We start from the raw sequence: 55680 nt of genomic DNA on the forward strand, positions 1-55680 counted from the left end.
CAAAGGCATCGCAATGCGCAGCGAGAAAACTGATCGCAACTTCTCCGCGATGATCTACGCATGCGCTGCCGTCATCAACTCTCGATGATTCTCAACAGCCCCTAGTGCGGCTGATCGTTTCGAACACGGCGCGATGGGGCGAAGGTTGCGCGCCGTACGCGGTCCGACAGGCAGGTCAGTTCTCCAGCCCTTCAAGCAGCGTGGTGAGGGCGGCATCCAGGGGATCCGGGCCGACCTTTTCGAGCTGGAACAAACCTTCCATGGTCAACATGGTGATGCCATGCATTTGTGCCCAGCAGGCTGCCGCGCGACCCCGCACGTCGCGCTTGCGCAGCACCCCTTCGGCCTGGCCCCGCTCCAGCAATTCGGTTACCACGCCAAACACGGCGAGTGCGCTTTCGCTCAGATGCACGTTTACCGCCTTGCCGGCTTCCGCACTGAACATGAGCCGGTAGAGGCCTGGATTTGAGGTTCCGAACCGGACATAGGCCCGCCCGACGGCGAAGAATTCGCCCCGCAAGGGACCTGGCCCTTTTGCCTTCGCGGTCGTCATTGCCTTATGCAGCCTTTCGAATCCCAGCATCGCCATTTCGGCAAGCAGGGCGGCTTTGTCCGGAAAGTGCTTGTAGGGAGCGGCATGGCTGACGCCGGCGCGGCGCGCCACTTCCCGCAGCGTGAACTGCCAGCCCTTGTCCTCGTGCAGCATCGCCATCGCGGTCTCGATGATCTCGCGCCTCAGGTCGCCGTGGTGATAGGGCCGATTGGTCGTGTCCTGCATATCAGCCTCAAAGTTGTCAGTGAAAACATATGCTGACATCGCCTACTTCAGGGCTTATGTCAATGCCCATAAGTTAACACTGTCAACATAGGAGCCCGTCATGAACACCGTCGCCAATGAAGTCGGAACCCGCCTAGCCTTTACCCATAGACGCGCGCAGTCGCCACATCATGTCCCCGCGGACCAGCCGAGAGCGGAACACGCCAAACGGAGCACCGCACTGCGTAACTTTGCCGGAGGCCTGGCGGCATTCTTGCTGATCGCTTCTCCCCTGCATGCCGGCGAACTGTCCGCCATGACGGGGGAGAGCGTCGACCTTGGCCGATTTCATGGGGTGATCTACTACACCAGCACGGATGGCGGCTATCAGGTTGTCACGACGATGGCGGACGGTGAGGCTGCGCCCGTCCGTTTCTCGGCCACTCTCGCCGATAATGAATCGGCCACCATATCCGTGCCAGGCAAATTGGGCGAAGCTGGGCAAAGCCTGGAAATCGCGCGCTCGGGCGACAAGGTTACCGTCACCAAGGGGCCGCTGTCCAACTAGCCATTCGGGCCTTGCAAAGCAATGGTCGGGGTGCGCCGCATCTCCGTTGATGCGCACGCAAGCCCGGCCGGGCAAAATCCCGGTCGCTACTGAGTCTCCAGTTTCCTTTTCAGCTGCGCCCGCGCGTCGCGGATCGAGGCGGCGTAGGTCACCAACGGCCGCTTGACACCGTGATTGATCAGCATGCGCCGTATCTGCGGCGAGACGCCTGATACGATGAAGCGGACGCTGGCGCGCTTCGCCTTGTGCGCCGCGCCCTCCATTTTTCTTGATACTCCCGAGCTTTGCGAGCTAGGGTGTCTTCATCTGGGGCGGAGGTAACGCGGTTGAATATTTTCAGGGTCTTGGTGACATCGGCATGCTTGCTGTCGGTGGTTTTCGTGCTGGCGGGCTGCGGGATCAACAGATTGATCTGATGGGCAGCCTGAAGGGCGGTCAGGCGCCGTCGCCGCCCACCACCTTGCGCCGCTGCAGGAACCGAGCCGCCAACCAGCACAGCATCGCCCAGGCGAAGCCGGCGCACCAGCCGGCCAGCACATCCGATGGCCAGTGAACGCCGAGATAGACGCGACTGACGCCGACCAGCACCGCCGTCAACACGGCGAGCGACAACACATAGATCTTCGTCGTCCGGCCATGCAGGAAGCGCGCCGCGAGGGAGCCGAGCGTGAGGTAGGTCACCGCCGACAGCATGGCATGGCCGCTCGGGAAAGACAGCGAGGTCTCGGTGACCAGATGTGAAACGAGCTCGGGTCGCGGCCGGTCGACGCCGACCTTCAGCAGGCTTGACAGCACCTGGCCGCCAGCCACCGCCACAAAGATGAGCAGCGCCGTCCCGGGCCTGCGGATCAGCAGCAGATAGATGATGGTCGCCGCCGTGATCAGCACCAGCACGCTGGCGCTGCCGAGGCTGGTGATGTCGCGCATCGCCCCTTCCAGCCATGGCGGGCCGATCGGGAGTCCGGGTTGGCCGGCCTGACGGAAGGCAAGCAGGATTTCGGTGTCGAAGGCATGCGGCGTGGCAGTCCGCGCCAGTTCCATCAACTCGACGAGGCCCCACAACCCGCCGGCGATGACCAGGCCGGCCAGCAACACCGGGAATTCGATGCGGTTGAGCAGAGCATTCGCGGCATTCTTCATTGCAGGTCGCCCGTTACAGCCGTCCTTGCAGATAGGGCCCGAGCGTGATCAGCGCCACTGCGGCGATTGCCAGCACGATGCCGGTGGCCTGCAGCGCATTGACGCGCTCGCCGAAGAACACGAGCGCCACGACATTGACCGACACGAGCTGGATAACCGCCGACAGGCTGAACGAAACCGACATGCCGAATTCACGGATCAGCCGAAGCATGATCAGATTGCCGAGCGAATAGAGCGCAAGCGTCAGCAGGATCTTGCCAAGGCTCGGCGCCAGACCCCATTGCTTGGCGGCAGTCGCGGCGAACAGGAAAATGATGGTTGAAAAGCCAAGCTGAAGCAATCCCGAAAAACTCAAGTCCCGTCCCCTCTCGAAGCGGCCCGCGCCGCGTGTGCCGCAGCCCTTGTTTCCGAAGCCTGCCGGAACGTCAAGCAACGTCGGGAGAATGAAGGTCTTGGCAACAGCAAGACTGAAGCCCAATGTACGGATATCGCCCAACTGTCGATCGAGGGCGGTCAGGGGTCCATGACACGCATTCTTCAGAACTTGGCGCGGCGCTGGAGCGAGCTTTCCCTTGCCCTGCAATTCGTGCTTGCCGGCGGATTTGGCCTTCTGGCGGTCATGCTGGTGGTGGGCGCCTGGGTGACCACGCAGATCCGCGACGGCGTCATCCGCAATTCGGCCGCCACGACGGCGCTCTACGTCGATAGCGTGATCGCGCCGCTGTTGCCCGACTTGCGCAAGAGCCAGGAACTCAGCGATTCCGCCAAGCAGGCGCTTGACGAGACGCTCGGCCAAGGCGCGCTGGGCAAGCGCCTCGCATCGTTCAAGCTCTGGCGCCGCGACGGCACGATTCTCTATGCGAAAGAATCGGCCTTGATAGGACGCCGCTTCGATCCAAGCGATAATCTGCGGTCTGCTTTCCAAGGCAATGTCGTCGCCGAATTCAACACGTTCGACGCCGACGAAAACGAGGAAAGGGCTGCTGGCGTACCATTGCTGGAGATCTACAATCCCGTCCGCGAGCCCTGGTCGGGCGAGGTCGTGGCCGTAACCGAATTCTATGAAATCGCCGATGACTTCCAGGCGACCCTCGCTTCCGCCCTCCTGTCAAGCTGGCTGATCGTGGCTAGCGCGACCTTGGCGGCGCTTCTGCTTCTGTCGGGCATCGTCCTGCGCGGCAGCCGCACCATAGACGACCAGCGCAGGGCTTTGCGCCGCCAGGTTTCGGAGCTGCAGGGCCTGGTGACGCAGAACAGTGCCTTGCGGCAGCGCGTGCAGCGGGCGTCTCGCCGCGCCACCGCACTCAACGAGCGATATCTGCGCCGCATCGGTGCCGACCTCCATGACGGCCCGGCCCAACTCGTGGCCCTGGCGGCATTGCGCATGGACAGTCCGGTATTTTCCGGCGACGGCCAATGGAGCGAAAGCCGTTCGACCGAGGTCGCGATGATCCGCAAGACGCTGGAAGACGCGATGCGCGAGATACGCGGCATCTGCAACGGCCTCGTCCTGCCGCAGATCGAGACGGCGGCGGCGGCGGATATCCTGCGGTTGGCCGTCAACGAACACGAGCGCAGGACAGGAACGGCGGTGACGCTGACGCTGGCCGAACCCTTGCCCGAGCCCGGCGCCTCGGAGAAGATCAGCATCTACCGTTTCGTGCAGGAAGGGCTGAACAATGCGTATCGGCATGGCCGGGGCAAGGATCAGGCGGTGCGCGCCGGGATGAAAGGTGGCAGGCTTTTCGTCGAAGTATCGGACGGCGGGCCTGGCTTCGACCCGGCACGGGCAGAAGGCCTGGGGCTCGCCGGCCTGAGAGAGCGGGTCGAAAGCATCGGCGGCCAGTTCGAAACCTTGACCGGGCCGCAAGGCACGCGATTGGTGATCAGGTTATCAGTCGAGGAGCAAGCATGATCGGACCCATTCGCATTGCAATAATCGACGATCATCCTCTTTTTCGCGAAGGCGTGACGCGCAGCCTGTCGGAGATCGGAGGCTTCGAAATGGCCGGCGAGGGCGCCACGGCGCAGGATGCAGAACGCATCGTCTCGACGGTGCGGCCAGACATACTGCTGCTCGACATCTCCATGCCCGGTGGCGGCCTGGCCGCGGTCGCGAACATCCTCGCCAGCCATCCCGCCCAGAAGATCGTCATGCTGACCGTTTCCGAGACCAATGCCGATGTTACCTGGGCTCTGAACGCAGGCGTGCGAGGCTATGTCCTCAAAGGCGTCGGATCACGTGCGCTGGCCGACATCCTGCGCAACGTGGCGGACGGAGAGAGCTATCTATCGCCGATGCTGTCGGCACGGCTGCTTTCGGATCTCCAGTCCCAGCAGCCCGCCAACGGCATGGCGGACCGGCTGCGGCAACTCACCGAGCGGCAGACGGAAATCCTGCGGCTGGTGGCGGAGGGGCTCAGCAACAAGGAAGTCGCCTTGCGACTGGAGCTGCAGGAGAAGACCGTCAAGCATCACATGACCGGCGTGCTGTCGAAGCTCAAAGTGCGGAACCGAACCGAGGCGGCCCTGATGATGCGCGAGTCGCGCGACCGCGACAGGAACCCTTCGTAGCGCTTTTTGCCATCGCGATGCCGGAGATCGCGTAAACGCCAATTTGAACGAGGTCACCTCCGCCGGGGGCGGCGGAGGTGACGTGTGAAGCTGACCGTTGCCTGTTGGCCGGCTTCACAAGCTCTTGAGGCGACTGACATCGGCCGGGGTGGCCCGGCGGTCGATGATCGTGCGACCGAGTGCATCTTCCATCCTGAAACGGCCGTTCTCGATCTTTTCCGTTATGCCGTCGGGATGATGGACCGTGATCTCGTTGCCTTGCACGTCGACGCGGTCGCGGGTCGTGGCGTCGACATGGCTCTTGCCATTGTTGTTCTGGCCCTTGCCGGCTCCCGAGCCGCCATTGGTTCCGGAATTGCCGCCGCTGTTGCCGCTATTTCCACTATTGCCACCGCTCCCACCACCGCCGCCGCCACCGCCGTTGCCACCGTTCCCGCCGCCCGGAGCAGCCTGTGCGCTGGCGACGTGGATCCCCGCAGCGGAGCCATGCAGGGCAATTTGATAGGGAGCGAGAGTCAGGACCAGCGCCGAGGCCGATCCGAGCGCCAGTCGCCGACAGCGGCCCATGATCGATCCGTGCATTTCTTGATCTCCGTCGATTGAGCCGGCGCCCACGGTCAACCTCGCAGTTGCAACGAACATCGCCGAAAGCAGTGGCGTCCGGAAGCGGCCTCCGACCGTTGCGGTTGTCTACCAGGACCTTTGCCAGCGCAAGGTTGGACTAAAGTCCTATGTCGCATGCGCGCGAACCCGCTTCGTGAGGAAATCGGAGCGATCCATCCAAGATCATCCCAGACAGGAAGAAAGGGACTTTTTGCCCGACCTGACTAGGGCCTGGACCCCTGCGTTGCGCGCTTGCGCAGGAATGCGGTTGAACGCGGCTCTCAATGTCACGAAAGTGTGACCAGGCGATTGTAAGGCGTCGAACAGGCAACAAGATCCAGCCACCCCAAAGCTAGAGGCAAGTCTCGCATGACCGAATATCGCTCCCCCGACGCCCGATTCCGGACCAGCCTGCTCGAGGAAAACGACGGCCCGGCCATCAACCCGACCGACAACCGCACCATGGGCGAGATCATCGCCGCGCGATTTTCTCGCCGGGGTTTCCTGAAGGGGTCGCTGGCGGTCTCGGCGATCGCCGCCACCGTCAGCCCGCTGGCGTTGGTCAGCGCCGGCAAAGCCCGCGCCGCGGAAGGCTCCGCCTTTTCTTTCGACGAGCTCGAAGCCGGCATCGATGACAAGCACCATGTGGCGCCGGGCTACGATGCCGATGTGTTGCTGCGCTGGGGCGATCCGCTGTTTGCCGATTCGCCGGAATTCGACCCGACCAAACAGTCGGCGCAGGCCCAGGCGAAACAGTTCGGCTACAACAATGATTATGTCGGCTACATCGAGATCGACGGCTCGGCCGAGCACGGCCTGCTGGTCGTCAACCATGAATACACCAACCCGCATCTGATGTTCCCGGGGATCGTCACGATCGTCGAGAAGGGCGGCAAGAAGTCGGCCGAGGTCGCGCCGCTCAGCAAGGAGCAGGTCGATGTCGAGATGGCGGCCCATGGCGGCACCATCGTCGAGATCCGCAAGGTATCGGGCAAGTGGCAGGTGGTGCGCGACGGCAAGCTCAACCGCCGCATAACCTCCAACACCGAGATGGCCCTGTCAGGCCCGGTCGCCGGCCACGACCGCGTCAAGACCAATGCCGACCCGTCCGGCACCAAGGTTTTCGGCACCGTCAACAACTGCGCCGGCGGCGTCACGCCGTGGGGCACCTATGTGATGGCCGAGGAGAACATCCATGGCTACTTCTCCGGCGAACTGCCCGAAGGCCACAAGGAAGCCGCCAACTACAAGCGCCTCGGCATTCCCGAAGGCGCTTACGAATGGGGCGCGCATTACGACCGCTTCGACATTTCGAAGGAGCCGAACGAGCCCAATCGCTTCGGCTGGATCGTCGAGGTCGACGTCGACGATCCGACCTCGGTGCCGAGGAAGCGCACCGCCATGGGCCGCTTCAAGCATGAGGGCGCCGAATCGATCGTCGCCAGGGACGGCCGCGTCGTGTTCTATCTCGGCGACGACGAGCGCTTCGACTATGTCTACAAGTTCGTCACCGCGGGTAAGTTCGATCCCAATGACCGCGCGGCTAACAAGGACCTGCTCGACGACGGCACGCTGCATGTCGCCAAATTCGCCGAGGACGGTTCTGTCGAATGGCTGCCGATCGCTTTCGGCCAAGGCCCACTGACAGCCGAGAACGGCTTTGCCAGCCAGGCCGACGTGCTGATCGAAACGCGCCGCGCCGCCGATCTGCTCGGCGCCACCAAGATGGACCGGCCCGAGGACATCCAGCCCAATGGCGTCAACGGCAAGGTCTATGTCATGCTGACCAACAATTCCAAGCGCAAGGCCGACCAGGTCGATGCCGCCAATCCGCGCGCTGGGAATGCCTTCGGGCACATCATCGAGATCGCCGAGGATGATGGCGATTTCGCCGCCACCAAGGGCAAGTGGGAAGTGCTGCTGAAATGCGGCGATCCTTCCGTCGCCGATGTCGGCGCTACGTTCTCGACCGCGACGACGGCGAATGGCTGGTTCGGCATGCCCGATAATTGCGCGGTCGATTCGGCCGGCCGCCTGTGGGTCGCCACCGACGGTCAGGGCCCGAAGGCCACAGGCCGCACCGATGGCCTGTGGGCCGTGGACACGGAGGGCGCCGCGCGAGCGACGTCGAAACTGTTCTTCCGGGTGCCGATCGGCGCCGAAATGTGCGGACCGTTGTTTGCGCCCGACGACCAGACCGCCTTCGTCGCCGTCCAGCATCCGGGCGACGGCGGCGAGGACTGGGAGGCATTCGGCCGCCCGTCCTATTATGAGGACCTGTCAACCCGTTGGCCGGACTTCAAGCCCGACATGCCGGTGCGGCCGGCGGTAGTCGCCATCACCAAACAGGGGGGCGGCAAAATCGCGGTTTGATCCCGGTGCGATCCGAGGGAGCGGCATTGGTGAATCTGCCCACGGTTTGCGCCAGCGCTGAAGACACCCACCTGTCGACGCTGGCGCTGCCCCTCATTGTCCTGCCAGGCACTTCTGCCCGTGTTGTGACGGAAGAAAGCCGGGCATCGATCAGCGTCAAGCGCCAGACTGCTTAAGGCCGGAACCGGCAATCTTCCTGGCAATCGCCTTTGCCAAAATGCTGGCATTGGCGAAGCAGCCGCGGATGCTCGGCCGCATGCCGGTGAACCACAGACCGGGGAGTTTCGGGTCGGCTTGGCCGCCGTTGAAGAGCGGGACGCCCTTGCCGTCGAGCACGCCGAGATGACCGACCATCTGCTCCAGCCCGGTGCGGTAGCCTGTCGCGGCAATGACAATGTCGGGATCGATCAGGCTGCCATTGGCCAGGATCACGCCGTCGCGGGTGAACTCCCGTATTGATGGCACCACGGTGATCTTGCCTGATTTGATGGCGCTGACGGCTCCCTCGTCGGCGGCGATCGCGGTATAGTCCGTGGTCAGGCGGCTGGCGCCGCCCGTCGGCGCGGGCGGCATGCCGAATTTGGTCAGGTCGCCAAAAACGAGACGTTGTGTGATGGCGATCACCGCATCGGCGACACGCAAAGGCAAGCGCGCCATGAACGGCGAAAGCCGGTGCACGGCGACCTTGGCGATGCGCTTGGGGAGCAAAGCGGGGCCGTTGCGTGCCGAAAGCCAGAGGGCGGCCGTGTCGACGCCGGCCAGATGGTTGAGCGCGTCGAAGCCAGAATTGCCGGCGCCCACGACCAGTACTTTCTTACCCGCATAGTTCTTCATGTCACCGAAGTCCGCGGAATGGATGACCCGTCCGGCGAAATCCTTCATCCCTTCCCATTCGGGAATGAACGCCTGCTTGTCGCGCCCGGTGGCGATGACGACGTGTCGCGCCAAGCGCGGTTCCCCGCTGGTCGACAAGGCCCAGTGATCGCCCTTGAACGCGATTTCCTTGACCACGACGCCGAACTGCACCGGCAGACGGTTCGCTTCCCTGAAATCGTTCATGTGGCGGATGACGGCCGCTCTGTCCGGAAACGCGGGAGTGCCCGCGGGATAGGCAAGGCCGGGGAGTGCGGAGAGATCGCGGTGGGTGTTGAGGCGCAGTTGCTGATGCCGCCGATGCCAGGGCTCGGCCAGCCGGCTCTCCTTTTCCAGGATCGTCGCCGGCACTCCGGCCCGGATCAATGCCTGCGCCGCTGCCAGCCCGGCAGCACCCGCGCCGATGACGATCGCAGGCTCGATGCTTATCGGCAGGTCCACCTCCAGCCTGAGTGTCGTGTCAGCCATTCGCCCTTGAACCTTCATTCGACCTTCGCCCCGCAAGGTTCGCAGGACGCTGTAGAAACTCGCGCAGAACCCATACAGCAAATCGCTCCTGTTTTTCGAGAGCGGCGCCGGGTCGCGCTTGCGCTCCGGAGCATGCCCGCCGCCTAGCGCAAACACGGTGCTATGAAAATGTCGCCAAAACAATGGCATAGGGTGGGATGGCGGTTTTGTCCGAATACATGCAGCCCCTATATGGCATATCAGCGGCATCGGCGATAATCAGGTCGCGGCAATGTGATTGATTCGAGGTCTGGGGCTGGGGATCTCGTTACCGACGCAGGAAACCAGCAATCGGCGTTCGGCTTCCTGCGAGAAATCAAGGCGCGATGGCGTGTCTTGCGTGTCCACCGGCACGTCGCGCCATAGACGGCACGCGGAATCTCGACCATGCCCTCCTTGCGAGTCTATTTCGACAAAGTCCTCGAGGGTGCCTCGCCCAAGGTCGAGCGCCTGGCGCTGACGCATGTCGAACGCCTGGCGCTGGTGCGCCGCCATGGCGACTTCTCGCTCGCCTATTCCACCGCCGTGCAGGGCAAGCTTTCCTATTTTGGCGATGCCGACGGCTACATCGCCTTCGGCACCAAGATGAAGCATCATTTCGCGCTCGGCGACCCGGTCGCGGCTCCGGCCCATCGGCCCGGCTATATCAGACGCTTTGTCGAGAGCGCCGGCGACCCGTGGTTCGTGCAGATCGGTGAGGAGACGGCACGCGTGCTGGCTGGGCTCGGCTACAAGATAAACCGGCTGGGCATCGACACCCGCCTCATCCTGCCCGAGCACGATTTTTCCGGCAAGCGCAACGAGACCGTGCGCTATTCCGAGCGCTGGCTGTCGAAGAAGGGGTTTTCGTTCGAAGAGGACAAGCGCACGATCTACCTCGACGAGATCGCCCGGTTGTCCGAGAACTGGCGCGGCGACCGCATCGTCAAGCGCTGGGAGATGGGCTTTCTCAACCGTCCGTTCGCCGATCATCTCGGCACCGATATGCGCCGTTTCGTCCTGCACGGTCCGGACGGCGACCTGATCGCCCTGCTCGACTTCGACCCGCTGTTTGCCGACGGCAAGGTCATCGGCTACACCACCGCCTTCAAGCGCAAGCATATCGACGCCTCGCCGCATGCCGAGATCGGACTGACCAAATTCGCCGTCGATCGTTTTCGCGAGGAAGGCATCTCGGTGGTCACGCTCGGCCTGTCGCCGCTGGTCGACATCGGACCAAGCGGATTTGCCGAAAGCGACTTCTGGCGCAATACCTTCCAGCGCGCCTATGATTCGCCATGGGTGAACCGCCGCAGGTTCAACCTGCAGGGTCAGGCGGCGTTCAAGCGCCGCTTCCATGGCGTCGAGGAGCCGACCTATATCGCCTTCCGCAAGGGGACATATGTCGAGATGCTGGGGCTGCTGCGGCTGGTCAAGGCCGTTTAGGGGATCCGCCGGCGAGCAGGAAGGCAGCCGCGTAGCGCTTAGCGCTCGGCCAATCCGTCAGTTCCTTAGCCGGTAACCGGTCCTGAATATCCGCGCCACGATCGCTATGCAGACAGCCAGGAACACGATCGTCATGCCGAGGCTGATGCCGACCGAGACATCGGACTTGCCGTAAAAGCTCCAGCGGAAACCGCTGATCAGATAGACGACCGGATTGAACAGCGTCACCGTGCGCCAGACGCCGGGCAGCATGTTGATCGAATAGAAGCTGCCGCCGAGGAAGGTCAGCGGCGTGATGATCAACAGCGGCACCAGCTGCAGCTGCTCGAAGCTCTTTGCCCAGATGCCTATGATGAAACCGAACAGGCTGAATGTCATCGCCGTCAAGACCAGGAAGGCGAGCATCCAGAACGGATGTTCGATGTGGAGCGGCACGAACAGCGAGGCGGTGGCCAGGATGACCAGGCCGAGGATGATCGACTTGGTCGCCGCACCGCCGACATAGGCGATGACGATCTCCAGATAGGAAACCGGCGCCGACAGAAGCTCGTAGATCGAGCCGACGAATTTCGGGAAGTAGATGGCAAAGGAGGCGTTGGAGATCGACTGCGTCAGAAGCGACAGCATGATCAGCCCCGGCACGATGAAGGCGCCGTAGCTGATGCCGTCGATCTCGGTGATGCGCGAGCCGATGGCCGAGCCGAAGACGACGAAATAGAGCGATGTCGAGATGACCGGCGAGACTATGCTTTGAAGCACGGTGCGAAAGGCGCGTGCCATTTCCATCCGGTAGATCGCCCATACTGCACGAAGATTCATGACCGCGCGCGGGTTCATGCCTCTCTCCTCACCAGATTGACGAAGATCTCCTCGAGCGAGCTGTTTTGCGTGTCGATGTCGCGGAACTGGATGCCGCCGGCCTCGAGGTCGCGGATGAGCGAGGCGACGCCGGGGCGCTCGGCCTGGTTGTCATAGGTATAGGTCAGCTGCCCGCCATCCGGCGACAGTTCCAGCGCGTAGTTCGAGAAAGCTTCCGGAATGGCCGTCAGCGGGCTGCGCAGTTCCAGCACCAGCCGCTTGCGGCCAAGCTTGCGCATCAGTTCGGCCTTGTCCTCGACGAGGACGAGCTCGCCACGATTGATGACGCCGACGCGGTCGGCCATGGCCTCGGCTTCCTCGATATAATGGGTGGTGAGGATGATGGTGACGCCGTCCTCGCGCAGCCGGCGCACCATTGCCCACATATCCTGGCGCAGCTCGACGTCGACACCGGCGGTCGGCTCGTCGAGGAACAGGATGCGCGGCTCATGCGACAGAGCCTTGGCGATCATCAGCCGCCGCTTCATGCCACCCGACAGGGTGATCGCCTTGGCGTCCTTCTTGTCCCACAGCGACAGGTCGCGAAGCACCTTCTCGACAAAGGCCGGGTTGGCCGGCTTGCCGAACAGGCCGCGGCTGTAGTTTACGGTCGCCCAGACGCTCTCGAAAGCGTCGATGGTCAGCTCCTGCGGCACCAGGCCGATCAGGCTGCGCGCGGCACGGTAATCCTTGTTGATGTCGTGGCCGTCGACGGTGACCGTGCCCGACGAGCGGTTGACGATGCCGCAGACGATCGAGATCAGCGTCGTCTTGCCGGCGCCGTTCGGCCCCAGCAACGCGAAGATCTCGCCGCGCCGGATGTCGAGATCGACCTGCTTCAGCGCCGTGAAGCCGGTGGCGTAGGTCTTGGAGACCCCGGAAATGGACAGAATGGAAGGCATGGCTGAAAACGGCTGCTTGAAAGAGGTCCCTTGATATAGGCCGAATGTCGTTGCCTGCAACCGGAAGTCAATGCCGTTGCTGACAGTTCTCGACAATCGACGCAGGTCGGCCGTTGCCATGGATAAAAGACAAATAGAGGTCAGCGCGGCACGCATGCGTCATCTTGGCCGAGCGCTGCGGCGTTCCGCCTCGCGGCGGGACGCCGCTTTGACCTCAATCGGCGCCGGGATTATTGTTTTAAAACATTAGAAGCAGCCGGAGCCCACCATGGACCCGCTCATATTGTCGCGCATGCAATTCGGCGCGAATATTTCGTTCCATATATTGTTTCCGACGATCACCATTGCGCTTGGCTGGGTGCTGCTGTTCTTCAAGCTGCGCTACAATGCGACCAACGATTCCGCCTGGATGCGGGCCTATTTCACCTGGGTGAAGGTGTTCGCGCTGTCCTTCGCCATGGGCGTTGTTTCCGGCGTCACCATGAGCTTCCAGTTCGGCACCAACTGGCCGGGCTATATGGAAAAGGTCGGCAACATCGCCGGGCCGCTGCTGGCTTACGAGATCTTGACCGCCTTCTTCCTCGAAGCGGCGTTCCTCGGCATCATGCTGTTCGGCTTCCGCCGCGTCTCCAACCGGATCCATACGCTGGCGACGGTGCTGGTGGCGGGCGGCACCACCGTCTCGGCCTTCTGGATCATCGCGCTCAATTCCTGGATGCAAACGCCGGCCGGCTTCGAGATACGGGACGGCGTGGCGCATGCCGTCGACTGGTGGGCGATCATCTTCAATCCGTCCATGCCTTACCGGCTGGTGCACATGCTGCTCGCCTCCGGCCTGACGGTGTCGTTCCTGATCGCCGGCCTGTCGGCGCTGCGTTACCTCTATGGCGACCGCTCGGAATCGATGTGGAAGGCGCTGCGCACCGGCGTCTTCACCGCCGCCATCCTGATCCCGATCCAGATCTTCGCCGGCGACCAGCATGGGCTGAACACGCTGGAGCACCAGCCGCAGAAGATCGCCGCCATGGAAGCCAATTGGAACACCGGTCCCAACGTGCCGCTGGTTCTGTTCGCCCTGCCTGACGAGGCGGCGAAGGAAAACAGGTTCGAACTCGCCATCCCCGATGGCGCCAGCCTGGTACTGCGGCACAGCACCAGCGGCGTGGTGCCTGGGCTGAACGATTTTCCGGGCAACCATCCGCCGGTGTTCCCGGTGTTCTGGGGTTTCCGCATCATGGTCGGGACCGGCATCCTGATGCTCCTCGTATCGTGGTCGGCGGCCTTCTTTCTCAAGCGCCGCCAAAGCTTGCCGAAGCCGCTCGCCTTGTTGATGGTGCCGATGGCGCTGTCGGGCTGGCTGGCGACGCTGGCCGGCTGGTACACCACCGAGATCGGCCGCCAGCCGTGGCTGGTGACGGGCGTGCTGAGGACCGCCGATGCCGTCGGCCCGGTGGCGGGCAGCCATGTCGCGCTGACGCTGGCGACCTACCTCATTCTCTACGTGCTTTTGCTGATCGCCTATCTCGGCGTTCTGGTCCACCTGGCGCTGAAGGCGGCCAAGGACGGCGACACCTCGCCACTGCCGGGCGTGCTCAACAGACCGATGTCGCAGCCGGCGGCTGGCGAGTAGGAGAGAAAGATGACGTATGACTGGCCGACCCTGCTCCCACTCATCTTCGCCGGCCTGATGGGCCTCGCCATCCTGATCTACGTCATCCTCGACGGTTTCGATCTGGGCATCGGCATCCTGTTCGCCGCGGCGGAAGATGCAGAACAGGACACGATGATCGCCGCCATCGGCCCGTTCTGGGACGCCAACGAGACCTGGCTGGTGCTTGCGGTCGGCCTGCTGCTGGTCGCCTTCCCGCTGGCGCATGGCGTCATTTTGACAGCGCTCTACATTCCTGTCTTCGTGCTTCTGGTCGGACTTATCCTGCGCGGCGTCGCCTTCGATTTCCGCGCCAAGGTGCCGACCGAACGCAAGCACCGCTGGAACCGTATTTTCTTCCTTGGTTCGCTCATCGCCTCGCTGGCGCAGGGATACATGCTGGGCGTCTATGTGCTCGGCCTCGATGTCGGCCCTGGCGGCGTGGCGTTCGGCGTGCTGGTGGCGTTCTGCCTGGCCGCCGCTTACGCGGCGATGGGTGCGGCATGGGTCATCTACAAGACCGAAGGCGAGTTGCAGAAGAAGGCGGTGCGCTGGCTGCGCACCACCTTGGTGCTGACCGCGCTCGGCATGGCCGCCGTCTCGCTGGCGACGCCGTTCGCCAGTGCGCGCATCTTCGACAAATGGTTCGTCTGGCCCTCGATGCTCTACCTCTCGCCGCTGCCGATCCTGTCGGCGCTGCTGTTCCTGTGGCTGTGGCGGCAGACTTTCCACCTGCCGAAGCCAGACGACCGTCATGCGCTGACGCCGTTCCTGGCGCTGGCCACCATCTTCGCGCTGGGCTTTGCCGGTCTCGCCTGGTCGTTCTACCCGTTCGTGGTGCCTGATCGCCTGACCATCTGGCAGGCGGCCTCGGCGCCCGAAAGCCTGGCCATCATCCTGGCCGGCACAGTGGTCGTGCTGCCGATCATCATCTTCTATTCGTTCTATGCCTACCGGGTGTTCGGCGGCAAGGCGACCGACCTGACTTACGATTGAGGTGTGCCTGTAATCTCCCCCCTCGAGGGGGAGATGTCGCCGAAGGCGACAGAGGGGGTCGCCGGACGTGGAGCGCCAACCTTCATCTGTCGCAGGGGGCCGCGCCAGGTCGGACCGACCCCCTCTGGCCTGCCGGCCATCTCCCCCTCGAGGGGGGAGATAACCCTCGTCAATTGCTCGCCGAAAGCACCAGCACTGGCTTCTCGCTATAGAGCGCGGGGAACAGCTGCTTCAGGTTCGCCACCTTGGGCAGATCGTTGTAGACGATGTAGGGATAGGTCGGGTTCAGCGTCAAAAAATCCTGATGGTAGTTTTCGGCCGGATAGAAGGTCTTGCCGGTCTCCAGCGTGGTGACGATGGGCTTTGGGAACACCTTGGCCTGCTTGAGCTGGGCGATGTAGCTCTGCGCGATCTTCTTCTGCGCGTCGTTCTCGGCAAAGATGGTCGAGCGGTACTGCGTGCCTGAGTCCGGCCCCTGGTAGTTCAGCTGGGTCGGGTTGTGGGCGACCGAGAAGTAGACCTGCAGCAGCTGGCCATAGGTGACCTTAGAAGGGTCGTAGGTGATCTCGACGGATTCGGCATGGCCGGTGCGGCCGGTGCCGACCGTTTCATAGACTGCCGAGTCCTTGTCGCCGCCGGTATAGCCTGAGACGGCCTTGCTGACACCCTTGACGTGCTGGAACACGCCCTGCACGCCCCAGAAGCAGCCGCCGGCGAAGATCGCCTTTTCGCTGCCTGCGACTGCCTTCTCATCCATCGCCGGCGGCGGGATCACCACCACGTCCTCGGCGGAAACGGCCGGTGTCAGCCAAAAGGCCGCTCCGGCGACGGCAAGAGCGGCGGCGGCCAGCGCGCCCTGGACATAGCCGGTCGAACGTTTGGAAGATTTGATGTCGGTCATGGTTGCACTCCTGTGGCTTCCATTGGGATCAGTCTATTGGATCACGTACGGGGGCGCCATGAGTTGCTGCGGCGCCTCACATTCGCGTGCGGCATTGACGGCCGGCTAGTTGGCCGGAGCCACCACGTCCGCCGCCGGTTTCATCGCCTCCACCGCGGGCTTCATGGCGTTGGTGGCCATCGGATCGGCCGGCTTCATCGCGTTCGTTGCCGGTTTCATTGCATCCGTCGCAGGCTTCATCGCATTGGCGGCGGGTTTCATGGCATTGGTGGCGTCGTCGGCGCGGGCAATGCCGCCGGCAAACAGCGCCGTCGAGCACAAGGCAAAGGCGAGTGCCGGCAGCGTCAGGCGGGAAAGAACGGTCATGATTGTCTCCTTGGGGTGTTGGATGGGGGATGATGGAGCGTGCCTGTCGGCTGCCGGATTCTTGCGGGCCGCACGCGGCGTTTGCGCAATTCAGGGGCAGATCCTGCGAATTCAGTTGGTCGCGGCGGCCAGGATCGGGCCGCCGCCCGGCGATTGCACCAGCACGGCGGTGCTGAGGCCGCCGGAGGCGGCGGGCAGCGGATAGGCCGTGGCGCCGCCGGTCCAGCTGCCGAGTTTCGTCAATACGTGCACGACATTGGCGTGCGGCAAGGTGCGGCCGGTGTTTTCGCCGCGCGCCACCGGCACCTGGACGACGCCTTTGGCATAGCGCACCAGCCAGACATCGGCCTTGCCGCCGGGTGCGGCGCCGGCGCCTATGCTGGCCTTGCCGCCGTCGAGCGACAGCGATGGGCCGCTGGTCCGGCCGCTTGCCGCGATCAGATGTTCGATCTCGCCGGGTGCGGCGCCGACGACATCGGCATGGCCATTGACCACCACTTGCGGCGTGAACGGCCCGTCATGGCCGAGCGGCGGTTCGTAGGAAACCTGGCGCTGGGTGAATTCCTGCTTGCCGAAAATGTCCTTCCAGCCGAGATAATCCCAATAGGTGACGTTGAAGGACAGCGCCAACACGCCGGGCTGGTCCTTGACCTTGATCAGATTGGCATTGGCCGGCGGGCAGGACGAGCAGCCCTGGCTGGTGAACAGCTCGACCACGGTGAGCGGCTGAGCGGCCGCGGCACCGAGCGAGCCCGCGAGCGCCAGCGCTGCGGACAGTGCAATGAGCGTGCTGCGCCTGGATCCCGACATCGGCTTGCTCCATGGAGTGGTGGCGCGGCGCGCCCGTCATGTCCCCACTTCGCCGCCGGCACCGGCTTCGTTACAGCGCTCACCGGTTTGTGATCGTCGAGGTTGGCTTTTTGGGCCGGCTCATCGCTTTGTGTTGGCCAAGGCGGGCCTTGCGCCGCAAGCCTTGCCGCCGCTGGCCGCCCCTGCTAAAGCCGCCGCATGAGCACGCCCCTCGACCACATCCGCAATTTCTCCATCGTCGCCCATATCGACCATGGCAAATCCACGCTTGCCGACCGCCTGATCCAGTCCACCGGCGGGCTGGAGCTGCGCGACATGAAGGAGCAGGTGCTGGACTCGATGGACATCGAGCGCGAGCGCGGCATCACCATCAAGGCGCAGACCGTGCGGCTGAAATACCGCGCCAATAATGGCGAGGACTACATCCTCAACCTGATCGACACGCCCGGCCATGTCGACTTCGCCTATGAAGTGTCGCGGTCGCTCGCCGCCTGCGAGGGCTCGCTGCTGGTGGTCGACGCGTCTCAAGGCGTCGAGGCGCAGACGCTGGCCAATGTCTACCAGGCGATCGACAACAACCACGAGATCGTCGTGGTGCTGAACAAGGTCGACCTGCCGGCCGCCGAGCCGGAGCGCATCCGCGAGCAGGTCGAGGAGGTGATCGGCATCGACGCTTCCAACGCCGTGCTGATCTCGGCCAAGACCGGCCTTGGCATTCCCGACGTGCTGGAGGCGATCGTCCATCAGTTGCCGCCGCCGCGCGAAGGCGACGCGGCCGCCCCCTTGAAGGCGATGCTGGTCGATAGCTGGTACGACGCCTATCTCGGCGTCATCGTGCTGGTGCGCATCATCGACGGCGTTCTGAAGAAGGGCCAGACCATCCGCATGATGGGCACCGGCGCCAAGTACCTGGTCGAGCGCACCGGCGTGTTCACCCCTGCCCGCATCAATGTCGACGAGCTCGGCCCCGGCGAGTTCGGCTTCTTCACCGGCTCGATCAAGGAAGTGGCCGACACCCGCGTCGGCGACACCATCACCGAGGACAAGCGCACGACCGCGCAGGCCCTGCCCGGCTTCAAGCCGGCGCAGCCGGTGGTGTTCTGCGGCCTGTTCCCGGTCGACGCAGCCGATTTCGAGGATCTGCGTGCCGCGGTCGGCAAATTGCGCCTCAACGACGCCTCCTTCTCCTTCGAAATGGAAACCAGTGCCGCGCTCGGCTTCGGCTATCGCTGCGGCTTCCTTGGCCTGCTGCATCTCGAAATCATCCAGGAGCGGCTGGAGCGCGAGTTCAACCTCGACCTGATCGCCACGGCGCCGAGCGTGGTCTACCGGCTGCTGCTCAATGACGGCTCGATGAAGGAATTGCACAACCCGGCCGACATGCCGGACGTGGTGAAAATCTCCGCCATCGAGGAGCCGTGGATCCGCGCCACGATCCTGACCCCCGACGACTATCTCGGCGGCATCCTGAAGCTTTGCCAGGACCGGCGCGGCGTCCAGGCCGACCTCTCCTATGTCGGCAAGCGTGCCATGCTGACTTACGATCTGCCGCTCAACGAAGTGGTCTTCGATTTTTACGACCGGCTGAAGTCGATTTCCAAGGGCTACGCCTCCTTCGACTATCACCTGACCGACTACAAGGAAGGCGACCTGGTAAAAATGTCGATCCTGGTCAATGAGGAGCCGGTCGATGCACTGTCGATGCTGGTGCACCGCACGGCGGCGGAAAAGCGCGGCCGCCAGATGTGCGAGAAGCTCAAGGAGCTGATCCCGCACCATCTGTTCAAGATCCCGATCCAGGCAGCCATCGGCGGCAAGGTCATCGCCCGCGAAACCATCTCGGCACTGCGCAAGGATGTCACCGCCAAATGCTACGGCGGCGACGTGAGCCGCAAGCGCAAGCTGCTGGACAAGCAGAAAGAAGGCAAGAAGCGGATGCGGCAGTTCGGGAAGGTGGATATTCCCCAGGAGGCGTTTATCCAAGCGCTGAAGATGGGGGATTGAGAAGCCGATTGGTGCTGAGCGCGCCAAGTCATCGATCCCGTGGATCGATGAACGGCTCCGCAAGCGGGGGCGCTGCCGGAGGCAGCGCCAGCGCTGCGGGGGTGACGCTGCGCGATGGAACGTAACACACTACCGACTATGAGTTGTCGGTATCCCGGCCGTCTGGCTCTTTAGCCACGCCCTTGAATGGACCTTCAGACGACTTGCGTTCCATGAATTGGCCGGTTCGTTCGTCGCGCTTCTGCCAGTCGCCGTTCTCATGCTGGAATTGAGTGCGGCCCGTCACTGCACCCCGGCGATAGTCGTCACCTGTGTTCTTAGCCATGTCGGCCTCCTTTGAACAGATGGTGAACGTATCACCATTCGCGGCGCAAATCCTATACTCTGTGGTCGGGTGGAGGACGCGGTGACGAATCATGACTGTGCTGATATAATTTGCGCATGGGCGATCCGATTCAATTTCTCAAAGATAACTGGGCCGTTGTGACGCAAGCGCCTTGGGTGTTCGTCACTTTGGTCATCATCGTCGGCGGCGGCGGCGTAGCTATCGGGCGGACATGGCTCAATAGGACAATCTCAAATCTGCAAAGTGATATTGCCACATTGGAAAGTCGGCACATTGCAAAAGACGAAAAAATAGCCGACTACCAATCCAAACTGAATGGCGCAACGCCTGACGAAGCTAGGAATTTGATTTCTGCGCTAGAGAGGCGGCTTGCCGCGCTGGAGCCAAGAAATCTTGATCCAGAGCAATCGAGGCTCCTTTCAACCCACCTTAGCAACAAGCCGGGCTCTATCCAGTTGATCAAGGACGTGGGTAGCCCCGAAAGCGGTAAAATCTACGCCCAGTTTGGTGTTTTGCTTAGAAGGTTGGGGTGGGAGTTGATGGAGGGCAGCGTTATGGGCCTGGGCAATCCACCGCCCACTGGAATAGCAGTCCAATCGCATGCTGGAGATACACTGACTGAGGACGCAAAGGCCCTTATCGCAGCTCTGCAGGCCGCTGGCATTGAATACGATGTTCAGAAAACGGCAGCGATCAATATGCCCGGTAAACCATTGACAACTCTCCTGTTTACTACAAGAGCAAATTAATCGCCCGTCGATATCCGGGACAAGGAGACGAGCGTTAGCGCCGCCCCTCATCTGGCTGCCGCCATCTTCTCCCCGTGAAACGGGGAGAAGGACGCTGTTTTCGCCGCTTTCGCCAATCACCAACGTTGCAGAAGAGGTGCCGGCGTTGCGGCCAGCTGCTTTCTCCCCGTCACTATACGGGGAGAAATGCCCGGCAGGGCAATGAGGGGCAGCGCCGACGTGTGATAGGCACGCGCTAGCCGGAGCCTCAATCTTGCCCCGGCCTTGGCTTCGTGAACGGCGTCCCCCACTCCGTCGCTGCTTCGCAGCGCTGTCCAGCCGATAGATGGGTAACAGAATGGACCGGATCCAATAGGTAACACTTCTCCCCTCTATTCGTCTGCCTCAGCGCCAAGCGGTTTGGTCGCCACCGCGCTGCTGACGATGAAGTACCAGCGGCTGGGCAATGACTGCGTTGCGGCCGGCTTCCTGACCTTCCTCGCCGGCGAAACCTTGCTGATGGCCGGCAATGCGGCGGGGCTGGCGGCCAGCGTGCCTTCCTATGTCGGCGGCATCTCGCTTTGGGCGGCAGCACTTGTCATGGTCAGCGCGCCGAAGACTTTTGCCCTGTGGATGCGGGTCACCGCGCTCGTTGCCGCCGTGCTGTTTGTCATCTCGGCTTGCATGATCATGTGGGGCGCGCCCTTGCTGCCGACCTCGGCGCCGCTGCCGGCCGCCGGCTATCCGTTCCTGGTGCTGACTTTTGTTGGGTGGATCTGGACGCTGGTGAGAACCGAGCGGTAGCTGGTACGTTTAGAGTCGCCCCGTCGATATCCGCAACAGGACGATGAGCGTTAGCGCCGCCCCTCATCTGGCTGCCGCCATCTTCTCCCCGTGAAACGGGGAGAAGGACGCTGCCTTCACCGCTTTCGCCAATCACCAACGTTGCAGAAGAGGTGCCGGCGTTGCGGCCAGCTGCTTTCTCCCCGTCACTATACGGGGAGAAATGCCCGGCAGGGCAATGAGGGGCAGCGCCGACGTGTGATAGGCACGCGCTAGCCGGAGCCTCAATCTTGCCCCGGCCTTGGCTTCGTGAACGGCGTCCCCCACTCCGTCGCTGCTTCGCAGCGCTGTCCAGCCGATAGATAGGTAACAGAATGGACCGGATACATAGTGTAACACTTCTCCCCTCTATTCGTCTGCCGCAGCGCCAAGCGGTTTGGTCGCCACGGCACTTCTGACCATGAAATACCAGCGGCTGGGCAATGATTGCGTCGCTGCCGGTTCCTGACCCTTCCTCGCCGGCGAAAGCCTGCTGTTGGCCGGCAATGCGGCCGGCTTGCAGGCCAGCGTGCCCTCCTATGTCGGCGGCATCTCGCTTTGGGCGGCAGCACTTGTCATGGTCAGCGCGCCGAAGACTTTTGCCCTGTGGATGCGGCTCACCGCGCTCGTTGCCGCCGCGCTGTTTGTGGTGTCCGCGGGCATGATCCTGTGGGGTGCGCCCTTGCTGCCGACCTCGGCGCCGCTGCCCGCCGCCGGCTATCCGTTCCTGGTGCTTACCTTCATCGGCTGGATCTGGACGCTGGTGAGAACCGAGCGGTAGCTGGTATGTTTGGAGTCGCCCCGTCGATATCCGCAACAGGAAGATAAGCGTTGGCGCTGCCCCTCATCTGGCTGCCGCCATCTTCTCCCCGTGAAACGGGGAGAAGGACGCTGCCTTCACCGCTTTCGCCAATCGCAAACGTTGCAGGAAGGGCGCCGGCGTTGCGGCCATCTTCTCTCGCCCCGTTTACGGGGAGAGATGTCCGGTCCACCTCCGCAGCTGCAGCGCAGCTGCTGCGGAGGACGGGCAGGACAGTGAGGGGCGGTGCCGACGTGTGATAGGCACGCGCTAGCCGGAGCCTTTATCCTGACCGGGTTTTGGCTTCGTGAATGGCTTCCCCCACTCCGTCGTCGCTTCGCAGCGCCACCTCTCCCCCCTCCGGAGGGAGAGGAACTGAGAAGGCTCACCCCTCGATCCACACCTTCTCGAAATGCTGCTCCAGCGCCTGGTGCTGTTCGCAGCCTTCGACGCCCTTGCGGTAGGTGCGGTAGACCGAGCGCCAGTAGGGTTGGATGATGATGCCTGAGTCGCGCAGGTTCTGCTCGATCTTGGCCATGATCTCCTTACGTGCCTTGGCGTCCGGCATTGCCAGCGCCTTGTCGAGCAGCTCGTCGAACTCCTTGTTGGCGTAGGCGCTTTCGTTCCAGGCGGCGCCCGATTTGTAGGCGAGCGCCAGCACCTGGACGCCGAGCGGGCGGCCGAGCCATTCGGTGCAGGAGAAGGGGTATTTGCTCCAGTCGTTCCAGAAGGTGGCGGCCGGCAGAACGGTGCGCTTGACCTTCAAGCCCGCGTCGCGCATCAGCGCCGCCATCGCGTCGCCCGTGTTCTTTTGCCATTCGACATCGACGGAGATGAGGTCGTATTCATGGTCCGCCTTGCCGGACTCCGCCAGCAGCTTCCTGGCTTCCGCCACATCGCGCTTGGCGAGGCCGATATCGGCGTATTCGGGGTGCATGGGGCCGACATGGTGATTGTCGGCGGGCTTGCCGCGGAGGCCGCCGAGGCCGAGCGTCAGCACGGCGTAATTGTCGACGGCGAGCTGGGCGGCACGACGCACCCTGACGTCGTCATAGGGCGGGTTGCCGACATTGAAGCGGGCAACGATGGTGGAGCCGGTGGCGATCTCGGAATTTTTCAAGCCCATCTGCTCGGTCTGCGAGACGGCATCGGAAGCGGTCTCGTGGTCGGTGTCGATCTCGCCGGATTCGAACGCCGACAGCATGGCGTTGGGGTCGGAGCCGTAGTCGATCCATTGGATGCCATCCAGGTAGAATTCGCCCTTCCACCACGGCTTATCCCGGCGCTTCACCTCGGCGCCCGTTTCGGCATGCCACTTTACCAGCTCGCAGGGGCCGGTGGTGATCGCCAGCGCCTTCAGGGGATCGCCGTCGCCGTCATAGGAGCGGTGCATGATCAGCGCGGGATAATCGGCCATGCCGGCGATCAGCGAAATATCGGGCTTTGGCAGGTTGAGCTTGATGGTGAAATCGTCGACCTTCTCGATGCCGCCATCGACCACTTTCTTGGTGCCGGCGTCGACCAGCGCGCCCATGCGCGCGGCGACCGAATTGCCGGCCACACCGGCCTCGCACCAGCGGGTGAGGTTGTGGACGACATCGTCCGCGTTGAAGGCGTCGCCGTTCGACCAGGAGATGCCCTTGCGCACATGCAGCGTCAGGGTCTTGGCGTCGTCGCTCATCTCCCAGCTTTCCAGCAGCCAGGGCTCGAAGGAGAAGTCGGTGTTCCAGCGCACCAGATATTCGTTGCAGTGGCGGGCGACATTCGACATTTCGACGCCGTCGAAGGTGCGCGGGTCCTTGAAGCCCTTGACGTTCATGGCGACGCGCAGCACGCCGCCGCGCTTGGGTTCGGCGGCGCGGGCAGGAGTGGGGGCGAGGCCGCCCAGCGCCAGCGCGCCGGCGGCGCTGACGCCGAGGCCGGCCATGAGGGCCAGATATTCGCGGCGGCTGATGCCGCCTTTCCTGAAATCGGCGGCGACGGGCTCGGCCCGGGGGTGCAATTTGCGGTCGGTCAGCATGAATTTCATCGTCGTTCCCTTGTCGTTGGGCGCTCCGACGATCCGCCAATACGAGAGCGGACGCGACCGCCGGGGTACCAATGTTCGAGCGGGAATGATAAAGCGGCGTGACGCCAGGGAATGTTCTGGAATCCGCAGGGCTTGTGCGGCGCTCCGCAGGGATGGAGCACTCCCTACCTCGTCATCCACGGGCGGAGCAGCCGCGTAGCGGCGTCGCCGAGACCCGACTTCAAAGTGCCGCCGCGATGCAGAATCTCCGCTCCGCAGCACGGCACGGCTAAGTCACGGCCCACCCATCGCTTCGCCCCAGGATGACCAAGTCGGGACGTCAAATTCCCATGCGCGCCGGTGGCTATGCGCCGCCACATTGGCGTATCGTCTTTCCCAGCGCGACAGCAGGAGCCCGAACCATGAGCACCCTTCCCAAGGCACCTGAGCAGAAGCCGGCGGACAATGACGGCGGCGGCGAATATTTCGAGGCGCCGACGGCAGGCGGGCTCGAAGCCGACCAGGGTTTGGACGAGCACCTCGAAGCACCCGACGTGCCGGACTCCGAGCCGGCCGGCCCCGGCGCGTCACGCGGCAAGCCGAAGAAAAAGCCGTCGGCGATATCGGGCCGGAAGTTCCGCAAGCGCGACCTGGTGCGCATCGACAATCTGCGCCCGAGCCTCGCCGACCGTATCCGCTCCGATCATCCGGACCTGCCGACCGGCGCCCGCATCAGCCGCGCCGAACTCGGCCGCTACCGCATGCGCTACATGGAAGAACTGCTCCAGCAGGAGCACGGCGAATTCTCCGAGCTCGACCGCCAGGTGGTGGAATCGATCGCCAGGCAGGACACGATTTCCGAAAACAGCGAGGAGGAGTTCGAGGAGCACCGCTCCTTCGCCGACCGCGTCTCCGACACCATGGCGGCCTTCGGCGGCAGCTGGTGGTTCCTGATCTCCTTCGCCAGCGTGCTTCTGGTGTGGATCGGCATCAACCTGATCGCGGGAATGGGTCGCGCCTTCGATCCCTATCCGTTCATCCTGCTCAACCTGTTGCTCTCCTGCATTGCCGCCATCCAGGCGCCGATCATCATGATGAGCCAGAAGCGTCAGGAGACCAAGGACCGCCTGCGCTCCTTCAACGACTACCGCGTCAACCTCAAGGCCGAGCTCGAAGTGCGCCATCTGCACGAAAAGCTCGACTACCTCATCTCGCGCCAGTGGACCCGCCTGGCCGAAATGCAGCAGATGCAGCTCGACGCCATGCATGAGCTGACGGGCGCGAAGAAGCCGAAGCGGGCGGCAAGAGGAGTGAGGAGGCGGGCGGTGAAGAGCGAGGCGACGGGGTGACGGAATGCACAGCGGGCATGATCGGAAGAAGCGCGGCCGCTATTGCAGACACACACAAAGCTCGCCTCTGGCAAGCTTGGGTTCCTCGCCCTCACCAAGTGGGGGAGGTGGCTTGGCGAAGCCGAGACGGAGAAGGGGAGCGCCATGCACGACAAGCCCGCACTTGTGAGAGGGCCACCTGCACCATGGGACGCAGCGCCAATCCCCAATTGCCCGTTGAAGCCCGCGCCCGCTTCCGCTAAGAAGCCGTGACTTGCCGGTTCACCGGCTGGTTCGTTTTCCGGCCCGCCGGGAAGCACCCGTAGCTCAGCTGGATAGAGCGCTGCCCTCCGAAGGCAGAGGTCACAGGTTCGAATCCTGTCGGGTGCGCCAATTTCAATACATATTACAAATGGTTAGATTGGCGGACCCCGGCTGATTGGGCGCATGTGCCATGCGCACAGCGCCTTGCCGATGCATGAGCATTTCCGAAACCTGACGACGGTTTCCTTTTACCCGACGGACCCGGATCGGGACTGAGGTTCCGCAACGTCGACCACTCCAGCTTGACAGGGCAGGCCCATCGCCTTAAGTTCGCGTTAGTGGCCACTAACGCGAACTACTGGACTGCGCTCGGAGACTCGACGAGGCGCACGATCTTCGAACTGTTGGTCGAACAGCCTTGTTCGGTCAGCGGACTTGCTCGTGTGCTGCCTGTAACCAGACCGGCGGTCTCCCAGCACTTGAAGGTACTCAAGGATGCCGGGCTTGTGGCCGACACGCGCTCGGGCAAGGAACGCATATATCGTATCGATCCCGGCGGCCTGGCAAGTCTGCGCGCGGAAGTCGATCAGTTCTGGAGCAAGACCCTAGCGGGCTACAAATTGGCCGTCGAGCTTCCGAAGAAGGAATCAGGCATGAGCAAGCATCCTACACCCGCGCCTGTAAGACACTCCGTCGTTGTCGAGGCGCCTGTCGCGCGAGCCTTCAAGGTCTTCACCGAGGATTTCGGCAGGTTCAAACCTCGCGAGCACAATCTTCTCGCAATGCCCATTGCTGAGACGATCTTTGAACCCCGGGTCGGGGGTCACGTTTACGATCGCGGCGTGGACGGCAGCGAATGCCGCTGGGCTCGTGTGTTGGCTTACGATCCGCCCAGCCGACTGGTTCTGAGTTGGGATATCAGCCCGCGGTGGCAGATTGAGACCGACCTGAACAAGACCAGCGAATGGGAAGTCCGGTTCACGGCGGAGACGGAGAACCGAACCAGGGTTGAGATCGAGCACCGGAATCTCGAACGCCATGGCGAAGGCTGGGAGAGCGTGCGCGGTGGGGTTGATAGCGATCAGGGCTGGCCGCTGTATCTGCAGCGGTTCCACGATCTTTTCACCGGTCAGGCGGCCTGACACCGATCTGCGATTGAGGACGCGCCGAAGTGATGGTGGATGTTGGCTCGTGTCGTGCCGATCGCCGTCGCTATATCGCCGAAGCTGAAACGGTCGTGGCCGCGCAGGACATGGAACTCGGCCGCGATCTCTTTGATCTTGCTGCGGGTAGAATGCGCCTCGTCACCGGGAGTCGGTTCTCATATCCCTTAAACGGGCCCGCAGCTGGGCACGAAACGCGACCTGCGCCCCACTATCTATCACAATGTCGCGTCCAACGCTGGTCGCTCTTGACTCGCCCAATCCTCCGTCTAGGCTGTGGTCAATAGGTCAGACCAATATGCCAGTCGGCATAACGATATCTGAAGAGAGGATTGGGCTGATATGCCGATCCAGGCGGTTGAACCGCGTCGGCTCTATCGACAGGTCGCCGATCAGCTCAGGCAGCTGATCGACTCCGGCGAGTTTGCCGTCGGCGACCGTCTGCCGACCGAGCGGGATTTGGCCGACCAATTGGCAATTTCTCGTCCGACAGTGCGCGAAGCGCTGATCGCGCTGGAAGTCGAAGGTCGCATCCGCATCCGCGTCGGCTCCGGCATCTACGTCACGGATCCGCCGAACGCCGCCGCATCCGAAGCGTCAACGGACGAAGGTCCGTTCGAGCTGTTGCGCGCGCGCGAATTCATCGAAGGCGCGATCGCCGCCGAAGCCGCTCTCCATATCCGGCCGGCCGATCTCAAGCTGCTGGATGATGTGCTGCGCCGGATGGAGGCCATGCGCCACCCGAACAAAATGACCATCGCGCTTGACCGGGAATTCCATACGGCCGTGGCGGGCATTCTCGAAAACGCCGTGCTGGTGCGCTTCATCGGCGAGCTGTTCGACCAGCGCATGAACCCTTACTTCGAACGCCTCTCCACCTATTTCGAGAACAAGGAGTCCTGGCAAATCGCCGCCGGGGAGCATCGTGCCGTGCGCGACGCGATTGCGGCGCGCGATCCCGAGCGTGCCAAGGCTGCCATGCAACATCATCTGCGTCAGTCGCAGATCAGGTTCTCACGCAATTTCGATGAAAGAGCCGTAGCCAAGGAGGTTACGCAATAGAGCGTTGGATTAGCAGTCGGGCGGGGGAGCCAGATAGCCAACACGACCACAGGGAGGAATTAGGATGCTGAGAAAATACGCAGTTCTGCTGGGTGTGATCGCCGCGAGCGTCATGCCGATGGCTTCGGCCTCGGCTCAGACGGTGCTGAAATGGGCCCATGTCTACGAGACGTCGGAGCCTTTCCATACCGAGTCCGTCTGGGCAGCCGACGAGATCAAGAAGCGCACCCAAGGCCGCTACGCCATCGATGTCTATCCGGCCTCGCAGCTCGGCAAGGAAGCAGACATCAACCAGGGCCTGATGCTCGGCACTGTCGATATCATCATTTCCGGATCGAGCTTCGCGGCGCGCGAATATCCGCCGATCGGCGTCACCTATTTCCCATATACTTTCCGTGATGCCGACCATCTGCTGAAATACACCAAGAGCGACATCTACAAGACTCTGACCAAGGGCTACGAGGATAAGACCGGCAATCATATCGCTGCCACCACCTATTATGGCACGCGGCAGACCACCTCGAACCGGCCAATCGCCAAATGCTCCGACATGCAAGGCCTGAAAATGCGCGTTCCCGACGTGCCGGCCTATCTCGCCATGCCGCGTGCCTGCGGTGCCAATACCGCACCGATTGCCTTCGCCGAGGTCTACCTGGCCCTGCAGAACGGCACGGTCGAGGCCCAGGAGAACCCGCTGACCACTATCGAGGCGAAGAAGTTCTATGAGGTGCAGAAGAACATCGTGCTCACCGGCCATATCGTCGATCATCTCAACACCATCGTATCGGCGTCGCGCTGGGCCTCGCTTTCCGACGAGGACAAGAAGATCTTCACCGAGGTGATGCAGGAGGCCGCCGCCCGCGCCACGGCAAAGATCGTCGCCCGAGAAAAGGAACTGGTGCAGGTATTCAAGGACCGCGGCATCAGCGTGACGGATGTCGACCGTGCCGATTTCGAGAAGAATGTGCTGGAGAAGGTCTCCTTCGAGGAGTTCGGCTACAACAAGGCTGATTGGGAAGCGATCCGCGCCATCAAGTAGGGCATCGGGAAATCGGATGCTCATCACGAGGATAGAGCGGCAATCGGATTCGCCGCTTTACCTGCCCATCCGTCCGGCTTCACGTTGCGCCGGACGGCCTTCCAATCCTTGACGATCCACCACCTTCGGGAGCCCGCGCCGATGACCGAGGAACACCACACCGAGATCACCGTCGAAGAGATCGCCCATGCCTTTGAGGAGGTCCCGGTAGACGTCGACCTGTCGGACCACGGCGTCGAGGACTGGATCACGCTAGCCGTGTTCTGGGGCATGGTCGGCTGTGTCTTCCTGCAGTTCTTCACCCGTTATGCGCTCAACAACAGTCTTGCCTGGACCGAGGAGATCGCCATCAACGCGCTCGTCGTCGTCGTCTTTCTCGGCGCCGCGATGTGCGTGCGCCTTTCGCGCCATATCCATGTCGACGTGCTCTACCACTATCTGCCGGAGCGCGTCGGCCGCTGGCTAGCGCTCGCCGTCGATATTATCCGCATCGCATTCTTCGCCTACGGATCCTGGCTTATGTGGCGCTACGTCACGATGGTGGCGCATGAGCGCATGGTCACCGTCAACCTGCCGCGGCGCTGGTTCTTCTACGCCGTCCTGGCCGGCTTCGTACTGATGCTTCTGCGCTCGATCCAGGTCTTTATCGGCAATTACAGGCGCGGCTACTCAGTGCTCGAGCGTCCTGGTGCGTTCGAGACGGCAGGGGTCTGAGCGATGCTGCTTCTGGTCGGAGGTTTCATTGTCCTGATGCTCATTGGCGTGCCGGTCGCCGTTTCGATGGCGGCCGCCTCGATCCTTTACCTCGTCATCTACGGCGTCGCGCCCGATATCATCGCAGCCCAGCGCATGATTGCCGGGGTGGAGAGCTTTCCGCTGCTTGCCGTGCCGTTCTTCATCCTTGCCGGCAACCTCATGAACATCGCCGGCGTGACGGGGCGCATCTATTCCTTCGCCCTTGCCCTGGTCGGCTGGATGAAGGGCGGCCTGGCGCAGGTCAACATCATCGGATCGGTGATCTTTTCCGGCATGTCGGGCACCGCGCTCGCCGACGCCGCCGGCATCGGCACCATCGAGATCAAGGCGATGAAGGATCACGGCTACCCGATCGACGCCGCGGTCGGGGTAACCGCCGCTTCCGCCACGCTCGGACCGATCTTTCCACCCTCACTGCCCTTCGTCATCTACGGCATGATGGCCAATGTCTCGATTGGCGCGCTGTTCATGGCCGGCATCCTGCCGGGCGTGGTCATGACCGTGCTGATGATGATCACGGTCGCCATCTCCGCCTACAGGCGCGGCTGGGGCTCCGACACGCCCTTCGAGTTTCGGCGGCTGGCCGAAGCGGCGGGCGAGGTGCTGGTGGTGGCGGCCTTTCCGGTTGCCTGCTATGTGCTCGTGCAGCTTGGCCTGTCGATCAACATCGCGGTCGGTATCGCGCTGCTGGTGCTGATCGTGGCGGACTGGTATTTTGACTTCTCCGCGGTCATGGCGCTGATGACACCGGTCATCCTGATCGGCGGCATGACGATGGGCTGGTTCACGCCGACCGAAGCGGCGATGGCGGCCGTGATCTGGTCGCTTTTTCTCGGGCTGGTACGCTACCGCACGATGACGCTGCGCTTGCTCGCCAAGGCCAGCTTCGACACGATCGAGACGACGGCTTCGGTGCTCTTCATCGTTACCGCCGCGTCGATCTTCGCCTGGCTGCTCACCGTCAGCCAGGCGGCACAGCTGTTTTCGAACTTCATCTTCGCGCTCACCGAAAACAAGTGGGTCTTCCTGATCCTGGTCAACATCCTCATGCTGGTGGTCGGCTGCTTTCTCGATACGATCGCCGCGATCACCATTCTGGTGCCGATCCTGCTGCCAGTCGCCGCCGTCTACGGTATCAACCCGGTGCATTTCGGGTTGATCATGACGCTTAACCTGATGATCGGGCTTTTGCACCCGCCGCTCGGCATGGTGCTGTTCGTGTTGTCGCGCGTCGCCAAGCTCTCGGTCGAACGCACCACCATGGCGATCCTGCCCTGGTTGGTGCCGCTTATCGTGGCGCTGCTTCTGATCACCTTCATACCGGCCATCACGCTCTGGCTGCCGACTGAGATGGGACTGATCCGGTGAGCGGCCAGGCGATCGCGGCGACATTGTTCGGCCCGCAAGACCTGCGTGTCGTAGAACATCCGCTCGGCCCGCTGGCGCCAGGGATGGTGCGCGTACGCTTTGGCGCGGGCGGAATTTGCGGCTCCGACCTGCATTATTTCCGCCACGCCCGCACCGGCGATTTCGTCGTTACTTCGCCGCTGATCCTAGGTCACGAAGTCGCTGGCGAGATCGTCGAGACTCACGGTGCGGCACCTGGCCTCAGCGTCGGCGACCACGTCGCGGTCAATCCGTCGCGCTGGTGCGGGCATTGCGCGCGATGTCTCGAAGGCCGCGCCAATCTCTGCGAAAACATCTATTTCATGGGTTCGGCATCGAAGACGCCGCATATGCAGGGCGGGTTCGCCAGTCTGTTCGACGCCACGCCCGCGCAATGTTTCAAGGTTCCACTTGATATGGCCTACCAGGCGGCCGCACTTGCCGAGCCACTGGCGGTCAGTCTGCATGCCGTCGCGCGGGCCGGCGACATCAAGGGCCGCAACGTCATCCTGTTCGGTGCCGGCCCCATCGGTCTCTTGACCATGCTCGCGGCCAGGCTTGGCGGCTGCGGCGAACTCACCGTTGCCGACATATCAGCCGCCCCGCTCGCCTTCGCCCGCCGGTTTGGCGCGGACCGGACGATCGACCTTTCCCGCGGCGACGCCGAGCTCCAGGCGCTTGCCGCCGACAAGCCGCTCGACGTGGCGTTCGAGGTTTCAGGCACCGCGGCGGGCCTTGCCGCTGCGATCGCCAGCGTTCGGCGCGGCGGCACGGTGGTCCAGGTTGGAAATCTTCCCGGCGGCCACATTCCGATGCCGGCCAACGCGGTGATGGCCAAGGAGATCGATCTCAAAGGCACCTTCCGCTTCGGCGTCGAGTTCGGCCGGGCTGTCGATCTCATCGTGCGGGGCGACGTGGACGTCCTCAAGCTCGTGACCGCCGAGCACGCCCTGTCCTCCGCCCCCGATGCTTTCCGTCTCGCCGCCGACCGCTCACAGAGCGTCAAGGTCATGCTGATCGCGGAGTGATGTGCGACCTACGGACTGCCTCGTCGAACATTGTTGGCTTCCATTCTGCTGAAATCGGATTCCAACAGTTGCCCTGCGCCAAACTTGGCACTCACTCACCTATGCAAAGGAACTTTCCATGCGCTGGAAGAGTTCCAAGCCTATCCAGGTGCGAACATGAGGAAGACTTCGCTTCACCTCCTAAAGGGGGCCGGCTACCTGATTTCGACGATCAGCGTGGCTCTCCTGACGATTGTGAGCTGGCAGAATGCATCGAAAGACCTCATGCTGACGGTTTGTCTCCTCGCAGGAGCCGCGACATCGGTGATTGGTATGTTCTGTCGTTGGCTCAGTTACGAGATCGAAAAGCGCCAAGCAGACAGCTTCAGAATAAACAACGACTGATGCCCTCGCTTGGAAAGTTGACGAGATTTTGCATGTGCGCGACTGAAAAAACGCGCGACCCTCGCATTATGTTGGCATTATAGCTCGGGCCGGAGTGACGCTAGCAAAAGCAGCACAATTCCAACGAATGCGACATTCCAGACGAGCGAGCGAACCAGGGGAATCCCCGCGGCGTAGAGCGGAAGATATGCCAGCCTGGCTGAAAAATAGAGACCAGATCCCCATTCGCTCAGGCCGCTCTCACGACCGAGCGCATGCACAAGGAAGACTCCAGCCACGAACACCGGGAATGTCTCCAAAAAGTTGCGAAGTGACCGTTCGAGGCGTCCTGCGACCCCCGTGAGCGGAGGGACTTCCGCATCGCGAGCACTGGCCGTCCAATGATAGCCTCGCTGTAGGCTAGCCGCATGAGAGGCGAGAATAATTTGGACAAAACAGAGCACGCAACTCGCTACAAGCATCGCCAGTTCGAAGCTCATTCAACCCCACACCTCGCTGTTACCCGCACGAATTTGTCAAAGCGCACCGATTAAAGCGTCGCCCCGGCTCTTCAGTGCCTTGGATGCTGACAACGCCGAGTCTATAACGCGGCAGTGCCTTCACGCTGCTTGACGGCGAATTCCTCCTCCGGCGAATAGACCAGCGTTCTGCGGCCATAGGCGCCGAAATAGACGATCGCCAGTGCATACCAGACTGCTACTCCGATGATGCCCTGGCGGTATAACGGGTCGGTAAGCTGGAAGCCGATGGTAATCAAGGCGATGATCACGGTCAGCCACGCGCCCAGCACTCCAAAGGGACTCCTGTAGGGCCGTTCAATGTTCGGGAAACGACGGCGCAGTTGCAGGAAGGTCAGCCCCTGCAGAAGATACGAGAACATAGCGCCAAAAACAGCCATGTTCAGGAGCGTGCCGCCGATGTAAGTGCCGGCGGCCCCGCCGCCTTGGGTAAACCAGATCACCACCATCACGACGAAGCCCACGAGCGATCCTGCGGCAAGCGCCACGTTGGGCGTCTTGTGCTCGCCATGGGTTACCGACAGGAAATGCGGAAAGTAGCCCGCGCGGCTCAGCGAATATATTTGCCGTCCGTAGGCGAAGATGATTGCGTGGAAGCTGGCGACCAGCCCTGCAACTGCGAACAGCGCGAGGACCTTCGCCCAGCCTGCTCCGTAGATGACCCTGAAGCCGTCAAGGATAGGCTCACCCGACGTTCCGTAGGCAAAGGATCCGTCGGGCAGGGCCGGGTTGATGATCAGGATCAGGAACCCTGTGACCAGGAGTGTAAACATGCCGAGCATGATGCCTTTGGGCATATCACGCTTGGGATCCACCGATTCCTCGGAGGCAAGTGGCAATTGCTCAATGGCGAGGAATAGCCACACCGCAAACGGCATCGCCGCGAAAATACCTCGCAGCCCGAACGGCAGGAAAGGCCCGTTCCCCTCCGGCAGCGCGACTGCAGCCCCGTCGGGTCCCACTCCGATATTCATCGCGTTCTTGGCGAAGTCGAATTGTCCCGACGCAAGCGCGCTGACGAAAAAGAACGCCAGGATCGCCAAGGCAATGAGCGTTACAATGACGGTGACCCCGAATGAAAGCGCCACGCCACGCACGTTTAACCCGACGAAGACCAAGTAGCCGGCAAACCACCAGATCGGCTGCCAAGCATCAGGCGTGCCGGTGATGGCCGTCATGTAGGTGCCGATGAAATATACCACGACTGCCGGGGTGAGCACGTATTCGATGTTCTCGGCAATGCCGGTAATGAAGCCGCCCCACGGTCCGAACGCGGTGCGCGCGAACGAATAGGCGCCGCCGGTATGCGGCAGCGCAGGGCTCATCTCCGCAATCGAATAGGTCAGGCCGAGATACATGATGGCGATCAGCACCGTTCCGACGAACATGCCGCCCCAGCCGCCGACGGCAAAGCCGAGGTTCCAACCCGAAAAGTCGCCCGAGATAACGGCACCGACGCCCAATGCCCAAAGCGAGAAGACGCCGGCGTGCCGCCTCAGCCCGCGTCTTTCAAAATATTCAGAGCCGGGAGTGTGATAGAAGACACCCCCTTCGTGTTTTTTGGATTCCCCAGCCATCGTCCTGTCCTCTCTGTTGAATGACAGTTGTTCCAAAATGCAAGGCGATCTGCTAAACAGTCTCGTCACTACCCCTTTCCATTTCCGGCATGGGTAGTTTCATTGGTTAGACCACCAGCCGTGAAGAGTTGACGCTAACGTTGCGGATTTGCTGCCGCTTCCCTCGGTTTCGAGCAACGCCGCTTCTGATCTATAGATCAATCCTGGATCGACGATCCATTCACCAGGGGAGAGCGATTCGATATCGTAACGTCCGTCAGGAAGACGTGCTGCAAGCCCAACATAACGATAGTGAGTGCCGGAGGAATCTGTAACTGAGCCAAAGATTGGTCGGTCTGCGAGGTAGCCGATGATCGCGCTTTCAGCACCTGATTGCGAAACCGCGGGGCCAGCAATCCTGAGTGTGTAGTACTCGATCGGAACGCTTCTCGTGCCAAGGCGCATCAGCTTATTCCTCGTTAAAGGAACGCATTGCGCAGTATGCTCGCACGGGCTCGATAAATCCATCCACATGATGGTTCGCGCAGGTAGCACACCTGTTTCAACTCACCCTTGGTGTTAAGGCAGGTCTCCGCCGATCAGAGCAGCTGCGTTAGCCTCGGTTCGGCAGACAGCTCTGCCAGTGGAGCCGAACGCCAGATGATCCGGACTGGCCGTATCGAAAATCCACGGCTAATTGGCCACATATACCATTTTGGGCAACCACAGCGTGATTGCGGGAAATACAATGCACAGGGCGACGCCGATGGCTTGCAGGAACAGAAAGGGCACGGCGGACCGGAAGATCGTGGCCATGGTGATCTGCGGCGGGGCGACGCTCTTCAGGTAGAACAGCGAATAGCCGAAAGGCGGACTGAGGAAGGCCATCTGCATGTTGACCATGAAGATGACGCCGTACCAGAGCGGCACGTCGCTGGAGGCCACACCCGGAAGGCCGAATAGTCCGTCGAACTGGAGGCCCTTCAGTATCGGCAGGAAGATTGGCACAGTGAGAAGCAGGATGCCGACCCAGTCAAGAAACATGCCGAGCACGAACAGGATCACCATCATCAGGATTAGCACGCCATAGGCCGCAAGACCGGTGCCGAGGATCGAATCGGAGACGAATGTCTGGCCGCCCTTGAGGATGAAGAAGCCAACGAACATGGTGGCGCCGAAAAAGATCCACATCACCATGGCGGTCGCCTTCAAAGTGGCAATCCCAGCATCGCGAATGGTGTCCCAGGTGAGCTGGCGGTGTGCCGCACAGACAATGAAGGCCCCGAAGGTGCCGATACCCGCCGCTTCAACGGGCGTCGCAATGCCGAGGAAGATGACGCCGAGAACGAGAATGATGAGCAGGATGGGCAAGATGGTGCGGCGCAACAGCCTGAGTTTTTCGACGAAGCTTACGCGCTCGTCGACCGGCAGTGCTGGTCCCAGGGCGGGATTGATGTAGCAGCGGAGGGTCACATACCCGACATACATGCCCGACAACAAAAGCCCCGGGAAAACCGAGCCGACCAGCAGTTCGCCGAGCGATTGTTGAGCCACAACCGCGTAGACGATCGCCATGACCGAGGGCGGGATGAGAATCCCCAGCGTGCCGCCGGCAAGCAGAGAGCCGCAGGCAAGCTTAGCGTCGTAATTGCGTTTGAGCATTGCAGGTAGCGCGATCATGCCCATGGTCACTTCGGTCGCGCCGACGACGCCGACCATTGCGGCAAGCAACGTGCAGGAGATGACGGTCGCCGAAGCGAGGCCGCCTTTCAGTCCGCCGAGCCATTTGTAAACGACATCGAACAGTTCCTCGATGATGCCCGCCTTCTCCAGGATCGCCGCCATAAAGATGAACAGCGGCACGGCAGAGAGCTGGTAGTCCGTCATGAAGGGGAAGATCCTCGACGGCAGCATGTTCAGCACCGCTGAATTGCCGAACAGAAAGAGGAAGAGCACGGCGAGGCTGCCAGTGCAGAAAGCCATCGGCAGGCCGAGCAGCAAAAGCACGCCGAGTCCACCGAACATGAGCACGCTCAGCCACAGGATCGGAAGCTCAAGCCCCATCGCTATTCAACCTTTCCCGCCACGATGGCGATATCGCGCACCAGGCGGGACAGGCCTTGTAGAATGAGGAGCGCCGCGCCGATCGGCATGGTGAGTTTCACCGGCCAATATTGGATTCCCCACTCGGTGAAGGATCGCTCGCCAATGGAGATCGCATCGCTGGCGAAACGCCAGCCAGTGACAAGCAGCGCGCCGGCAAAGAGGAAAAAGAAGAAGGACGTGATGATGTCGCAAACCGCGCGGCCACGCACCGAGAGGTGGCTGTAGACGATATCGACCCTGACATGCGTCTCGTCGCGATAGGCGTAGGCGCCGGCAAGCATGTACTGCATGCCGAACATGAGGAACATGCTCTCATGCACCCAGTTGGTCGGCGAATTGAAGATATAGCGGGCCACCACCTCGTAATAGTAGGCGAAGACCGCGAGCACGGCCCAATAGGCGACGAGTTCGCCCGTCACCCGCACCAGCCAGTCGACCGGCCGAAAGAACGGCAGTGGAGGCTTGACCGCGCTGGCGGGCACGCCCGTATCCAGAGGATGCACCAATGGCGGCGTCGGCGTGGTCTCGCGCTGCCGCCGGCGCCGCACAAGGCGCGGCAGAAGGAAGGCATCGCCGAGAAGAAGAAGCCCGAGCAGGATGCCTGCGACGCGTGCATAGCCGTTGGCACGACGAAGACCGTCAGTCGAGGCGGCGAAATGATCACGCGCCGGCGCGGCATCGGCTTCAGCCTTGGCAAGACGCTGTGCCGCGCCGGTCTTGCCGGCAGCAAGGTCGGATTGGGCGCGGGTGAGCAGCCGTTCGGCATGCTCGGCCTCGGAGCGGGAGAGCGACAGGTTTTCGCGGGCAATACGTATGTCGGCGCTGGTCCACAGGACCGCAAGGAAGAACGGAATGAAGATCATGCCCCAGGCGCTCTTGAGATAAAAACGGTGCATACCGAGAAACCCGGCGGTCAGCAGGAAAAGATAGGCCAGGAACAGGTTCGGTCGGCCAAAGTCGCGTCGCTCCTGCTCGCGATACACCAACCAGGTGGCGACCAGCGGGAACAGGCCAAGCGTCGACCAGTAGAGCCAGTGCGGCATGACGAAGGTCAGTGATGGCATGGGGATCAGCTGCCGGTGAGTGAAAAGACCGAGCGAAAGAAGGCGCCCGCCCCGCCCTCAGGGCAGGCGCGATGCCGACTACAGATTGATCGACAAACCCTGATACATGTCGGGCGTGACGTAGCCTACGGTCGGATTTTCCATGACTTCCAGCTGCAGCTTGAAAATACGCGCTGCATCCTTGTCCTTGTTGGCCCATTCGAACCAGATAGGCACGGCAATTTCCTGGAATTGCTGCAAATCGTCCGCGCTGAGGCGATTGATCTCGGTGCCGGCATCGATGAACTTCTGCCACGCTTCCATATCGGCCTTCTGAATGGCCCCGAAATGGATGTTGGAATAGACCTGCACCTCGCCCTCGACGAACTGCTTGAGATTGTCGGGGAGCTTGTTCCAGACGTCCATGTTGACGGCGAAGTCCATCAGGTCGACCGGCTGGTACATCGACATCAGGCCTGGAGGTCCCATGGATATGTACTTGGTCACCTGTTGGAAGCCGAGCGCCCAGTTGACCGCTGGGCCGGTATAATCGGCTGCGTCGATGGTGCCCTTTTCCAATGCCGAGAAAACCTCGCCGCCTGGCAGCAGCGTCGTCTTGGCGCCGGCCTTGGCGAAGGTCTCGGCGATCATGCCGCCGGGCACGCGCAGTTTCAGCCCCTTGAAGTCGTCAAAGGAGCGGATCGGCGTTTTCGAGTGGATGATGTTGGGCCCGTGGTGGATGCGGTTGACGTAATACAGCCCCTGCGCGGCGTATATGTCGCGACAGACCTGCAATCCGCCCTTGGCATAGAAGAAAATGTCCCATTCGTGCGGATACCGAAGCCCCATCGTATAGGAGCTCATGAAAGCGGTTGCCGGGAGTTTTCCTGCCCAGTACAGCGAAAACGAGTTCATCGCTTCCAGCACGCCGTTTTTGACGCCGTCGAAAAGCTCAAAGTCGCCGACGATGTCCTTGGCCTTGAACGGCTGGAACTCAAGCTGCCCGCCCGTCTTGTCCTTGATCGTCGCGCACCATTTCTGGAATGTTTCCAGACCAACGCCGGCCGGCCATGACGTCTGCACTTTCCACGTGATGGTGTCGGCCGCCTCGGCTTTGCGCACCCAGGGCGCCGTAACAGCGGTCGTAACCGCGCCGGCAAGCAGGCTACTGGTCTTAATGAAATTCCGTCGCGATACGGGTTGCTCGTCCTTTTTCATTTTCTCCTCCCTAGTTCGCTGGACTCCCACAACAGAACGCAATCATGTGCGACATTAAGGCACATGTAGGCTTCCAAGCCAATGTCGAAGAAAGCACTGACGCAGCCGCTGGGGAACATCCGGACCCTGATTCGAGATGAACGCGCGCTCACATCCGAGCCGAAAATGCCGGAATTTGTGCCCGGTCAGAATATTTCGATGCAAGTTCGAGGATTTCTGATCTCGCGCTTCATATGGTCGACTTGCCGCCGACAGTCACCGCTCAACAGTATACGCCGAACAGCTTAAGCCAGATTCAGCGTGACCATGGCGCGTCATCGTCGGCGTATTGGTCGCGATGAAAGCAGCTCCGCGATCATGCCCATCCATGCCGATCGAAAACCCGCAAGCGTTAGGGCGACAGCCGACCCTCATCGTCGATAAGGGTCAGGCGAGAGGGCGGGCCATCTCCCCACGTCCAGAGCACGAGATTGACATCGTCCGCGGTCACGCCCAGCGCAAAGCTCCTGACGAGCAATCCGTGATAGCCAAGACCGATCAGTCTTCGGGCAAATCCCTGCGTCACTGCCTCACCGGTCGCCTTCATCTGGTCGCGCCAGGAGCTATCAGCAAGCGCGCCGGCATCGACACTCTCGGCCAGAAGCGCCTGTTCGTCCCGGCTGTCGAAGACCTGCCCGATCTCAGCATCATAGGAAACCAGTGTGGTCGGCTGCAAATTCCCGACCTGGTTGGCTTCCCGCAGCGCAGTGGTCACGGAGAGGGATGTATAGAGTGCGGGAGTGCCCTTCGGATTGAACCGACCGCCGTAAAGCTCAGCACCGCGACCCGAAAGCGGCGCGCGCGCGTAAATGGGGTTTAGCGCCCGATAGAGCTTGCCTCGATACTGCATCCACCGGGTCAGGCGTGGATGCCGGCATCGACGGCGTCGATATAGTCGAGCACCTCGTCAGCCCGACCGCTACGGACCAATTGCATGGCTGTCTGCCCGGAGAAGCCGGGCAGCGGCTCGGACCGATACCATGCATAGGCCATGAGCGCCGAGCCGAGGCGCGGCTCGACCTTATTGACGATCTCCACCATTTCGCGCAGCCGGCGCTGGGTTTTGTCCGACCGAACGCGGTCCTTGCGCTGGACGGCGTCCTTGCCGAGGCCGGCAGTCTTCGCAACTTCCTCGCTGGTCGTTCGGAGAGCCTCCGCGATCTTGCGCGGCGCGAAAAACCCATTGTCTGAATATTGAATTAGGCCCATCGGCTGCTTCCTGTGATCGACGCATCTTATGACGCAAAATAGCGTCAAATCTGGCGGCATTCAATGGGTCGCACTCTCGCCACGGCCTTTGAGCTTCCGCTCCTGCCTCTGGGGACGAAACCGTATCACCCCTGCGGATGGTCCCTCGCCACGCATCAGCGTACAGCCGCCATGATTGGTACCAGTTCCGCAATCACGCTATTTCGGTCCGAAGTCCGCGCCATTTTGGCCACTGACAACACTTTGACAGCCGGCTGTTCCGATCAGTAACGTTCGTAGGTCACGCGCCAGCCTTCGGCCGGATTGTCCGGCGTGAGGACCAATTTGTTGTCCGTGACTTCGAATTTGCGTTTCATGCTCTTCCCGACAAGGTTGCGGACCAGGGAGGACTCGATCGTGATGACGAAGGTCTTGTCCTGGTCGTTGATGGCGACCGGCCCGTAATAGGCTTCGTAGCCATTCGCCGTGTAAGGCGTGTCCGGCGCCTTGGCGTCGGGGTTCTGGGCCTGCACCGAGAGGGTGCCGGCCTCGGTGAAGATGACCTGGCCGGAATATGGCACGGGCTTGAGGTTTCCCTCGGCGCCGGCCTCGAGCGACCTCATGCGCCATGCGCCGATAATCGGGGACTCTTGGGAGAAAGCCGGCGTGGCGACCGAAAGTGCAAGCGCCAGGGCGGCTATCTTCAATCTCATCGTCATATGCGTTGTTCCTTTTTTGACTGTTGTGGGTGCGGACAGGCCGTCCGCCCAATCTTCGCTCAAACCGAAAGCATGACCTTGATGGCGCGCCGCTCGTCCATGGCGCGGTAGCCTTCAGCGACCTCGGCCAATGGCAGCTTGAGGTCGAAGACCTTGCCGGGCTTGATCCTGCCCTTGAGCACACGGTCCATGAGGTCGGGCAGGAAGCGGCGCACCGGCGCGGGGCCGCCCAGCATGCGCTTCTGGCCGAAGAATAGTTTTTGGCCGTCGAAGCTCACGCCATGCGGCACGCCGACATAGCCGATGGTGCCGCCGGGGCGAGAGCAGGCCAGCGCCTGGTCGAAGGATTCCGCCGTGCCGACGCATTCCAGCACCGAGTCCGCGCCGACGTCCTTGGTGAGTTCCTTGATGCGGGCCACGCCTTCCTCGCCGCGCTCGGCGACGATGTCGGTGGCGCCGAACTCGCGGGCGAGTTTTTGGCGGCTGGGGTGCCGGCTCATGGCGATGATGCGCTCGGCGCCCATCTCCTTGGCCGCGAGCACGCCCATCAGGCCGACCGCACCGTCGCCGACCACCACCACCGTCGATCCTTCTCGGACCTCGGCTGCGTCGGCCGCATACCAGCCGGTGCCGAGCACATCGGACACGGCCAGCAGGTCAGGGATGAGTTCGGCCGGCGGCACCTCGGCGGTGGCTACCAGTGTGCCATCCGCCAACGGCACGCGGGCGTAAGGCGCCTGCGCGCCCGACATGAACTCGCGCTGCACACAGGACGACTGGAAGCCGAAGCGGCAATGCGGGCAGGTATTGTCGGAGAGGCAGAACGAGCCGACGACGAACTGGCCGGGACGGACCGTGCGCACCTCTGCGCCGACTTCGACGACGATGCCACAATATTCGTGGCCCATATGCATCGGGCCGTCGACCGGCTGCAGCCCGCGATAGGGCCACAGGTCCGAGCCGCAGATGCAGCTTGCCGAGAGCTTGATGATGGCGTCTGTTGGCCGCATGATTTTCGGATCGGCGATTTCCTCGCAGCGGATGTCGCCCGGTTTGTAAAGAACGGTTGCAAGCATTTTGGTTCCTTTCGAGTGGAGAAGATCAGGCTGCGTAGTCGGCGTCGCTGACATGTTCCAGCCAGTCCACGACCTTGCCGTCCTTGACCTCCTGGACGGCAATGTGGGTCATGGCGGTCTGAGGCGACGCGCCGTGCCAGTGCTTTTCGCCGGGCGCGAACCAGACGACGTCGCCGGCACGGATTTCCTCGACCGGGCCACCCTCGCGCTGCACGCGGCCAAGGCCCGAGACGACGATTAGCGTCTGGCCGAGCGGATGCGTGTGCCAGGCGGTGCGGGCGCCGGGTTCGAAGGTCACCTGTGCGCCTTGGACCCGCCCGGCATCGAAGGGATTGAAGAGCGGATCGATCCGCACCGTGCCGGTGAACCAGTCGGGTGGCCCCTTGCCGGAAGGCCTGGTGCCAGCGCGAAGAATGTCCATGGTTGTCTCCCGTTGGGTTCTCAAATGCGTTCGATGCGAAGCGGGAACTCGCCGCGAACGTGCAGGGCCTGCTCGCCCTCGTCAAAGCGGCCGAGCCTGATCAGCCCGGGATGGCGATAGTCGGCGTAGAACATGGCCAGGTTGCCCCAGGGCATGAAATAGCAGAGGTCGTATGGCTGCTCGTTGGCGAACGGACCGCTTCCCTCCTCAGTCAGCTTGCGCGGCAGATAGGCGATCTTCTCGTTATGTGCGTAGTCATCGATCTTGAGGTCGAGCGGCAGCATGGAGAAGAAATCGCGCGCCGACGGATTGTCGTAGAGCGTGGCGGTCATGGTGCGGCCGTTGAAAATCATCCTGATCTTCATGTCGGTTGGCTCCTGGCTGACTGGGGCTTCGCCTTCTTGGCTGGCGGCTCCGCGAGGCAGGGCCGCCACCGCGAGCGCGGCGCCGAGCAATGTCCGGCGGCTGAGCGGCGCACGCTCGATGGTCATGGCAAAGACCTCCGGGCCATATGCGATGCGGCAAGGGCGGCGAGCGCCGACCCGCAGAGCAGCACCGCGCCTAGAGTGAATGCTCCCCACCAGCCGACCGTATCGAAGAGCGTGCCGCCGATCGCGGCGCCGCCTGTGATGGCGAGCTGGATGACTGCCACCTGCAGCCTGCAGCCCGCCGCCGGCCTCCGCGTCGTTCGGCAACGTCCGGCTGAGCCACGTGCCCCAGCCAACGGGCGCCGCCGTGCCGAAGAAGCCCCAGGCAACGAGCAGCAGTGTTGTGGGACCCGGGAGTGCACCGAGGGCGATGAGCGCAGTAGCCAACGCAGCCATGACCAGCGGGATGACGATGAGGATGCTGAACAGGCGCGTGCGCAAAAGCCGGCCGACACACCATGTGCCGAGCACCCCCGCCAGCCCCATCGCCAGCAGGATCGCCGAGAGAGCAGCGACGTCGAGCCGGGTGACGCTCTCGAGGAAGGGCCGCAGATAGGTGAAGAGCGCGAACTGGCCCATGAACAGCATCATGATCGACGCCATGCCGGCGGCGACAGGAAGACGGCCGAGAAGCGCCAGCGGATTGCCTTGACGCTTCCTACGGCGCGGGGGCAGGGCCGGCAGGCTTGTCCACTGCCAAGCCAGCGCCAGGAGCCCAAACGGCACGACGAGGAAGAAAGCGCCGCGCCACCCGACATAGGCGCCAAGAAAACTGCCCAGCGGCGCGGCGATGGTGGCCGCAATGGCATTGCCGGCGTTTAGCATGGCGAGACCCTTCGGAACCATGTCTTGCGGCACGAGGCGCATGACGATCGCGGTCGACATCGACCAGAACCCACCGATCGCGATGCCGAGCAGCGCCGGCCGACCATGAGAAACGCGTAGTTCGGCGCGAAGGTGACAGCCAGCCCGGACACGATGAGGAGAAGGGTGAAGCCGGTCACGACCAATCGGCGGTCTATCCGGCGCGTGAGGCCGGCGACCAGCAGGCTGGTCACGACGGCGAAAGCGCCCGAGATCGAGATCGCCTGTCCCGTGCGGCCCTCGGTGATATCCATATCGGCCGCAATCGGCGACAGCAGGCTGACCGGCATGAATTCCGACGCGATGAGCACGAAAACACACAGCGCCATCGACAGCACCGCGCCCCGTGCGGCGCGGTCTTCGACAAGCCTTGTGTCGTAGGTCGTTTCCACAATTGGCATCCTTGCAAGGCGACTGGGGCGGATCAGCCGCCATCCCCGTCGCCATGCCGGAAGATATTGCAGAGGAACCCATTCTATTAGACTGAGTAATTCGCATGGACTTATCTGCTTATGATATAAATATCAGACGGGAGGTGCCCTATGCAGCGCGATGGGATGAAGGATCTGCTCTGGTTCGTGGCGGTCGCCCGGGAGCGCAGCTTCACCAAGGCGGCGGCCAAGCTCGGAACCTCGCAGTCGACCCTAAGCTCGACAATCAAGGAGCTTGAAGCTCGTCTTGGCGTCCGCTTGCTGACGCGTACGACGCGGAGCGTCGCTCCGACCGAGGCCGGCGACCGACTTTTCCAATCTCTTGCTCCCCGCTTCGAGGAAATCGAAGCCGACCTTGCAAGCCTGGTGGCCTTTCGCGACAAGCCCTCCGGAACCGTCCGTATCACGCTGTCCGACCACGCGCTCCAGACCACCGTCTGGCCGAAGCTGCAGCCCTTGCTCAGCGACTATCCTGACGTGCGCGTCGAGCTCTACAGCGACAACGGCATGAAGAACATTGTGGAGGAGCGCTTCGACGCAGGCGTGCGGCTTGGTGAGAGCATCGACAGGGATATGATCGCAGTGCGCATCGGGCCGGATTGGAGGCTCGTGGCCGTGGCTTCGCCGGAGTACTTTTCCCGCCATCCGGTTCCGACCGCACCCCAGGATCTGGTCGATCATGACTGCATCAATATGCGGCAGGCGACGTTCGGCGGATTATATGCCTGGGAATTCGCCAGGGATGGCCGCGACCTTCGCGTGCGGGTGGAAGGCCAACTGACCTTCAATTCGTCCATTCCCATGATCGAGGCTGCGATAAGCGGTTTCGGGATCGCCTATGTCCCGGAAAACCTCGTTAGCCACCATATCGCCAAGGGATGCCTTAGGCTCGTGCTTGACGACTGGAGTCCGCCATTTGCGGGCTATCACCTCTATTACCCGAGCAGGCGACAGCTCTCCCCTGCGATGGCGGTGATCGTTGAGGCGCTCCGCCATCGCATCTGAATCCCCAAGACAGACCTATGCAGTTCCGCGATGGGTAGTCATGGCGCTCCTCCTGACACGATGTTGCATGTTCAGACGACCAGGACAGGAGCAAACCCGCCGCCGGGTGTGCGGAAATTGGTGGTCTGGCCTTGATAGAGGCGCGCGGCGGCGAGCAGCATCTGGCCGTCATAAGTGTAAAGCCGCACGTCCATCTTGCGCGATGCGGGCGCGCCATCGATCTCGACCATGCGCTGCCCCGGCGCGGCAAATGCCTGGGCCACATAGCCACCACGGGCGATCTCGGCCCACACCCCTTTCGTTACCTTGTCGCCTCGATAGACCGCTTTGCTGCCATGACCGGAGAGCGGCTTGAAGAACATGTCCTTGCGTGATTGCCACATGGCATCCGAATTGCCGGGCGTGACCAGCGCAGTCTGCGGGATACCAGCGAGCCGCGAACGCATCTCCGGAGAAAGGCCGAACGCTTCCAGCGCCTTTGGATCGGACAGCAATGTCAGATTGCGCTTGCTCGCATAGAGCGCATGGTTGTGCGGATTGGGCGTGACCACCACGGCGCCGCCCTGGTAAGCCACTCTGAGCGTGGCATGTTCCGGGCGATCGAGTGTGAAATCGACCAGGCGATTGTAGACGAGGTCAATCTCCTGTCCGCCAAGCCGAAGCCTGCCGCCATCATATGTCAGCTCGTTCGCGTCGCCGATCATCGCGTCGATGCCGTGCTTCAGCAATAGCTGCCGGGCTAGCACGAATTCAGGATAGAGGTACTGCTCCGTAGGCTGGTCATCGACGATGGCAATCGTTCGCGGCGAGCCGGCTCCGCGCTGGCGGCGCCATTCGCTCTCGAACATCGCAATGACACTGGTTTCGAATTGACCGTCCCTGGCTCCGATCAACGCACGATCGACTTCGGAGCAGCAGGCCTTCTGTGCTCTGGCCAGCAAGGCGTTGAGGAAAGCGCCGCCGGCGTTGGTGTTGACCTCAATCAGCTTGGGACCCGCATCGTCGAGGTGGAAGTCGTAGCCCATCAGAGCGCCGACGGGTCCAAGATCCCTTTGCGCTATTTCGGGAGCCCAGGAGAGAACCGTTTCGCGGTAAGCTGGCAACTTTGCTGTTGCCTCGATGGCGACGACGATTGCCTGCATCTCATCGAGCGCGGATGCGGCGAGGAAGACCGGAACGTTGGAAAACAGATGCGGCCGCGACGCCATCAAGGCTTCGCAGAAGCCGGGATCGCCGGCCTCATGGTTTAGCGCTGGCCAAAGCGCTGTTCGGTCGAGCGAGATGCAGAAGCAGTTGCGATTGCGTCGCGCCGACAGGGACGTGGTGGCTTCCGCCACGCCGGAGGCTGTCAGCATGTCAGTATTTCCTCTGCGATGGGAGCTTAATGCTGGGTTTTGCCCGCCTCGGCGTGGGTGCAGGGAGCAGCTGGCTGGCAACGGCTCTCTCTTCATCGGTAGGGATTACAAGGACCTCGACGCGTGAATTGGCAAGGCTGATGATCTCCTCGCCGCTTCGGTTCCGATCATGATCGACACCGACACCAAGCCAGCCGGCAGCAACTCCGATCTTCTCCCGGATCGAAGGCGCGTTTTCGCCGATGCCGGCTGTAAACACCAGCGTATCCAGTCCTCCCAGCGCAGCGGCCAGCGACCCGATCTCGCGCCCGATGCGGTAGACGAAGAGATCGACGGCGGCGGCGGCGGCGGGATCGTTCGAGCCGATGAGCGTCCGCATATCTCCTGATATGCCGGATATGCCGAGCAGGCCGCACCGTTCATAGAGAAGCGTCACCAGCTCGTCGGTCGGCAGCTTCCAGTCTTGCAGGAGATGAAGGATGATCCCCGGGTCGAGCGCGCCGCAACGCGTGCTCATGATCAGGCCATCCAGCGTCGAAAACCCCATCGTCGTCGCAATGCTTCGTCCGGCATCCATGGCGCACACGCTGGCGCCGCTGCCGAGATGGGCGACGATTGCCCGGCCGCCGGCGGCGGTGCCATAGCGGTCGCGCAGTCGCGAAGCGATGTGGCTGTAGGATAGACCGTGAAAGCCGTAGGAAACGATACCCGCCTCGGTCATCGCACGTGGGATGCCGTAGATCTTCGCAAGGCTCGGGCGGGTTGAATGAAACGCTGTGTCGAAGCATCCGAACTGCATGGCTTGCGGGAGGAGGTCGGTAGCCAGCGCCACAATATCGAGATTGATCCGCTGATGGATCGGCGCCAACGGCTCGAGCCGGGCGAGCGCGTCGAGCGCGGGCGCATCCAGCAACGTCGCTTGCGTGAAGTCGCGGCCGCCATGAACGATCCTATGCCCCACCCTGTCTATGCGGCGCAGGAGATCGCGATCGGCAAGGAGGGAGACGACGGAAGTGAATGCTTCGCCGATACCGATCGGTTTCTCGCCCAGGCTCTTCAAGATCTCCGGTCTGTCACCCACAGCCTCGGCATGCAGTTGCGGATGGCCGCCAAGCGAGGCGATGTTGCCGCGCAGCAGCAAAGGAAGGCCGTCGCGAGCCTCGAAGACAGCGAACTTCAGGCTGGAGGAGCCGCCGTTCAGGACGAGGATAGCGTCGGTCATGGGGCCGTCCGATGTGCTGTCACCGCAGTTCGCTGAAGACATGGCATCGGCTCAAGCCGGGCGGGTTTGCACCACATCCAGGTCTTGATCCCACTTCCAATCAAGTATCTCCGGCATATCCTGCCCGTGGGCGCGAATATAGGCTCGATGTTCAAGCAGCTTGCTGTCCATCGCCTGCTTGAGACCGACTTGAACGCTCTTGAGTTCCGGGACCCGTTCAAGCACGCTTTTGACGAGATGGAACCGGTCGAGGCCGTTCAGAACGGTCATGTCGAAGGGCGTCGTCGTCGTGCCCTCCTCTTTATAGCCACGCACGTGGATGTTGTCGTGGTTGGTGCGCCGATAGGTCAGGCGATGAATGGCCCAGGGATAACCATGATAGGCGAAGATGACGGGTTTGCCGGCGGTGAACAATGCGTCGAAATCGCGATCTGGCAGCCCGTGCGGGTGATGCTCCTTGGGCTGCAATGTCATCAGGTCGACGACGTTGACCACCCTGATCCTGAGCTCGGGGACGTGATGCCGGAGGATCTGCACGGCCGCTAGCGTTTCAAGCGTCGGAACGTCGCCGGCGCACGCCATGACCACGTCCGGCTCTTCGCCATTCTCGGTCGAGGCCCAGTCCCAGATGCCGATCCCTGTCTTGCAATGGACGATGGCCTTGTCCATCGACAGCCACTGCCACGATGGCGGCTTGCCAGCGACGATGATGTTGATGCGGTTCCATGTCTGCAGCACGTGGTCGGTCACGCAAAGCAAGGTGTTGGCGTCCGGCGGCAGGTAGACGCGCACTATGTCGGCCTTCTTGTTGAGGGCAACGTCTATGAAGCCGGGATCCTGATGGCTGAAGCCATTGTGTTCCTGATGCCAGACATGGCTCGACAGCAGGTAGTTCAGGGATGCGACCGGCCGCCGCCACGGAATGTGTCGGGAGGCATCCAGCCATTTCGCATGCTGGTTGAACATGGAATCGACGATATGGATGAACGCCTCATAGCAGGAAAACAGACCGTGCCGCCCGGACAGCAGGTAGCCTTCAAGCCAGCCCTGGCAGGTATGCTCGGAGAGGATTTCCAGAACCCTGCCGTCGCGGCCGAGATGAACGTCTTCGGGCAGGATCTTTTCCATCCAGGCGCGCTCGGTGACTTCGAACAGGTCCTGAAGCCGGTTCGAGGCGGTCTCGTCGGGACCAACGATGCGGAAGTTCTTCGCGGCATGGTTCAGTTCCATCACGTCACGCAGGAACTTGCCCATGGCCCGTGTCGACTCGGCCTTCACCGCGCCGGGCCGCTCGACTGTCACGGCATGGTCTTGCAACATGGGCAGATCGAGGGACTTGCGCAGCAGGCCGCCATTGGCATGGGGATTGGCACTCATGCGCCGCGTGGCCTGGGGCGTGGTGGCACGGATCGATGCGATGGCGACGCCGGAATCATCGAACAGTTCCTCAGGTCGATAGCTTCTCAGCCACTCCTCGAGCAGCTTCAGGTGCGCCGGATTTTCCGCGAGGCCGGATAAGGGAACTTGGTGCGAGCGCCAGAACCCTTCGGTCTTTAGCCCATCGACCTCCTTCGGGCCGGTCCAGCCCTTGGGGCTTCGCAGCACGATCATCGGCCATTTCGGTCTCGATGCCGATACCGCGGAACCATCGCGCGCCGCACGCTGGATCGCCTGGATGCGGTCGAGCGCATCGTCGAGCGTGGTCGCCATCAGCTCATGCATCAATACCGGATCATGCCCCTCGACGAACAGCGGTTCATAGCCATAGCCAACGAACAACGCTCGCAATTCTTCTTCGGGAATGCGGCCTAGAATGGTGGGATTGGCGATCTTGTAGCCGTTCAGGTGCAGGATCGGCAGCACCGCACCATCGCGTGCCGGGTTGAGAAACTTGTTCGAATGCCATGCGGTGGCAAGCGGTCCGGTTTCCGCCTCGCCGTCGCCGACGACACAGGCCACGACGAGATCAGGATTGTCGAAGGCAGCACCGTAGGCATGGGATAGTGCGTAGCCCAGCTCGCCTCCTTCGTGGATCGAACCCGGCACGTCGGGAGCGGCGTGGCTGGGAATCCCGCCTGGAAAGGAGAACTGCCGGAACAGCCTGCGCATTCCCTGCTCGTCCATCGAAATGTCGGGATTGAGCTCGCTGTAGGTGCCCTCCAGGTAGGTGTTTGCCACCATGGCCGGGCCACCATGGCCGGGACCGCAGACATAGATGACGTTCGCGTTCCGAAGCCGTATGGCGCGATTGAGATGGGTATAGATGAAGCTCAGGCCCGGAGACGTTCCCCAGTGACCGAGCAGGCGCGGCTTGACGTGCTCCGGCCGCAAGGGCTCGCGCAGCAGCGGATTGTCGAGCAGATAGATCTGCCCGATGGTCAGATAGTTGGCGGCGCGCCAATAGGCGTCGATGTCACGCAGCTCGTGTTCGGACAGCCGGCTGGTGGGGATCGGTATTGGCTTGTACTGGGTCATGCCTGTCTCTCGTTGCCGATTGCGAATGCCGCCGGATCGCGACGCGCCCGTACTCGTCGAACCCCAGCGAATGGATACCTACGCGTTCGCGCACCCTTCGCTCCGCCATTGTTCGGCTGACCTTCCAAATGCTCGACCGATCGGGATTGCGTGCACCTCCGGGAAGAGCTGAGAAAAGAGGCTCGCTGAAACTAGGCGCTCTCCCAGAGCCGCGGCATTGATTTGCATCAAAGTGGTGGCGCACCGTTGCGCTAGACTGAATGGATGAAAATCGCGTTGGCTCAGCTTCGGTTATGGCTGGCCGTGATCCTCCTGATCGCGGGCGGTGCCTTTGCCGCTTCTGCAATTGACGCCGATGCCGGCGTCACGACTGACGCCGCGACGCTCTCGACGAGCGCCACGCACAAGGCGATGGGTCACGTCGCGTCCACAGACCAGGACAACCATCGCGCCCCTTGTGATGACTGTCTGGATTGCGTGCATTCGGCCGGTTCCGGCTGTTGTGCTGCGGGCATTTCCGCCGACCAATGCGCCGTTCTTCATGACGCGCCGGTTGCCGTCCGCTTCATCGCGGGCAAGGCATTCCTGCCAACGGGCATCGACCCCGAGGCTCTCCTGCAACCTCCCCAAATCTTCGCCTGATATCGCGCCGTCGCGGCCCTGCGGACTGTTGAATCCAGCAGTGCCCGTCAAGCCACACAGCGCCCGACGATCTGCGAAACCATAACCGGCAGCGGCGATTTCGGCTGCCCTGCGCGCCATTTAGCGTTCGCCTGTCGGTTCACACCAACGAAAAGGAATTTGTCGTGAAAACTCATCTTCGATTCATCGCGCTTGCCGCATTCGCAACCCTGTCGGGCGCGGCTTTTGCTCAGACAGATCCGCACCATCCGGCGGCCGACGCACCACAAACGACGACAACGGCACCGGCCGCGGCGGCGACGCCGGGCGGCTTGCCTGAGCAGTGCTCGGCTATGATGTCCACGATGCAGAAGATGATGCCCATGATGGAGAAGATGGCTCCCATGATGCAGCAAATGATGCCGATGATGCAGGGTGGGCAAGGCGGCATGCAAGGCGGGATGACGCAGGGCGTCCAGGCCGCCGATCCCGATGTCGCTTTCGTCCAGGCGATGATCCCTCACCACCAGGGCGCCATCGATATGGCACGGGCGGTCCTGCAATTCGGCAAGGATGATCAGGTCAAGGTTTGGGCCAATCAGATCATCACGGCTCAGCAGGCCGAGATCGCCGCCATGCAGGAATGGCTCAAGCAACACGCGAAGTGAGAGGAGGAAGACATGGACAAACTCAGCGTCCTGTTCATCGGCATTGCGCTGGGCGTGGCGTCGGCCCTGATGAGCATGTTCTGCGCTTTGGCCGTCGTCATCTGGCCAGAGGCAGCACTCGATTTCTTCGGCGCCATCATGCACGGGCTCGACCTCAGCGCGGTCAGGTCTACGGCACCGATAAGCCCTGTCTGAGTTCTCTACGGCGTTCTCGGGCTTGGCATCGTCGGGCTGCTGGCGGGTGTCGTTTACGCCTCGATCTGCAATGTCGTCGCGACGGGGGCGCCGGTAGGCAAGTCAAGGTTCAGCCCATGAAAGCTACAGTCAATCCATGGACGACGTCGTCCGTCACTCTTGCCCTGGCGGGGATGATCATCGCCGGGATCGGACTGTATTTCATCGCCCTCAGGCCACCACTATTGCCGGAGGATGTCCGCTATATGCATCTCTCGGCCGTCGAGCTCGACGCGATCGGTCCACGTCTGGCGGTGTGGCTGACGCAGGTTTTCCGGGTGCTCGGCGGCTACGCTCTGGGCACCGGCGTTCTCCTGGTTGCGCTGGCAATCACCGCGTTCCGCGCGCGCCATCCAGTCGCGGTGGCCGGCGCTCTGGTCGGAGGAGCGTCGTCCATCGGCTTGATGTCGGTGGTCAACTTCACGATCGGCTCCGACTTCAGGTGGCCACTGTTCGCCTGCGCGCTGATCTGGGCCGTGAGCCTCATCGCGTATGGGCTCGAAAGCTCCCGCAATGACAATCGCTGACAAATAAGGAACCATCCCATGAATACCAACAACGTTCACCGCATGTCGGGTCCCCCGATCAGGTCCGAACCAGAACAGGAGCCCGAGGCTGGCAGGTTTTGGACTTCGAAGGTCGGTCTGGTGACGGCCGCTTTCCTGCTGATCGCCGCGTTTTTCCTTCTCACTGAGCACCGAGCGCACAGCCTAGGCGCCCTTCCCTTTCTGTTGCTGCTCGCCTGTCCTCTGCTTCACGTATTCCACCGCGGTCATGGCGGCCACGGCGGCCATGCGAGGCACAAGCAACCCGAGCCGGGCGCGCAAGACGGCACCACCCACCATAAAGGAGCATGACGATGGTCGAGCAATCTCCCGCCTACGGCCTCTGGGGCCTGGTCATAATCAATTCGGCGGTTTTCATCCTGTTCGCATTCAGCTTCTTTAAGCCGCGGACCGGTCGCGACTGGCGCTCCTTCGGAGCATTCAGCGCCTTCCTGGCGGCGCTGTTTGCCGAGATGTACGGCTTCCCCCTGACGATTTACCTGTTCTCCGGGTGGCTGCAATCGCGATACCCCGGCATCGACTGGTTCTCGCATGATGCCGGTCACCTCCCGGAAATCATGTTCGGCTGGCGTCTCAATCCGCATTTCGGCCCGTTTCACGTTCTCAGCTTCTTCCTGATCGGCGCCGGTTTCATGCTGATCTCGACCGCATGGCGGGTGCTTTACCAAGCGCAGCATCACAATCGCCTCGCGACGGCCGGTCCCTATGCCTCCATACGGCATCCGCAATATGTCGGCTTCGTCCTCGTCATGGCGGGATTCCTCGTGCAATGGCCGACGCTGCTGACGCTGGCGATGTTCCCCATTCTGGTCGGCATGTATGTGCGGCTTTCCTTCATCGAGGAGCGAGAAGCGAGGAAGGAATTCGGCGACGCATACGACCGTTATGCGGCCCGGGTGCCCGCCTTTTTGCCGCATCTGGCCAGGCTGTTCGGCTCCGCCGGCGGGCGCCGTGCGCCCTGATCGCACCAGTTCATCGCCGGCGCGTTTTGCGTCTGATCTTTGTGTGCTGAACGAAACAACGAAACTCCCAATCGAAGCGAAGGAACCACTATGAAACGCCGAGATATCCTGAAGGGCGCAGTTGCAGGCGCCGCAGCTTTTGCGATCCCATCATCCTTGCTCGCCGCAGTCTCCGCCAGCCAGCCGGGCGGCCAGATGCTTGGCATCTCGCGCCGCACGATCGAGGTGAACGGTAAAGCTGCAAGCGTCTTCGGCCTGCAAAGGGCCGACGGCGCGCCTGGCCTGCGCTTGCGGGCGGGCGAAGCCTTCAACGTGCTGCTTCGAAACGAGACTGCCGAGCCGACGATCATACATTGGCACGGGTTGACGCCGCCGTGGCCGAGCGACGGCGTAGCCGACGCGCCACTGCCGCTCATCGGCGCTCGCGCCGATCGCAGTTTCGATTTTCCGATCGGCGAGCCCGGCACCTTCTGGATGCACGCCCATACCTTGCAGGAACAATTGCTGCTCGCCGCGCCGCTCATCGTCGCCGATCCCGCCGATGACGCAAAGGACGAGCAGGAGGTCGTCATCCTGCTCCACGATTTCTCGTTCGCATCGCCTCAGGAGCTGCTGGCTGGGCTGCGGAACAAGAACACCGGCGGCTCCATGCCGATGGACGGCATGGATATGCCGGGAGCGCAAGCCGACGCCATGGCAGGGATGAACGATGGCGGCATGACGACTGATATCAACGACATCGCGTATGACGCCTATCTGGCCAATGACCGGTCCCTGAACGACCCCGAGATCGTGCCGGTCGAACGAGGCGGACGCGTGCGGATCATCAACGGCGCTACGGCGACGGCGTTTACAATCGATTTCGGGGAACTTGAAGGCGAACTGATCGCGGTCGACGGCCAGTCTGTCGAACCGGTCAGGGGCCGGCGGTTTCCGATGACGATGGGCCAGCGCATCGACGTGCGCCTGCGGTTGCCGCGTGACCTCAGCTCCTCCTTTCCGATCTTGGCGCTGCGCGAGGGACGCAAGGAACGGACCGGAATTGTCCTGCGCCCGGCGGGGGCCGCGGTAGCCAAGCTCGGGACGGCGGCTGATGTCGACGCCCCGGTTTTGGACCTGACGCTCGAGGCGCAACTTCGAGCAATCGCGCCACTTGCATCGCGCCCTGCCGACAAGACGTTCGAGATGGCGCTGACCGGCGACATGGCCGCCTATCGCTGGGGCCTCGAAACCAACGCTCCGCTCCTCGTGGACAGGGGCGATCGCGTCGAGGTCACGCTGCGCAACGATACCATGATGGCCCACCCGATGCATCTTCACGGCCATCGTTTCCAGGTGGTCGCGGTAGACGGGCAACGTTTCGGGGGCGCCGTTCGCGATACCGTGCTGGTGCCGCCGATGCGCTCGGTCACCATTGCCGTGGACGCGGGCAATCCTGGCAAATGGGCATTCCATTGTCACCATCTCTACCACATGGCGAGCGGCATGATGTCGACCTTTGCCTATCGAAGCTGAGACACCGCAGCCAGTGCGAATGCCGGCACGAACCCGCGGGCACGGAGAACGATGATGAAAAAGGTCAATCTGGAAGTGCGCGACCTTGTCGGCACGATGGATTTCGCAGCGGTCGAAAAACGTCTCGCGGCTCTGCCGGGCGTCGCCGGTGTCGCCATGAACGCGGGGTCTACGACCGCGACCGTCGAATTCGACGAAGGACGGACGAGCCCCGAGACCCTTGCCAAGGAAATCGAGGCCTGCGGCTTCCATTGCCGAGGCGAGACCGTGCCCCGGCATCTGTGCGTTCCCGACGACATGACGATTCCGCCGGGGCATCGGCAAGCAACCTCCGGGCTTGTCGGGCATGATCACGCCGAGCACGATCATGGAGGGCACGCCGCCATGACCGAACCCGGTGCAGCGGGACAAAGGACGGCTGCGGCCATGCCGCACGACGCCATGGCCCATGAGATGGGACACGGCGCCGGCATGGACATGCAGGGCATGGTCAAGGACATGCGCAACCGGTTCTTCATCAGCCTAGTCTTCGCGCTGCCGATTTTCGCCATGGAGCCGATGGGCCTCGGCGAGCCCTGGCTGCGTCCGCCCTTCGGCCTCAGCGAAGACGTTGCGATGTTTTTCCTCGCCAGCGCCGCGATCCTCTACCCGGTCTGGCCGTTCCTGGTGGCCGCCTGGCGAGCCCTGCGCAATGGCGTCCTCAACATGGCCGTGCTGGTGGTGCTGAGCGTCGGCACCGGCTACCTGTTCAGCGTCGGCGCGACCTTCTTCTTCGAGGGGCAGCAATTCTACGAGGCCGCGAGCGTGCTGCTCGTGTTCATCCTGCTCGGCCATTGGCTGGAGATGCGCGCACGTGCCGGGGCATCGGCCGCAATCAGGGCTCTGCTCAACCTCGCCCCGCCCAAGGCTTCCGTTCTCCGTGGTGGCAAGGAGATCGAGGTTGCAACCGCCGAAGTCGTGCTCGGCGACATCGTGGTCCTGCGCCCCGGCAACAAGCTTCCCGTCGACGGCGAGGTGATCGAGGGCACCTCG

Annotated in this window: 55 protein-coding genes, 1 tRNA gene and 3 pseudogenes (1 of these 59 only partly in view); 29 read left to right on the forward strand and 30 right to left on the reverse strand. The window is 62.4% G+C overall.

Annotation, left to right across the window (positions count from 1 at the left end):
- Window positions 1–175 precede the first annotated feature (175 nt).
- Entirely contained in the window at window positions 176–778 is a 603-nt protein-coding gene (locus tag NKI49_RS18115) for a TetR/AcrR family transcriptional regulator (RefSeq protein WP_352603657.1), read from the reverse strand.
- A 100-nt stretch (window positions 779–878) separates the two neighbouring features.
- Between NKI49_RS18115 and NKI49_RS18120 the strand changes: the two genes are divergently transcribed.
- The gene (locus NKI49_RS18120) at window positions 879–1325 is read left to right on the forward strand and encodes a hypothetical protein (RefSeq protein WP_352603659.1); all 447 of its coding nucleotides are present in this window, start codon (window positions 879–881) and stop codon (window positions 1323–1325) included.
- 86 nt (window positions 1326–1411) lie between these two features.
- Here the strand turns inward: NKI49_RS18120 and NKI49_RS18125 are convergent.
- The 3 genes and pseudogenes from NKI49_RS18125 to NKI49_RS18135 all read right to left on the reverse strand — a co-directional run.
- Window positions 1412–1588, reverse strand: a pseudogene (locus NKI49_RS18125) (SulP family inorganic anion transporter); the annotation flags it as partial.
- Between the two features lie 172 nt (window positions 1589–1760).
- On the reverse strand, window positions 1761–2465 hold the full coding sequence (locus NKI49_RS18130; RefSeq protein WP_352603661.1) for a phosphatase PAP2 family protein: 705 nt from the start codon (window positions 2463–2465) through the stop codon (window positions 1761–1763).
- A 13-nt stretch (window positions 2466–2478) separates the two neighbouring features.
- Complete coding sequence (locus tag NKI49_RS18135; RefSeq protein ID WP_352603663.1) at window positions 2479–2820, reverse strand: hypothetical protein; 342 nt, start codon at window positions 2818–2820, stop codon at window positions 2479–2481.
- 168 nt (window positions 2821–2988) lie between these two features.
- Here NKI49_RS18135 and NKI49_RS18140 point away from each other — a divergent pair, with 168 nt between their 5' ends.
- Together NKI49_RS18140 and NKI49_RS18145 are read left to right on the forward strand one after the other, a co-directional pair.
- Window positions 2989–4380, forward strand: a complete 1392-nt coding sequence (locus NKI49_RS18140; protein WP_352603665.1) for a sensor histidine kinase — start codon at window positions 2989–2991, stop codon at window positions 4378–4380.
- Window positions 4377–5039 (forward strand): LuxR C-terminal-related transcriptional regulator, encoded by a 663-nt coding sequence (locus NKI49_RS18145; RefSeq protein ID WP_352603667.1) that lies wholly within the window; start codon window positions 4377–4379, stop codon window positions 5037–5039. Before NKI49_RS18140 ends, NKI49_RS18145 begins: the two co-directional genes overlap by 4 nt.
- A 114-nt stretch (window positions 5040–5153) precedes the next feature.
- On the opposite strand, the gene NKI49_RS18150 is transcribed toward NKI49_RS18145, so the two are convergent.
- On the reverse strand, window positions 5154–5621 hold the full coding sequence (locus NKI49_RS18150) for a hypothetical protein (RefSeq protein WP_352603669.1): 468 nt from the start codon (window positions 5619–5621) through the stop codon (window positions 5154–5156).
- A 390-nt stretch (window positions 5622–6011) separates the two neighbouring features.
- On the opposite strand from NKI49_RS18150, the gene NKI49_RS18155 reads away from it, so the two are divergent.
- Window positions 6012–8015, forward strand: a complete 2004-nt coding sequence (locus tag NKI49_RS18155; protein WP_352603671.1) for a PhoX family protein — start codon at window positions 6012–6014, stop codon at window positions 8013–8015.
- Window positions 8016–8171: 156 nt separating this feature from the next.
- Here the strand turns inward: NKI49_RS18155 and NKI49_RS18160 are convergent, their stop codons facing one another.
- Entirely contained in the window at window positions 8172–9356 is a 1185-nt protein-coding gene (locus tag NKI49_RS18160; protein WP_352603673.1) for a flavin-containing monooxygenase, read from the reverse strand.
- Between the two features lie 426 nt (window positions 9357–9782).
- Between NKI49_RS18160 and NKI49_RS18165 the strand changes: the two genes are divergently transcribed.
- Window positions 9783–10820, forward strand: coding sequence for a phosphatidylglycerol lysyltransferase domain-containing protein (locus tag NKI49_RS18165; RefSeq protein ID WP_352603675.1), 1038 nt, complete (start codon window positions 9783–9785; stop codon window positions 10818–10820).
- Window positions 10821–10877: 57 nt separating this feature from the next.
- On the opposite strand, the gene NKI49_RS18170 is transcribed toward NKI49_RS18165, so the two are convergent.
- Both NKI49_RS18170 and NKI49_RS18175 read right to left on the reverse strand, forming a co-directional pair.
- Entirely contained in the window at window positions 10878–11639 is a 762-nt protein-coding gene (locus NKI49_RS18170) for an ABC transporter permease (RefSeq protein WP_352603850.1), read from the reverse strand.
- 14 nt (window positions 11640–11653) lie between these two features.
- Complete coding sequence (locus NKI49_RS18175) at window positions 11654–12580, reverse strand: ABC transporter ATP-binding protein (RefSeq protein WP_352603677.1); 927 nt, start codon at window positions 12578–12580, stop codon at window positions 11654–11656.
- Between the two features lie 268 nt (window positions 12581–12848).
- On the opposite strand from NKI49_RS18175, the gene NKI49_RS18180 reads away from it, so the two are divergent.
- Together NKI49_RS18180 and NKI49_RS18185 are read left to right on the forward strand one after the other, a co-directional pair.
- On the forward strand, window positions 12849–14210 hold the full coding sequence (locus NKI49_RS18180; RefSeq protein ID WP_352603679.1) for a cytochrome ubiquinol oxidase subunit I: 1362 nt from the start codon (window positions 12849–12851) through the stop codon (window positions 14208–14210).
- Between the two features lie 9 nt (window positions 14211–14219).
- Window positions 14220–15224, forward strand: coding sequence for a cytochrome d ubiquinol oxidase subunit II (locus NKI49_RS18185; RefSeq protein WP_352603681.1), 1005 nt, complete (start codon window positions 14220–14222; stop codon window positions 15222–15224).
- Window positions 15225–15393: 169 nt separating this feature from the next.
- Here the strand turns inward: NKI49_RS18185 and msrA are convergent, their stop codons facing one another.
- From msrA to NKI49_RS18200, 3 genes are all read right to left on the reverse strand, one after another.
- Complete coding sequence (gene msrA / locus NKI49_RS18190) at window positions 15394–16125, reverse strand: peptide-methionine (S)-S-oxide reductase MsrA (RefSeq protein WP_352603683.1); 732 nt, start codon at window positions 16123–16125, stop codon at window positions 15394–15396.
- Window positions 16126–16230: 105 nt separating this feature from the next.
- Window positions 16231–16491 carry a hypothetical protein gene (locus NKI49_RS18195; protein ID WP_352603685.1) on the reverse strand — a complete coding sequence of 87 codons (261 nt, stop codon included), beginning with the start codon at window positions 16489–16491 and terminating at the stop codon, window positions 16231–16233.
- Between the two features lie 111 nt (window positions 16492–16602).
- Entirely contained in the window at window positions 16603–17301 is a 699-nt protein-coding gene (locus tag NKI49_RS18200; protein WP_352603687.1) for a DUF1223 domain-containing protein, read from the reverse strand.
- Window positions 17302–17499: 198 nt separating this feature from the next.
- Here NKI49_RS18200 and lepA point away from each other — a divergent pair, with 198 nt between their 5' ends.
- Window positions 17500–19305 (forward strand): translation elongation factor 4, encoded by a 1806-nt coding sequence (gene lepA / locus NKI49_RS18205; protein WP_352603689.1) that lies wholly within the window; start codon window positions 17500–17502, stop codon window positions 19303–19305.
- A gap of 136 nt (window positions 19306–19441) precedes the next feature.
- Here the strand turns inward: lepA and NKI49_RS18210 are convergent, their stop codons facing one another.
- Window positions 19442–19630, reverse strand: coding sequence for a hypothetical protein (locus NKI49_RS18210; RefSeq protein WP_352603691.1), 189 nt, complete (start codon window positions 19628–19630; stop codon window positions 19442–19444).
- 116 nt (window positions 19631–19746) lie between these two features.
- Here NKI49_RS18210 and NKI49_RS18215 point away from each other — a divergent pair, with 116 nt between their 5' ends.
- The 3 genes from NKI49_RS18215 to NKI49_RS18225 all read left to right on the forward strand — a co-directional run bounded on the left by NKI49_RS18215 (window position 19747) and on the right by NKI49_RS18225 (window position 21982).
- Window positions 19747–20400, forward strand: a complete 654-nt coding sequence (locus NKI49_RS18215) for a hypothetical protein (protein WP_352603693.1) — start codon at window positions 19747–19749, stop codon at window positions 20398–20400.
- Between the two features lie 399 nt (window positions 20401–20799).
- A complete protein-coding gene (locus NKI49_RS18220) occupies window positions 20800–21183 on the forward strand; it encodes a hypothetical protein (protein WP_352603695.1) in 384 nt (127 codons plus the stop codon).
- Between the two features lie 514 nt (window positions 21184–21697).
- Entirely contained in the window at window positions 21698–21982 is a 285-nt protein-coding gene (locus tag NKI49_RS18225) for a hypothetical protein (protein ID WP_352603697.1), read from the forward strand.
- Between the two features lie 403 nt (window positions 21983–22385).
- On the opposite strand, the gene NKI49_RS18230 is transcribed toward NKI49_RS18225, so the two are convergent.
- The gene (locus tag NKI49_RS18230; protein ID WP_352603699.1) at window positions 22386–24029 is read right to left on the reverse strand and encodes an ABC transporter substrate-binding protein; all 1644 of its coding nucleotides are present in this window, start codon (window positions 24027–24029) and stop codon (window positions 22386–22388) included.
- Between the two features lie 401 nt (window positions 24030–24430).
- Here NKI49_RS18230 and NKI49_RS18235 point away from each other — a divergent pair, with 401 nt between their 5' ends.
- The 3 genes and pseudogenes from NKI49_RS18235 to NKI49_RS18245 form a co-directional block, all read left to right on the forward strand.
- Window positions 24431–25357 carry a DUF1003 domain-containing protein gene (locus NKI49_RS18235; protein ID WP_352603701.1) on the forward strand — a complete coding sequence of 309 codons (927 nt, stop codon included), beginning with the start codon at window positions 24431–24433 and terminating at the stop codon, window positions 25355–25357.
- A 295-nt stretch (window positions 25358–25652) separates the two neighbouring features.
- Window positions 25653–25729: transfer RNA gene (locus NKI49_RS18240), tRNA-Arg, on the forward strand.
- A 209-nt stretch (window positions 25730–25938) separates the two neighbouring features.
- Window positions 25939–26232, forward strand: a pseudogene (locus NKI49_RS18245) (ArsR/SmtB family transcription factor); the annotation flags it as partial.
- 497 nt (window positions 26233–26729) lie between these two features.
- On the opposite strand, the gene NKI49_RS18255 reads toward NKI49_RS18245, so the two are convergent.
- Window positions 26730–26879: a TetR family transcriptional regulator gene (locus NKI49_RS18255; RefSeq protein WP_352603852.1), complete on the reverse strand. Its 150-nt coding sequence runs from the start codon at window positions 26877–26879 to the stop codon at window positions 26730–26732.
- A 226-nt stretch (window positions 26880–27105) separates the two neighbouring features.
- Here NKI49_RS18255 and NKI49_RS18260 point away from each other — a divergent pair, with 226 nt between their 5' ends.
- From NKI49_RS18260 to NKI49_RS18285, 6 genes are all read left to right on the forward strand, one after another.
- Complete coding sequence (locus NKI49_RS18260) at window positions 27106–27825, forward strand: FadR/GntR family transcriptional regulator (protein WP_352603703.1); 720 nt, start codon at window positions 27106–27108, stop codon at window positions 27823–27825.
- A 112-nt stretch (window positions 27826–27937) separates the two neighbouring features.
- Complete coding sequence (locus NKI49_RS18265) at window positions 27938–28864, forward strand: sialic acid TRAP transporter substrate-binding protein SiaP (RefSeq protein ID WP_352603854.1); 927 nt, start codon at window positions 27938–27940, stop codon at window positions 28862–28864.
- Window positions 28865–29005: 141 nt separating this feature from the next.
- Window positions 29006–29578: a TRAP transporter small permease gene (locus NKI49_RS18270; RefSeq protein WP_352603705.1), complete on the forward strand. Its 573-nt coding sequence runs from the start codon at window positions 29006–29008 to the stop codon at window positions 29576–29578.
- A 3-nt stretch (window positions 29579–29581) separates the two neighbouring features.
- The gene (locus NKI49_RS18275; protein WP_352603707.1) at window positions 29582–30988 is read left to right on the forward strand and encodes a TRAP transporter large permease; all 1407 of its coding nucleotides are present in this window, start codon (window positions 29582–29584) and stop codon (window positions 30986–30988) included.
- Window positions 30985–32034 (forward strand): L-idonate 5-dehydrogenase, encoded by a 1050-nt coding sequence (locus tag NKI49_RS18280; protein WP_352603709.1) that lies wholly within the window; start codon window positions 30985–30987, stop codon window positions 32032–32034. The genes NKI49_RS18275 and NKI49_RS18280 overlap by 4 nt, the downstream gene beginning before the upstream one ends.
- Window positions 32035–32067: 33 nt before the next feature.
- Entirely contained in the window at window positions 32068–32418 is a 351-nt protein-coding gene (locus NKI49_RS18285; protein ID WP_352603711.1) for a hypothetical protein, read from the forward strand.
- A 77-nt stretch (window positions 32419–32495) separates the two neighbouring features.
- On the opposite strand, the gene NKI49_RS18290 is transcribed toward NKI49_RS18285, so the two are convergent.
- From NKI49_RS18290 to NKI49_RS18350, 13 genes and pseudogenes are all read right to left on the reverse strand, one after another.
- Window positions 32496–32897, reverse strand: coding sequence for an MAPEG family protein (locus NKI49_RS18290; protein ID WP_352603713.1), 402 nt, complete (start codon window positions 32895–32897; stop codon window positions 32496–32498).
- Between the two features lie 101 nt (window positions 32898–32998).
- Window positions 32999–34513 (reverse strand): amino acid permease, encoded by a 1515-nt coding sequence (locus tag NKI49_RS18295; protein ID WP_352603715.1) that lies wholly within the window; start codon window positions 34511–34513, stop codon window positions 32999–33001.
- Window positions 34514–34612: 99 nt separating this feature from the next.
- Window positions 34613–34957, reverse strand: coding sequence for a hypothetical protein (locus NKI49_RS18300; protein WP_352603717.1), 345 nt, complete (start codon window positions 34955–34957; stop codon window positions 34613–34615).
- 228 nt (window positions 34958–35185) lie between these two features.
- Window positions 35186–36556 carry a TRAP transporter large permease gene (locus NKI49_RS18305; protein ID WP_352603719.1) on the reverse strand — a complete coding sequence of 457 codons (1371 nt, stop codon included), beginning with the start codon at window positions 36554–36556 and terminating at the stop codon, window positions 35186–35188.
- 2 nt (window positions 36557–36558) lie between these two features.
- Window positions 36559–37662 (reverse strand): TRAP transporter small permease subunit, encoded by a 1104-nt coding sequence (locus NKI49_RS18310; RefSeq protein WP_352603721.1) that lies wholly within the window; start codon window positions 37660–37662, stop codon window positions 36559–36561.
- Window positions 37663–37740: 78 nt separating this feature from the next.
- The gene (gene dctP, locus NKI49_RS18315) at window positions 37741–38859 is read right to left on the reverse strand and encodes a TRAP transporter substrate-binding protein DctP (RefSeq protein WP_352603723.1); all 1119 of its coding nucleotides are present in this window, start codon (window positions 38857–38859) and stop codon (window positions 37741–37743) included.
- A 391-nt stretch (window positions 38860–39250) separates the two neighbouring features.
- Complete coding sequence (locus tag NKI49_RS18320; RefSeq protein WP_352603725.1) at window positions 39251–39748, reverse strand: RES family NAD+ phosphorylase; 498 nt, start codon at window positions 39746–39748, stop codon at window positions 39251–39253.
- Between the two features lie 8 nt (window positions 39749–39756).
- Window positions 39757–40107 (reverse strand): MbcA/ParS/Xre antitoxin family protein, encoded by a 351-nt coding sequence (locus NKI49_RS18325; protein WP_352527359.1) that lies wholly within the window; start codon window positions 40105–40107, stop codon window positions 39757–39759.
- Between the two features lie 263 nt (window positions 40108–40370).
- Window positions 40371–40805: a lipocalin-like domain-containing protein gene (locus tag NKI49_RS18330; RefSeq protein ID WP_352603727.1), complete on the reverse strand. Its 435-nt coding sequence runs from the start codon at window positions 40803–40805 to the stop codon at window positions 40371–40373.
- A 59-nt stretch (window positions 40806–40864) separates the two neighbouring features.
- Window positions 40865–41881, reverse strand: a complete 1017-nt coding sequence (locus NKI49_RS18335) for a zinc-dependent alcohol dehydrogenase family protein (protein WP_352603729.1) — start codon at window positions 41879–41881, stop codon at window positions 40865–40867.
- A gap of 25 nt (window positions 41882–41906) precedes the next feature.
- A complete protein-coding gene (locus NKI49_RS18340) occupies window positions 41907–42302 on the reverse strand; it encodes a (R)-mandelonitrile lyase (protein ID WP_352603731.1) in 396 nt (131 codons plus the stop codon).
- 20 nt (window positions 42303–42322) lie between these two features.
- A complete protein-coding gene (locus NKI49_RS18345) occupies window positions 42323–42793 on the reverse strand; it encodes a cyclophilin-like fold protein (RefSeq protein ID WP_352603733.1) in 471 nt (156 codons plus the stop codon).
- Window positions 42790–43995, reverse strand: a pseudogene (locus tag NKI49_RS18350) (MFS transporter). The gene NKI49_RS18345 and the pseudogene NKI49_RS18350 overlap by 4 nt, the downstream one beginning before the upstream one ends.
- A gap of 141 nt (window positions 43996–44136) precedes the next feature.
- Here NKI49_RS18350 and NKI49_RS18355 point away from each other — a divergent pair.
- Window positions 44137–45030: a LysR family transcriptional regulator gene (locus tag NKI49_RS18355; protein WP_352603735.1), complete on the forward strand. Its 894-nt coding sequence runs from the start codon at window positions 44137–44139 to the stop codon at window positions 45028–45030.
- Window positions 45031–45101: 71 nt separating this feature from the next.
- Here NKI49_RS18355 and NKI49_RS18360 read toward each other — a convergent pair whose 3' ends face one another.
- Genes NKI49_RS18360 through NKI49_RS18370 form a run of 3 tightly spaced genes read right to left on the reverse strand, consistent with a single transcriptional unit; the run spans window position 45102 to window position 50082 of the window.
- Window positions 45102–46385 carry an ATP-grasp domain-containing protein gene (locus NKI49_RS18360; protein WP_352603737.1) on the reverse strand — a complete coding sequence of 428 codons (1284 nt, stop codon included), beginning with the start codon at window positions 46383–46385 and terminating at the stop codon, window positions 45102–45104.
- A gap of 1 nt (window position 46386) precedes the next feature.
- Window positions 46387–47607, reverse strand: coding sequence for an acetate/propionate family kinase (locus NKI49_RS18365; RefSeq protein ID WP_352603739.1), 1221 nt, complete (start codon window positions 47605–47607; stop codon window positions 46387–46389).
- Window positions 47608–47658: 51 nt separating this feature from the next.
- Window positions 47659–50082 (reverse strand): phosphoketolase family protein, encoded by a 2424-nt coding sequence (locus tag NKI49_RS18370; RefSeq protein ID WP_352603741.1) that lies wholly within the window; start codon window positions 50080–50082, stop codon window positions 47659–47661.
- 264 nt (window positions 50083–50346) lie between these two features.
- On the opposite strand from NKI49_RS18370, the gene NKI49_RS18375 reads away from it, so the two are divergent.
- The 8 genes from NKI49_RS18375 to NKI49_RS18410 form a co-directional block, all read left to right on the forward strand.
- Window positions 50347–50724 carry a hypothetical protein gene (locus NKI49_RS18375; RefSeq protein ID WP_352603743.1) on the forward strand — a complete coding sequence of 126 codons (378 nt, stop codon included), beginning with the start codon at window positions 50347–50349 and terminating at the stop codon, window positions 50722–50724.
- Between the two features lie 164 nt (window positions 50725–50888).
- Complete coding sequence (locus NKI49_RS18380) at window positions 50889–51371, forward strand: DUF305 domain-containing protein (protein WP_352603745.1); 483 nt, start codon at window positions 50889–50891, stop codon at window positions 51369–51371.
- Window positions 51372–51383: 12 nt separating this feature from the next.
- Window positions 51384–51566, forward strand: a complete 183-nt coding sequence (locus tag NKI49_RS18385) for a DUF5676 family membrane protein (RefSeq protein ID WP_352603747.1) — start codon at window positions 51384–51386, stop codon at window positions 51564–51566.
- A 116-nt stretch (window positions 51567–51682) separates the two neighbouring features.
- Window positions 51683–52132, forward strand: a complete 450-nt coding sequence (locus NKI49_RS18390) for a hypothetical protein (RefSeq protein WP_352603749.1) — start codon at window positions 51683–51685, stop codon at window positions 52130–52132.
- A gap of 18 nt (window positions 52133–52150) precedes the next feature.
- On the forward strand, window positions 52151–52462 hold the full coding sequence (locus NKI49_RS18395) for a DUF2933 domain-containing protein (RefSeq protein ID WP_352603751.1): 312 nt from the start codon (window positions 52151–52153) through the stop codon (window positions 52460–52462).
- A gap of 2 nt (window positions 52463–52464) precedes the next feature.
- Window positions 52465–53133: a methyltransferase family protein gene (locus tag NKI49_RS18400; protein ID WP_352603753.1), complete on the forward strand. Its 669-nt coding sequence runs from the start codon at window positions 52465–52467 to the stop codon at window positions 53131–53133.
- 90 nt (window positions 53134–53223) lie between these two features.
- Window positions 53224–54648 carry a multicopper oxidase family protein gene (locus tag NKI49_RS18405; RefSeq protein ID WP_352603755.1) on the forward strand — a complete coding sequence of 475 codons (1425 nt, stop codon included), beginning with the start codon at window positions 53224–53226 and terminating at the stop codon, window positions 54646–54648.
- A 54-nt stretch (window positions 54649–54702) separates the two neighbouring features.
- Window positions 54703–55680 carry the 5' portion of a heavy metal translocating P-type ATPase gene (locus tag NKI49_RS18410; RefSeq protein ID WP_352603757.1) on the forward strand. 1461 nt of this gene lie beyond the right edge of the window, so the window shows 978 of its 2439 coding nt (coding positions 1–978); the start codon lies at window positions 54703–54705; its stop codon lies beyond the right edge, outside the window.

The organism is Mesorhizobium sp. M0587 (assembly GCF_040320945.1).
Classification (GTDB): Bacteria; Pseudomonadota; Alphaproteobacteria; order Rhizobiales; family Rhizobiaceae; genus Mesorhizobium.

What these genes read in the sequence shown, in the direction of transcription:
- NKI49_RS18275 (WP_352603707.1), top strand. Translation starts at nt 29,582, where the DNA reads ATGCTGCTTCTGGTCGGAGGTTTCATTGTCCTGATGCTCATTGGCGTG.
- NKI49_RS18320 (WP_352603725.1), bottom strand. Translation starts at nt 39,748, where the DNA reads ATGCAGTATCGAGGCAAGCTCTATCGGGCGCTAAACCCCATTTACGCG.
- NKI49_RS18390 (WP_352603749.1), top strand. Translation starts at nt 51,683, where the DNA reads ATGAAAGCTACAGTCAATCCATGGACGACGTCGTCCGTCACTCTTGCC.
- NKI49_RS18325 (WP_352527359.1), bottom strand. Translation starts at nt 40,107, where the DNA reads ATGGGCCTAATTCAATATTCAGACAATGGGTTTTTCGCGCCGCGCAAG.
- lepA (WP_352603689.1), top strand. Translation starts at nt 17,500, where the DNA reads ATGAGCACGCCCCTCGACCACATCCGCAATTTCTCCATCGTCGCCCAT.
- NKI49_RS18340 (WP_352603731.1), bottom strand. Translation starts at nt 42,302, where the DNA reads ATGGACATTCTTCGCGCTGGCACCAGGCCTTCCGGCAAGGGGCCACCC.
- NKI49_RS18140 (WP_352603665.1), top strand. Translation starts at nt 2,989, where the DNA reads ATGACACGCATTCTTCAGAACTTGGCGCGGCGCTGGAGCGAGCTTTCC.
- NKI49_RS18265 (WP_352603854.1), top strand. Translation starts at nt 27,938, where the DNA reads ATGCCGATGGCTTCGGCCTCGGCTCAGACGGTGCTGAAATGGGCCCAT.
- NKI49_RS18365 (WP_352603739.1), bottom strand. Translation starts at nt 47,607, where the DNA reads ATGACCGACGCTATCCTCGTCCTGAACGGCGGCTCCTCCAGCCTGAAG.
- NKI49_RS18260 (WP_352603703.1), top strand. Translation starts at nt 27,106, where the DNA reads ATGCCGATCCAGGCGGTTGAACCGCGTCGGCTCTATCGACAGGTCGCC.
- NKI49_RS18180 (WP_352603679.1), top strand. Translation starts at nt 12,849, where the DNA reads ATGGACCCGCTCATATTGTCGCGCATGCAATTCGGCGCGAATATTTCG.
- NKI49_RS18345 (WP_352603733.1), bottom strand. Translation starts at nt 42,793, where the DNA reads ATGACCATCGAGCGTGCGCCGCTCAGCCGCCGGACATTGCTCGGCGCC.
- NKI49_RS18185 (WP_352603681.1), top strand. Translation starts at nt 14,220, where the DNA reads ATGACGTATGACTGGCCGACCCTGCTCCCACTCATCTTCGCCGGCCTG.
- NKI49_RS18355 (WP_352603735.1), top strand. Translation starts at nt 44,137, where the DNA reads ATGCAGCGCGATGGGATGAAGGATCTGCTCTGGTTCGTGGCGGTCGCC.
- NKI49_RS18405 (WP_352603755.1), top strand. Translation starts at nt 53,224, where the DNA reads ATGAAACGCCGAGATATCCTGAAGGGCGCAGTTGCAGGCGCCGCAGCT.
- NKI49_RS18335 (WP_352603729.1), bottom strand. Translation starts at nt 41,881, where the DNA reads ATGCTTGCAACCGTTCTTTACAAACCGGGCGACATCCGCTGCGAGGAA.
- NKI49_RS18330 (WP_352603727.1), bottom strand. Translation starts at nt 40,805, where the DNA reads ATGACGATGAGATTGAAGATAGCCGCCCTGGCGCTTGCACTTTCGGTC.
- NKI49_RS18300 (WP_352603717.1), bottom strand. Translation starts at nt 34,957, where the DNA reads ATGCGCCTTGGCACGAGAAGCGTTCCGATCGAGTACTACACACTCAGG.
- NKI49_RS18290 (WP_352603713.1), bottom strand. Translation starts at nt 32,897, where the DNA reads ATGAGCTTCGAACTGGCGATGCTTGTAGCGAGTTGCGTGCTCTGTTTT.
- NKI49_RS18130 (WP_352603661.1), bottom strand. Translation starts at nt 2,465, where the DNA reads ATGAAGAATGCCGCGAATGCTCTGCTCAACCGCATCGAATTCCCGGTG.
- msrA (WP_352603683.1), bottom strand. Translation starts at nt 16,125, where the DNA reads ATGACCGACATCAAATCTTCCAAACGTTCGACCGGCTATGTCCAGGGC.
- NKI49_RS18200 (WP_352603687.1), bottom strand. Translation starts at nt 17,301, where the DNA reads ATGTCGGGATCCAGGCGCAGCACGCTCATTGCACTGTCCGCAGCGCTG.
- NKI49_RS18385 (WP_352603747.1), top strand. Translation starts at nt 51,384, where the DNA reads ATGGACAAACTCAGCGTCCTGTTCATCGGCATTGCGCTGGGCGTGGCG.
- NKI49_RS18170 (WP_352603850.1), bottom strand. Translation starts at nt 11,639, where the DNA reads ATGAATCTTCGTGCAGTATGGGCGATCTACCGGATGGAAATGGCACGC.
- NKI49_RS18145 (WP_352603667.1), top strand. Translation starts at nt 4,377, where the DNA reads ATGATCGGACCCATTCGCATTGCAATAATCGACGATCATCCTCTTTTT.
- NKI49_RS18195 (WP_352603685.1), bottom strand. Translation starts at nt 16,491, where the DNA reads ATGACCGTTCTTTCCCGCCTGACGCTGCCGGCACTCGCCTTTGCCTTG.
- NKI49_RS18175 (WP_352603677.1), bottom strand. Translation starts at nt 12,580, where the DNA reads ATGCCTTCCATTCTGTCCATTTCCGGGGTCTCCAAGACCTACGCCACC.
- NKI49_RS18215 (WP_352603693.1), top strand. Translation starts at nt 19,747, where the DNA reads ATGGGCGATCCGATTCAATTTCTCAAAGATAACTGGGCCGTTGTGACG.
- NKI49_RS18150 (WP_352603669.1), bottom strand. Translation starts at nt 5,621, where the DNA reads ATGCACGGATCGATCATGGGCCGCTGTCGGCGACTGGCGCTCGGATCG.
- NKI49_RS18360 (WP_352603737.1), bottom strand. Translation starts at nt 46,385, where the DNA reads ATGCTGACAGCCTCCGGCGTGGCGGAAGCCACCACGTCCCTGTCGGCG.
- NKI49_RS18155 (WP_352603671.1), top strand. Translation starts at nt 6,012, where the DNA reads ATGACCGAATATCGCTCCCCCGACGCCCGATTCCGGACCAGCCTGCTC.
- NKI49_RS18375 (WP_352603743.1), top strand. Translation starts at nt 50,347, where the DNA reads ATGAAAATCGCGTTGGCTCAGCTTCGGTTATGGCTGGCCGTGATCCTC.
- NKI49_RS18310 (WP_352603721.1), bottom strand. Translation starts at nt 37,662, where the DNA reads ATGCCATCACTGACCTTCGTCATGCCGCACTGGCTCTACTGGTCGACG.
- NKI49_RS18270 (WP_352603705.1), top strand. Translation starts at nt 29,006, where the DNA reads ATGACCGAGGAACACCACACCGAGATCACCGTCGAAGAGATCGCCCAT.
- NKI49_RS18400 (WP_352603753.1), top strand. Translation starts at nt 52,465, where the DNA reads ATGGTCGAGCAATCTCCCGCCTACGGCCTCTGGGGCCTGGTCATAATC.
- NKI49_RS18120 (WP_352603659.1), top strand. Translation starts at nt 879, where the DNA reads ATGAACACCGTCGCCAATGAAGTCGGAACCCGCCTAGCCTTTACCCAT.
- NKI49_RS18165 (WP_352603675.1), top strand. Translation starts at nt 9,783, where the DNA reads ATGCCCTCCTTGCGAGTCTATTTCGACAAAGTCCTCGAGGGTGCCTCG.
- NKI49_RS18230 (WP_352603699.1), bottom strand. Translation starts at nt 24,029, where the DNA reads ATGAAATTCATGCTGACCGACCGCAAATTGCACCCCCGGGCCGAGCCC.
- NKI49_RS18115 (WP_352603657.1), bottom strand. Translation starts at nt 778, where the DNA reads ATGCAGGACACGACCAATCGGCCCTATCACCACGGCGACCTGAGGCGC.
- NKI49_RS18305 (WP_352603719.1), bottom strand. Translation starts at nt 36,556, where the DNA reads ATGGGGCTTGAGCTTCCGATCCTGTGGCTGAGCGTGCTCATGTTCGGT.
- NKI49_RS18395 (WP_352603751.1), top strand. Translation starts at nt 52,151, where the DNA reads ATGAATACCAACAACGTTCACCGCATGTCGGGTCCCCCGATCAGGTCC.
- NKI49_RS18370 (WP_352603741.1), bottom strand. Translation starts at nt 50,082, where the DNA reads ATGACCCAGTACAAGCCAATACCGATCCCCACCAGCCGGCTGTCCGAA.
- NKI49_RS18160 (WP_352603673.1), bottom strand. Translation starts at nt 9,356, where the DNA reads ATGGCTGACACGACACTCAGGCTGGAGGTGGACCTGCCGATAAGCATC.
- NKI49_RS18295 (WP_352603715.1), bottom strand. Translation starts at nt 34,513, where the DNA reads ATGGCTGGGGAATCCAAAAAACACGAAGGGGGTGTCTTCTATCACACT.
- dctP (WP_352603723.1), bottom strand. Translation starts at nt 38,859, where the DNA reads ATGAAAAAGGACGAGCAACCCGTATCGCGACGGAATTTCATTAAGACC.
- NKI49_RS18210 (WP_352603691.1), bottom strand. Translation starts at nt 19,630, where the DNA reads ATGGCTAAGAACACAGGTGACGACTATCGCCGGGGTGCAGTGACGGGC.
- NKI49_RS18235 (WP_352603701.1), top strand. Translation starts at nt 24,431, where the DNA reads ATGAGCACCCTTCCCAAGGCACCTGAGCAGAAGCCGGCGGACAATGAC.